Below are 42816 nucleotides of genomic sequence, written 5' to 3'. Positions count from 1 at the left end.
CACCATAGTCCGTACGGGATTCGAACCCGTGTTACCGCCGTGAAAAGGCGGTGTCTTAACCCCTTGACCAACGGACCTGAGTTATTTTCAACTCTTTCTATTATACCCACTTTTTCTTCCTTGTCAACACCTTTTTTAACTTTTTTCTTTATTTTTATTTGCTTGTGATATCAAACTCCTTCATTACCAATCGCAACTCTCTTAAGATTCTTTTTCTTCCTCTGAATCGTTCATCCCTTAATAAGCGGTCTAGTTCTTCTTGTTTCTCTTTACTTTGTTGACTTCTATATGTACTTAATAGCTCATGAAAGAGGTAATAGTCATCTAACCAGAGACCCCCTGAACTTACTCGATGACTTATTTCTCCTATTTCCTCATAGGATTCTCTGTCATATCTTCGTTTTTGACTTTCTTGTTTTCGGATTATGTCTAGAATTCGATTTCGAAACTTGGTCTTAAAGTACCGTCTTAAGCGTGGTATGTCCTCTACCAGTCCCTTCTCTTTACTAAGCAATTCATGTAAACAAATCATCCCTTCTTGTTCCCAATCTGATTGTTCCCATAAATGGAGATAATACTCATTCCTACACTTATATACTATCCCTTGTACTTCTTTATATAACGCTTTAAACATTTGCTTGCTCCTTTCTGATATTACTCTACCAAATTGAAGAAGCTTTTTGCCGATTTTCTCTCTTCTGTCGCTTTTTTATTCCCTAATGTAATGAAAAAGAGAGGCACTGCCTCTCTCAGGGTTATTTTTCGTCATTCATTTTTGACTTAATTTCATCATAAGATAGGGCATGTGATTCCTCTTCTAACGTCTCAGGCATTTTTCCTGTTTCATAAAGAGATTTAATTTGTGTACTATCTAATGTTTCGTGTTTCAATAATGCTTCAGCAATCAATTTGTGAGTTTCACGATTTGACTGAATAATTTCAGCAGCTTTATTTCGTGCTTCATTCAATAACGAACGAACCTCTTCGTCGATTTCATAAGCTGTTTGTTCTGAAATTGATTTTTGAGGGCTTTGTGCTCCAAACATAGCATGATTACCCTCATATTGAACTGGGCCAAGTTTTTCACTCATACCGTACTCTGTAACCATTGCACGCGCCATTTGAGTCGCTTGTTCAAAGTCGTTTGAGGCTCCTGTAGTTTGAACATTAAAAATAATTTCTTCAGCTACACGTCCACCCATTAAGCCAGCCAATTGCTCTTTCATATCTTCTTTAGATAGAAGCATTTGGTCTTCCTTAGGAAGTGCAATCATATAACCACCTGCACGGCCACGTGGTACAATTGTAACCTTATGTACAACTCGTGCATTTGATAAAACCAATCCAACAATTGTATGTCCTGCTTCATGATAAGCAACCAATTCACGTTCTTTTTGAGATACTGTTTTATCCTTTTTAGATGGGCCAGCGATAACACGATCTTCTGCTTCATCAATATCTGAAGCATCAATAACTGACTTGTTACGTCTAGCAGCAACCAATGCCGCTTCGTTCAGCACATTCTCTAAGTCAGCACCAACAAAACCTGGAGTTTGTTGAGCAACCAGTTTCAAATCGACATCATCAGCAAGAGGTTTATTCTTGGCATGAACTTTCAAGATTGCTTCACGCCCCTTGACATCCGGACGGCCAACCAAGACTTTTCTATCAAAACGGCCTGGACGAAGAAGGGCTGGGTCAAGAACATCTGAACGGTTTGTAGCAGCGATGACGATAATACCTTCATTTCCTTCAAATCCATCCATTTCAATCAATAGTTGATTTAAGGTTTGTTCACGTTCATCATTTCCTCCTCCAAGACCGACTCCACGTTGACGACCAACAGCATCGATTTCATCAATAAAAATGATAGCTGGTGCTGCTTTTTTTGCATCCTCAAAGAGGGAACGAACACGACTCGCTCCAACTCCGACAAACATTTCTACAAAGTCAGAACCTGAAATACTAAAGAAAGGAACTCCTGCCTCTCCAGCAACTGCTTTGGCAAGCAAAGTCTTACCAGTTCCTGGAGGTCCTTCTAAAAGAACTCCTGCTGGAATACGTGCACCAAGTTTTGTAAATCGTTTTGGATCTTTTAGAAATTCAACAACTTCTACTAATTCTTGCTTTTCTTCCTCAGCTCCAGCAACATCTGAAAATCGTACTTTAATATCTTCCTTATTAGCAGCTTTGGCTTTGCTACGTCCAAAACTCATTGGATTACGACCATTATTTCCTCCCATATTCCCCATCATTGAGAATAGGAAGAAGAAAAGAATAGCAAATGGAACAATGGATACAAGAACGTTGATCCACAATGCACTTGAACTTTCATGCTTAATCGTTACTTCAGCTTTATGGTCAGAAGCAAGTTTTTGTAATTCAGATACTGATGTATCTGACGGAAGAATAATACTTGAAAATTTCTCTACTGTAGTAGAAGAAGGTGAAAAAAACTGAATCCCTGTTTCTTCTTTACTTGTTTTAGGACTATTATAAACACCAGTAACTTCTATAACACTACCATTTGGTTGGTAGGTTATCTCTTTCACATTGTCATTTGTAATTTCTTTTACCAGTTCTGTGTAATTAATTTTCTCACTTTTTCCTGCAGTATTACCTGTAATAAAATACTGGTAGCCTGTAACTAGGAAAAAAATAACTAATAACCACAGAAAAGGATTTTTTACTAAACCATTTTTTTGTTTTTTCATTAAAAATAAATCTTTCTAATTTGAATAAACTTCTTCTTTTAATACTCCAACATAAGGAAGATTCCGATAATTTTCTTTGTAGTCCAAACCATAACCTACTACAAATTCATTTGGAATAGTAAAACAGCTATAGTCTGCTTCAATTTTTACCACACGTCCTTCTGGTTTATCCAACAAGGTTGCAATTTTAACAGAAGTAGCCTCTCTTGCTTTAAACATATCTCTTAAACTCTTCAAAGTTTGACCTGTATCAATGATATCTTCTACAAATAGAACATGTCTTCCTTTAATATCTTGAGTCACATCTTGTTTAATATTAATCACACCACTACTTGCTGTTCCACCATGGTAGCTAGAAACCATCATGAAGTCCATTTCAAGATGTGTATCAATATGTTTAATCAACTCTGCCATAAAAGGAATAGATCCTTTTAAAATTCCAATTAAAATCGGATTTTTTCCTGCATAGTCTTTAGTTAATTGAGCACCAAGTTTTTTAGCTGCTTCTGTAATTTCATCTTGTGAAACGAGGATTTTTTTAATATCGTTTTCTAACATTTTTTTACCTATCTATTTTTTCTATATAAAGTATAGTTTTCATTATATCATTTTTCGTGTTTTTACTCAAATCACCGGTCGCAATTCCTAAAATTGAGACTATTTTACCAAATTGCTCAATAATCAGAGCAGATTTTCGTTTTTCTATAGGAATTTTTAAATCTATAAATAAGCGTCTTAGTATTTTTCTATGCCCATTTTTGATAATAAAATCCCCTGATTTTCGATGACGAACATGAATTGATGTTTCTCGTGAAACAGAAATTTGTTGAACTGAATCTCCCTCTAAAGGAATTCCAAAGGAAAATAAGTGACCTAGATAAGAAACTTGATTTAGATAGTGTAACACAAGTTCATTTTCCTTTTCATCAGCCTGAGGACTGATTTTACATATACGAAACTGTTGATACTCTTTTATTAATTCATAACCATTTTTCAGTGGATGATGATACTGACTTTTATTAGCCAATATCTGTCGAACTTCTTCAAATTGAGCTTTTGTAAGATTCAAATCTGGAAAACGACTGATATAGTTTTGAAGTAAAACCTTTTGTGTAGACTGAGAAAAAGTAAAGAGTTGCTCTAAGTCTTCCACATCAACATCTTTTGATAATTCAGATATTGCCAACTCATAGTATCTAACTTCATTACCTAAATCTAAAATAGCATCTCTAAAGCAGGGATTTTCCTTCTCTAGCTCTGGTAAATAAAGATTTCTCGTTCGATTTCGAAAGTAATTATTTTCATTATTGGTTTTATCATCAAAATGAAAAATTGGTGGAAAATCCTTTTTATGAAAGTGTAGTAAAGGACGGATAATTTCAATGTCCCCTACTAATTGCTTTTCTTTAATTCCTGATAAATACCGTAATCGACTACCTCGAATCAAACGCATAAAAATCGTTTCAACCTGATCATCTGCATGATGTGCGGTAACCAAAGCTGTTGCTCCAGTTTCTTCCATGACCTCTTTAAAAAATTCATAACGAAAATTTCTAGCACGCGCTTCTGAAAACTTATCCGAAAAGTTAGTGATATAAATAGGAAGTCCAGCTTGGCTCGCTAGCTTCCTTAATTCCTTTTCTTCCCAATCTGATTCTATTCTCTGCTGATGATTAACATGAGCTAATATCAGTTCAATTCCCAACTTGTTTTGATACTTGGATAATAGTTGAAATAAAAACATAGAATCCAACCCACCAGAAAGAGCCAACAGAACCTTTGAATGTTTGTTAAAAAATTTTCTTTGAATAAAATGATTTAGAAAATCCTGTTCCGTCATTTTAAAACCTCATAAACATCCTTAGCTATCTTTTCAATCGTATCATAATCAGAATTCTCTGTAAAAATTGAGAGAATAAATGGAGAATCAGTATAAACTATTGCAGTGTCATGTTTAAATTCATCTGCATCACCAATTTTATGAGCAACTTTAACAGAAACTCCTTTAGGAATTCTCTGATTATCAAAAGATGTTTTAGTCAAAGATTCTAAAATAAATCCATTTTGATTATAAATAGCTTCCATTACCTTGCTAGCCATCTTAGAAGAAATTAATTTTTCTGTTGTATCCCAATCATCTCCCATAATAGCAGCTAACTTGGTTTTAAAATCGATATCAGATTTGTTAGAAATATAAAATCCTAATATATTGTGAGCAACATTGTCAGATTCTTTTGATACTTTCGTAATTAAATCTTTTAAAGAATATTCTTTGTCATCTTCTTTTTTAGGAAGACTACCACTTCCTTCTGGTTTATAAGAACCTGGAAAATCATTAACTTCAGATATGTATTTTAACCTTGTATCTAATTGATAAACTCCCTCATCTATTTTTTCTTGCGTATAATAAAGATAAGGTAATTTCAAAACACTAGCTGCATACATTTTTTTATCTTGATTGATACCAGCTTCTCTACCAGTATTCAGTTGTTTAACATAAATAGAGAACGAATCTTTCTGGTATTTTTCTGATAATATTTCTTGAACCTTACTCATACGATTATCTTCTTCAGAAGTATAGTCCTTATCTATCCACCCAACTTGATCAATATGTAAAAATTCTCTTCCTTCAACAAACATCTTCTTGTCAATTGCTACTTGCGAATAAGATGCTAAAGATGATGTTACTTCTCTCAAATCATAGGGACTATTATATATTTTAAATCCAGACTCCAACCATACTTTTTTTACTATGGACTTTAGTTCTGATTTATCATATAAAAATCGTTTATCGGCTGCAATAAATTGATGATTTGATAATTTAAATACTGGAATTCCTTGTCTATTTAAACGCCACTCAGTTATTTGAAAAGTTGTTTTTGGAGTTAACTTTCCAGATTCTACTACTAAATCTTCATTAGCATAAACGGGAATCTCTCCATAAACCATGGGAGCATTTAATTTTTCTCTAAAATAAATACTAAAATCAGATTGTGAAAGGTAATAAATTTCTTTCGAAGTATAGACTACTTCTTTTTCTGTGCTAACAACTTTTGAGATTGTCAAAAAGCTCGGTAGCAACAAAATAATTAAGAATTTACGCATTCTTCCTTTCCTTTTCTTCTTGTAAACGCAATTGTTGATTTTTTTCAGCTAAGTCTTCTAATTTTTCATCTGACAAGTTCAGAAATTGCTCCACTACACTTAATAAATTTTCCATGTAATCACCTTGGAAGTAAGTTAGGAATGGTATAGACTACTTCCCTAGAATTTGAATAATAGTATTTAGCACGCATATATTTAGCAGCATAATCTTCATCCTTCAACTTCGTTGCAAAGTCTGTTTCCTTATCCTTATCTTCACTCAATGTTTGATACTGAGTTTGCAAGTCATCCAATTGCTGACGTCTTTGCAGTAATTGATTATAACTCTGTGCTAAATTAAAAGTTGGCAAGATAAATAACAAAATAATCAAAATTAATATCCAACCCATAAAACGATTTCGCTTTTGTCGTTCTCTCATCAAATATCGATTCCGTTGATGTTCATTTTGAATAAAAGAATTGTTTAACTGTACAATATTTTTAGCCATTTTCTTCTACCCGTTTTTCACTGATAATTTCATACATGACCGCTGCATCTTCTTTTTTTGTACTATCTTTCATCTCTAATACTTTTACAAGGAGAAGTTTATTCCCAAAACGAATCTCAACTTGGTCATTTACTTTCAAATCAGTTGAACTTTTAGCTAAGATTCCATTGACCTTGATTCTACCTTTATCTGCAACTTCTTTTGCAACTGTACGTCGCTTGATAATTCGTGATACTTTTAAATATTTGTCTAATCTCATCTTTATTTCCTCAAATTATTATTGTACCATTTTTATCTATTTTATAGAAGAAAAATGTCAAATAGAATTTGCTTCCTTGGATTCTTTTATCCCTAATAAAGTTTCTCCAAAATTCAACAATCCCTCTAATATTTCATAATCTTTCTTGTTTCGTACATCAAAAACAACTTCCATTAGTCCTTTATTCTCAGCTATAGCAGCTTTTAAATTAGTAGCGGATAGAGCTTTAAAATAATCTTGAGCTAAAAACAGTCGTTGAACTACTTTTTCAAATTGGACTGTAATCTTATTATCTTTTTTCTCCACTCGTTCCGCAAAGACCTTGTCAAAGTATGATTTGGCTAAGCCTATTTCTAAAAGATAGGCTACCACATCAGGGTATTCTCCAAATCGATCCATTAATTCTTCCTGCAATTCTTCATAATATGCACGACTGTCAATTTGACGTATTTTTTTATAAATTTCAATTTTATGTCGTTGATCAGTGATATATGTTTCAGGTAGATAGGCATCAATTTGCAAAATCAATTCGGCATTTCCTTTGATTCTTTTGTTACCACTGCCATTTCGTTTAGCAATAGCTTCCTCTAGTAACTGCGAATACAATTCAAAACCAACAGAATCAATGAATCCAGACTGGGATTTTCCTAAAAGATTTCCTGCCCCACGAATCGAAAGATCTCGCATTGCAATCTTAAATCCGGAGCCCAATTCTGTAAATCCTTTGATAGCTTCTAATCTCTTTTCAGAAACTTCACTGATAGATTTTTCTGGACGATACATGAGATAGGCATAAGCAATACGATTGCTGCGACCGACTCTTCCTCTTAACTGATACAAGGTTGACAAGCCCATATGGTCCGCATTTTCAATAAATAAAGTATTGGTATTTGGAATGTCCACCCCTGTCTCAATAATGGTAGTCGTCACTAAGATATCGTATTGTCCCTCAATAAAGTCTAATAGAGTATTTTCCAACTGGATTTCACTCATTCGACCATGAACATATCCAATCGAAGCCTCTGGAATCAACTCCTGTAATTCTGAAACCTTCTGGTCAATTGTGTCAACTTTATTGTAAAGATAGTAAACTTGACCTCCACGCTCCATTTCACGCAAGACAGCATCACGAATCACACTATCATTCTTTTCTAAAACATAGGTCTGAACAGGATAGCGATTAGTTGGAGGGGTTTCAATAACAGACAAATCTCTGATTCCCAGCATGGACATATGAAGAGTACGAGGGATTGGCGTAGCTGTTAATGTTAGGACATCCACTTGTTTCTTTAATTCTTTAAGTGTTTCTTTATGCTTGACACCAAATCGTTGTTCCTCATCAATAATCATCAAACCTAAATCTGAGAATAGGACATCTTTTGATAAAACACGATGAGTTCCAATCAAAATATCCACTTGACCATTTTTTAATTTTTCAAGTGTTTCTGCTTGCTCCTTCTTACTTCTAAAACGACTTAAAACATCAATAGTAACCGCGAAATTCTGGAAACGTTCTTTAAAATTCGTATAGTGTTGTTGGGCTAAAACAGTTGTTGGAACAAGAACAACAACCTGTTTGTGATCATTAACAGCTTTGAAGGCTGCCCGCATAGCGACTTCTGTCTTACCAAAACCAACATCTCCAACTAGGAGTCGATCCATTGGATGATAATCCTGCATATCTCTCTTAATTTCCTCAATACTTCGTAATTGGTCATCCGTTTCTACATAAGGAAAGGCATCATCAAAGGCATGTTGATCATCATCATCAGCTGAGAAAGCAAATCCCTTCAACTGACTACGCTCAGAATAAAGTTTGATTAAATCGTCAGCTATATCCTCTACCTGGTTCTTAACTTTTTGCTTGGCTTTTTTGAAATGACCATCATTTAATTTATTGAGTTTAGGAGCTTTCCCGTCACTTGAAATATATTTGGACAGTAACTGAATCTGCTCTACTGGGATGGAGATTTGATCCCCATTTTGATACTGGACACTGACATAATCGCGGTGGATTCCCTTGATTTCAATGGTTTCAATTCCTAGATATTGACCAATTCCATGGATATGATGGACGACGTAGTCTCCTTTTTCAAGTTCATTGTAATCTTTTAATCTCTCTGCGTTTGAAACATGTTGTCTTCGAAAACGACGTTTTAATTTCTTTTGAAAAATCTCATGTTCAGTAATCAATAAAATCTTTTCATCTACAAAATGAAAACCATGTCTGAGATTACCCTCGATTAAGTTTACAGATTCTTTACAGATATTTGACTTATCTCTAGAATCCAATTTAATCTGATAGTTCTCTAAAACATCCTCCAATGTTTTACTTCCCATTGAATTGCTAGACTGCAGAATGATAGTGTAATCCATTTTTTTGTATCGCTCAATTTCTTCTTTTAGAAAAGAAAATTGATTAAAAAATTCCTGCATGGGATATTGATTAAATTGATAAATTTTGTCAAACTTGAGATTTCCTAAACCCTTTTGAAGATTAGAAAAAAAGGTCACTGGATTTTGTTTTTTATATATTTTCTCATTTTCTGCAAAATACTGCATCTCAGAAAATGCTTTACTGTTCTGTAATTCTTCTGTAAAGTATTGTGCTAATTCTCTTTCAAATACTTCATACTGATTCATTAATTTTTGATAATCATCAAAGAATATTGGGGTATCTTTTTCAATATAGTCAAAAACAGTCCATGTCTTGTCATAACACAAAGATAAAAACTTCCTAGAATCTAAATGAATTTGTTTTTGGTGAAAACTTGAAAGAATTTCTTCTAAGTATGATTTAAAAATAGATGATAACGTTTTTGAAATCTGTTTTTCTAAAGCTGACTGTCCTCGTTGATAATCCCTTTCTCTCAAAAGCATATCACTAGCTGGAAAGATAGTAAGCTCTATCTGATTTTCTTTCGATAATTGTGTTTCGACTTCAAATAACCTGATACCATCAATTTCATCACCAAAAAACTCAATTCGGCAAGGTTCTAACTGGGATATTTCAAAAATATCTAAAATATCTCCTCGCAGACTAAATTCGCCTTGAGTTTGTACTTGTGTAACTTTTCGATAACCTATCTCTTTTAACTGATGGATAAGTGAGTGTTGGTCATATTCTTCACCAACTGTTATTTTTACAATACTATCTTTGAATATATTGGGAGACGGTAAAATCAATCGACTTGCTGCGATATTACAAACTAAAATCCCTTTCTTAGATGAATCAGTCAAAAAACGTAAGGCTTCAACCCGTGAGATGATTTTTTCTTGTGAAGACATCAAAAACTCGACCATAGGGGAATCATCTACCAAAAATGGATAAACAAGTTCCTCACCCAAGATAGAGATAAGATCACTAACAAGTCCTTCTGCTTCTCCATAAGTTGACGTCAGTAAAACAATCTTATCTTCTTTTTCTAAACTGCTTGCAATTGCAAGAGCCTTAGTAGACGTTGATAAACCAAGTATTAGTTGTCTTTTCTTATCTGTTAAACTTTGATGCCATTTTTTGATCTGATTATTTTCTGAGAATAAATCTAATAAGGTCACCATTTATCCGTTATACCTCTGCATTGTTTTCTCAAAATTTTTCTCTTGTAAATAGTAGTTTACAGAATCGTCAACTTTGTCAATAGACTGTAAAATACCAATATAATCATCCTTGTCAAATTTACTCAAAACATGGTTAACAACTGACATGCCATTTTTAGGTCTTCCGATTCCAATCTTAACACGATTAAAGGTCTGAGTCCCTATATGTTGAATAATAGACTTGATACCATTATGACCACCCGCTGAGCCCTTTGATCTTAAACGAATTTTTCCAACTTCCATGTCAAGATCATCGTAAATGATGAGTAAATCTTCAATATCCAAACCATAGTAAGTCAATAAAGCATGAACTGCTTTTCCACTTTCATTCATAAAGGTCGTTGGTTTGACCAGATAAATTTTTTCTCCATTTAGGAAAAAGGATGCTAGATAAGCTTGAAATATCTTATCGTGTGTAAAAGTGACATTTTGTTTTTTCGCTAGTTGGTCAATCAACATAAAGCCAACATTGTGTTTTGTTTCAAAATATTTATCCCCTGGATTGCCCAAGCCTACAAGTAATTTGGTCATTTATTTTTCCTTTCAAAAGCCAAAAGGGTTGGAATTTTTTTCCAACCTAATTGACACTATTCATTAATTTTTTAGACATTAAAGCGGAATTCCATGATATCGCCATCTTGAACGATATATTCTTTTCCTTCTTCACGTAAGCGCCCAGCTTCTTTTACGGCTTTTTCAGATCCGTATTTCACTAGATCCTCATATGACATGGTTACTGCACGAATAAAGCCTTTTTCAAAGTCTGAGTGGATAATACCAGCTGCTTGAGGAGCCTTCATACCACGTTTAAAGGTCCAAGCGCGAACTTCTTTTTCACCAGCTGTGAAGTAAGTTCCCAGTCCAAGCAAATGGTAAGCTGCACGAGTCAACTTGTCAACACCTGATTCTGTCAACCCAAGTGCTTCAAGAAATTCTTGCTTATCTTCATCGTCTAACTCAGAAATTTCTTCCTCAGCACGCGCAGAAATAACGACTACTTCAGCATTTTCTGTCGCTGCAAATTCACGAATTTGTTTCACGTAGTCAATAGAGTCAGGTTCTGACACCACATCCTCGTCCACATTGGCAACATAGAGCACTGGTTTAGTCGTCAAAAGGAAGAGACCTTTTACAACCTTTTGTTCCTCATCTGTAAATTCAATAGTTCGAGCTGATTTTCCATCCTCAAGAACTGGTTTAATCTTTTGAAGAACATTAAACTCAGCTACTGATTCTTTATCTTTTTGCGTACGTGCCATCTTTTCTACACGCGCATAGCGTTTATTGACTGACTCTAAGTCCGCAAGAATCAATTCTAGGTTAATCGTATCAATATCGGCAAGTGGATCCACAAAGGCGTCTTCACGTCCTTGCTCGCGCATAACATTTTCATCATCAAAAGCACGAACTACGTGAACAATCGCATCTACTTCACGGATGTTGGCCAAAAATTTATTTCCTAGTCCTTCTCCTTTTGAAGCTCCTTTTACAATTCCTGCAATATCTGTAAATTCAAAAGTTGTGGGAACTGTCTTTTTAGGAGTAATCATTTCAGTTAGTTTTTGTAGGCGTTCATCTGGAACTTCTACCATTCCAACATTTGGATCAATCGTCGCAAATGGGTAGTTTGCTGCCTCTGCTCCTGCTTTTGTAATTGCATTAAATAGTGTTGATTTACCAACGTTTGGCAAACCAACGATACCTGCTGTTAAAGCCATATTTTCTCATTCTCCGTTTTCATTTCAATCCCTAATATTATAACACAAAAAAGGAAAACTTGCTAACCCTCTAACTGAGTGGCGTTAATCAATAATTTTATTCATTTTTCTATCAAAATCATAGCGCCCCATCATGACAACATGGTCACAATTACTGCATTTTATTTTGATATCTGCCCCTACACGTGTAATTTCCCAACGATTTGCTTTTTTACCAGTTGATTTGATGGTACAAGCATGTGGCTTTTTCATCTCAACAAAATTTCCAACTTGATACATACTACTCTCCTTTTCTTTTTCGATTATATCATAAAAGAGGCGAGATAGACTCAACCTCTTTAACTTAATTTGTACGAACTGGTGTAATGAGCTGCATAAAATCTTCATCCGTATCTGCTGGAATCAAAGTAAATGGACGAACAGCTGAAATAAAACTAATAGTGACTTTTTCGCTATTTAAAGCTTTAAGAGAATCAATCAAGTAAGTTGGGTTAAAACTAATTGTCAAATCATCACCACTAACCTTCTCGCTATCGATTTCTTCGTTTACCTTACCAACTTCTGGAGAGTTAACATGAGCGCTAATAAGTCCATCTTTAATTTCAAGCTTAACAGTACCATTTTGAGTCGCACTTGATAAAAGACGAGCACGCTCCATCGATTGTCGTAATTTAACAACATCAAAAGTAACTTCCGTATTAAATTCTGTTGGAATCAAACGATCTGTATCAGGATAATTTCCTTCTAAAAGACGTGTATAAAAGCTAATATTTTCACTTCTAAAAAGGATTTGGTTATTTGAGAAGAAAATCTCAACTGTTTCAATATCATCTGTAAATACTGATGAAAATTCTCTTAGAGAACGACTTGGAATAACAACATCAAAATCATCACTATTTTTTTCAAGAGTCAATTTTTTCTGACTGAGACGATGAGAGTCCGTAGCAACTGTTTTTAATTCCTTGTGTTGGCTCAACACAAAATGAACACCTGTTAGAATTGGACGACTCTCTTGTATGCTTGCTGCAAAAGCTGTTTCATTGATAATTTTTTTCAATAACTTAGTTTCTAGCACTAATGGAGTACTTGCTGAAATTTCTTGAATTCGTGGATATTGTTCGCTATCTTTTCCTCTTAGAGTAATTTCTGATTTTCCACTTGTCAAGACAATTTGTTTTTGCTCAATTTCTTTAAAATCAAGTGTCACATCAGGGAGACTAGATACGACATTGATAAAGAAAGAAGCTTCAAGAAGAATAGAACCTAAGGAAGTAATTAGTAAACCAGCATCTTCATTTATTTGAGAAATAAAATTTTCAATTGAAATTTGACCATTTGAGCCAATCAAAGTAACACCTTCGTTGGTAACATCAATTTTTATAGTCGATAAAATGGGAATAGCATTTTTTGAGCTAATAGCTCTTTTTGTTGTATTTAAGGCTTGTAGAAATAAATTCTTATTAATTGAGAAATGAATCATGGATTCTCCTTTATTTATTTTTAGTATTAGAAGGATAATAGTAATAATAGAGTCTGTGAAATCTGTGGAAAACTAGAGTAGAGATAGTTATATCAAGTGTTTCAATTTGTTTAAAAAATGTGGATAAAAAAGAGTAAAAAGTAAAAGTTATTCACAAGTTACTTAATTTTCTTTTTAATTGATTCTATTTCTAAACGTAAATTATCATCATCTTCTATCAAAGATTTAATTTTTGCGTGAGCATGAATAACTGTGGTATGATCTTTACCTCCGAACTCTTTCCCTATTTTCGGAAGGCTGTTGTCTGTTAGTTCTCTAGAAAGATACATTGCTACTTGACGTGCTAAAACAATATTTTGAAGACGTCTACTTCCCTTCATTTCTTTGACACTAACTCCATAGAAATTACCAACTTCAGTTTGAATTTTATCAATTGGAATGACAAGTATTTGACTGACATCTTGTTTTCGAGCTCTAATAGCTTCTGCAGCAACATCAATCGTAATATCTTTAATTTTCTTTACTCTAGCAACTAAAGTGATATCATTGATTGCCCCTTCGAGATCACGAACATTGGAATCAAATTGCCCTGCTAGATATTCTAAAGTATCGCTTTGGAAATTGTAGTCCAAATGTTCAGTTTTACTTTGTAGAATGGCAATACGTGTTTCAAAATCAGGAGGTGTAATGTGTTGGGTTAATCCCCAACTAAAGCGCGTGACAAGTCTTTCTTCAAGACCTTCCAAATGTTTGGGACTTCTGTCACTGGTTAGGACAATTTGTTTTTGCTTGTCATGAAGAGCATTAAATGTATTGAAAAATTCTTCTTGTGTTGCGACTTTTTTACCACTTAGAGATTGGATATCATCAATCAATAAAAGATCAAGGCTACGGTATGTTTTTTTAAACTTTTCCATTTCTCCTAATCTTAAGTGATCTAGAAAGTCATTAATAAAACTTTCAGCAGGAATATATTTAACACGCGCATCAGGAATATTTTTTAGAATTTCATTACCAATAGCATTTAATAGGTGAGTCTTACCTAGACCTGGACCTCCATATATAAAAAGAGGGTTATATGTCAAGGCTAAATCCTCTGAAACAGCTAAAGCAGCAGACTTTGCCCAAACGTTTCCATCACCTTGGATAAAATTATCAAAGGTATACTTCTCTTTTAATCCAGTATCAGAATAAGGAATAGTTGTTAACTTTGGACTATAGTCATAAATTGCGGAATTTGATAATTGTTCAACTTGTGAGATTGTGGTAACTTGAGGTTTAGTGAAAACATAATGTGCACTGATTTCAGCATCATAAATTTCAAATCCGGCTACTACAATAATATCTTTCAGTTGTTTTTCCCATACCATTTCCATCTCAGATCTTGGAAGGAATATAGTGGCAACATTTTCTTCTACCCTGATTAGCTCAGCCTGAATAGCATAGAAATCATACATGGATCGTGTCAATCTTTCTTGTGCAAATTCCAATATACGATTCCAAAACTGTTTTTCTTTCAAATTTTAAACCTCCTTTACTTACGTGGATTTAACTTCTGTACTAGATTTATTTTACCATAGCTAGCAATATTTTTCCACAGCTTAGGTAGCTGCAATGAGAAAGATTTTCCCCAACTTGTGAATAATAATCCACAATGTTACTAAGTTTTATCCACAAGTTGGGGAAAAGTTGTAAATATCTTGATTATAAAGGATTTAAAATAGAAAAAATAGTGGATAACCTTGTGAAATGAAAAAATAAAAGAACAGCCTTATTTCAGGCTGTTGATAATTCTATCGTATTCTTCTTGATTAGAAAAAGAGATAATAATTTTTCCATGGTCTTTTTTAGATAATTTAATTTCTACATCTAATCCTAATAATTTTTTCAATTGATTTTCTTCATTTTGTATGAAATAATCCGTATTTCTCTGTTTCTTCTTTTTTTCTGAAAGAAGAGATTCTAATTTCCTAACTGAAATTTCTTCTTTTAGTATGAGATGAAAAAAATATTCTTGATGCTCTTTATTCAATCCAACTAGCGAACGTGCGTGTGCCTGTGATAGTTTGCCATTTTCTACTTCTGAAAGGATCTGTTCTGGCAAGGAAAGTAAACGAATGGAGTTGCTGATATATGGACGAGACTTGCCCATTTTATCTGCAATTTCAGCATGGGTAAATCCTTTCTCTACGAGAGATTCATAGGCGCGTGCTTCTTCTATTGGATTTAAATTTTCTCTTTGTAAATTTTCAATGATGGACTGGACCATCATCTCTTGGTCTGAAAGCTGTTTAACAACAGCTGGGATAGACGTTAGACCAGCTAAAAGTGAAGCCCGATAGCGTCTCTCTCCTGCAAGGATTTCATAACCAATTACAGGAGATTGACGAACAATAATCGGTTGAATGACCCCATTTTCTTTAATAGACTGTGCTAGTTCATCTAGTTTTTCTCTATCAAATTCTTTTCGAGGTTGATAGGGATTTTTTTGTATATCTGTGATAGAAATCATTTCAAATTTTTCCATGATTCTACACTAACACATCTTTTCTTTTATGTAAAGCTTTCTTTACATAGATGTCAATTAGGATTCTAAATCACCTGAACTCTTGTCAAGTTTAATAGATGTAGTTTCTTCTTTACCGTTACGATAATAAGTTATTTTAATGGTGTCTCCAATGGAATGATTGTAAAGAGCACTTTGTAAGTCTGTTGATGAAGCAATCTCTTTGTCATCTACTTTTGTAATAACATCGTATTTTTCAAGGTGACCATTTGCAGGCATATTACTTTGTACAGAACGAACAACTACACCAGATGTTACACTGTTTGGAATATTAAGTCTTCTAATATCACTTGTATTAATATTTGAGAGATTAACCATTTGGATGCCCAAAGCTGGACGAGTCACTTTTCCGTTTTTTTCTAACTGTTCAATAATATTGATAGCATCATTTGCAGGGATTGCGAAACCAAGGCCTTCTACAGATGTTCCTCCATTTGTGGCAATTTTACTTGAGGTAATTCCGATAACTTGCCCTTGAATATTGATCAGTGGGCCGCCAGAGTTACCTGGGTTAATAGCAGTATCAGTTTGGATAGCTTTTGTAGAAATGGCTTGTCCATCTTCAGATTTTAAAGATACATTTCGATTGAGACTAGATACGATACCTTGAGTGACAGTATTTGCATATTCAGAACCTAATGGGCTACCAATAGCAATAGCAGTTTCTCCTACAGTTAGTTTACTAGAATCACCAAATTCAGCTACTGTTGTCACCTTTTCTGAAGAGATTTTTACAACAGCAATATCAGAGAAGGTATCAGCACCAACGATTTCACCTGGAACTTTAGTTCCATCTGACAAACGAATATCTACTTTGCTGGCGCCATTTATAACGTGATTATTGGTGACAATATAAGCTTCTTTATCATTCTTTTTATAAATAACCCCAGATCCTTCACTAGAGATTTGCTGAGAATTCGTGTCAGTATCATCATTGCCAAATACGCTATTTTGTCTGTTGGCTGAATAAGTAATAACAGAAACAACAGCATCTTTTACTTTGTTAACGGCCTGAGTTGTTGAATTTTCGTTTTTATAGGCAGTTTGTGTAATAGTGCTATTGTTGTTAGAGGTACTTACAGTACTTTTTTGAGTTAATTGGTTTATTGAAAAGCCACCCAAGGCTCCACTAATAAAACTAATGACGATAACGATTAATAATTGAAACCATTTTTTGTAAAATCTTTGTAAATGTTTCATATTTGCCTCCATTTGATTTGAAATTACTGAAAGTATAAACTGACTAGCTTAATTATAACTTAAACATAAAAGTTTTTCACAGATTGTGGATAACTTTCAAAAATCTGTGGTTTTCTAAGTGAAAATTAACCTTTTATTTTGTGAATAAGATGTGAAAAATCTAAGAATATGTTAGAATAGAATCATGAAAATAAAAGTGGTAACAGTTGGAAAATTGAAAGAAAAGTATCTAAGAGATGGGATTGCAGAGTATACGAAACGGATTTCTCGTTTTGCTAATCTTGAAATGATTGAACTATCAGATGAAAAAACACCAGATAAGGCTAGTGAATCTGAAAACCAAAAAATTTTAGAAATAGAAGGTCAGAGAATTTTATCTAAGGTTGCTGATCGTGATTTTGTTATTGTTTTAGCAATAGAAGGAAAAATTTTATCATCAGAAGAATTTAGTAAACAGTTAGAGGAAGCATCTATAAAAGGATTTTCGACACTTACATTTATTATTGGAGGAAGTTTAGGTTTAGCTCCTATTGTGAAAAAGAGGGCCAATCTTTCTATCAGTTTCGGTCGTTTAACATTACCTCATCAGCTAATGAGAATGGTACTTGTTGAACAAATTTATCGCGCTTTCACAATCCAACAGGGTTCACCTTATCATAAATAGAAAATTGACTTTCACTTGAATTTTTGATAGAATAGTTATGTTAGGTCTCATAGCTCAGCTGGATAGAGCATTCGCCTTCTAAGCGAACGGTCGCAGGTTCGAATCCTGCTGGGATCAATATAGTTTTAAAAGCTGGGAAATTTCCCAGCTTCAGATTGAAGAAAAAGTTCATTTTGGATAGTTTTCTTCAATCTTTTTTTATGATGAAAATAAAAAACTCTCATAAACATTGGAATATCAACGTTTCTAAAAGTTTAACACCTTGTCATATTTCAGAAGATTATTGGCCATAAGTACCAATCCCATGTCAAATTTAACCTATCGTCTGCCTCTTAGATTACACCGTTTGTAACCCAAACAAGTCTTTAACTAATCAAAAACAGATTCAACATTTCCTTTACGTTGGGCAAAGATGTGACTGCCTTCGTCATATAAAAGTGCTTGCTTTTCTTTTACTTTTAAAATCTGGTACCTCTCATTCACATAGAGCCCTTTTTGTGCAGCTAATTCAGGTTATTTTGCCTTATAACCCCTGATTTCTTACTTAAAATCTGTCGTGGTATGGCTGTGTTTGAGGTGATCAAACTGGTATACTCAATCCTCTGGCTGGGTGTAGGAATCTGCTCTTTCATCGTAAGTTCAATTATTCAAATTTCTATCAGATTCTCTGTATTTTTTCTTCTGTTTCTTATAAAAAAAGATTATATTTAATCAAGTGGTCAACACCCATCCTATTCAAGGTGAGAAGATCCTTCTCTCTATCGTATCCCGCATCGGCGACAACTCTTTTTAACTCATGTGGATAGATTTCTAAAAAAGACAACAGCGTTCTGGTATCTGTTGGATTTGGATAGATGTCATAGTGAAGGATGAACTGATTTTCAGTAGCTATTTTAAGTTGTTCATTTCTAATATGATTCTCCTTCATCCTCATAAAGGTGGCATCTGGATCAGTTTTATAAAAGCTGTTACGAATATTAAAAGTTTCTTATTCGATGGTGAAGACGAAGTGGTCTTGGGGGGTAAGAAACAAGCAAGTTATAGTGGTAAAGTTGTCTGATTTGTATTATATTTAATGTGCATGAGATAGACTTTCTAAATGGTTTATTGAGCAATTCTATTTTATCAAGTCTATTTTAACCATGCAAAAAGCAACGGCACAAAACCGTTGCTTTTTTTGATAGAATCAATACACTATTGTACTCGACTCTTTTTTTAAAGTACATTTCAGGATAAAAAAACGACAGTTGAGAGATTTTTTTTCTAAAAAGTAGTTTCATTTTGTACAATAGGTTTATAGATAAGATAAGGAGTGTAAATAAAAAATGGAAATTATAGTAGGAATAATAGATACGTTATTAACTTGTATTTTAATATGTAAGATTTATAGTAAAATTTGTAGGGTTTCAAAAAAAGAAAAATGTATTTTAGGTTTTATAATACTATTTGTTCAAATGATTTATTTTTATTTCTTTTTTTCGTTTAATTCTCATAGTTTTATTTTAATTATATATTATGCATTAACTAATGTTTATCCAATTATATTTTATTTCTATTTTAAATTTATAAAAAAGTTTAATAATTCAAAAAATATATTTTTAAGTATATTATTTTCATTACTTTATCAAAGTACTCATACTTTTTTGTCTATCACTTCATCATCTATTACAGGAGATCTACTTGTACAACAGTATGAACCAATATTCTTTTTTATAATCAATTTAATCTCTTATTTTATAATAGACAAGATTATTACATATTTTCGTTTGGAATTAAATTATTTTGATAAGGATTACATGTATCCTTTTTTAAAGAAAGTACTACTTACATTTATTTTATTATATATTTTATCCTTTATTTCAGATATAGTAAGTACAATTGCTCACTTAAATAGTTTTGGAAGTATTTTATCATCAATTGTTTTTATTTGTTTACTCTTAACTTTCTTTGCAATGAATTCCTATAAAGATAAGATAGAAAAAGAAATTGCTTTGAATCAGAAAAAATTTGAACAAAGGCACTTACAGAATTATACAGATGAGATTGTTGGTTTGTATAACGAAATACGTGGATTTCGTCATGATTATGCTGGTATGTTAGTTTGTATGCAAATGGCTATTGATAGTGGTAATTTACAAGAAATTGATAGAGTTTACAATGAAGTTTTAGTCAAAGCCAATCTAAAATTACGTTCAGATAAGTATACTTACTTTGATTTAAATAATATAGAGGATTCAGCTTTACGCAGCTTGATTGCTCAGTCAATTGTTTATGCCCGAAATAATGGTGTAGAATTTACACTTGAAGTAAAAGACACAATTACGAATCTCCAAATTGAACTATTGGATTTGGTTCGAATTATGAGCGTTTTATTGAACAATGCGGTCGAAGGATCTATTGAGAGTTATAAAAAGCAAATAGAAGTAGCAGTAATTAAAATGGAATCTGAAACAGTTATCGTAATTCAGAATTCATGTCAAGTCACTCCTACTCATCTGGAAAATTTATTTGAATTAGGTTTCTCTACCAAGGGAGAAAATCGAGGAATAGGTCTAAATAATGTGAAGGAAATATTGGACAAGTATAAAAATATTATTTTGGAAACAGAGATAGAAAATAGTACTTTTAGGCAAGTTATTAGGTTTAAGAGGGAGTTTGAATGAAAGTTTTAATTTTAGAGGATGTTATTGAACATCAAGTCAGATTAGAGACACTTCTTGATGAAATATCTAGGGAGTATAATATTCCAATTTCATACAAGACCACAGGAAAAGTTCGTGAATTTAAAGAATACATTGAGAACGATGAAGTAAATCAACTCTATTTTTTAGATATTGATATTCATGGAATTGATAAAAAAGGATTAGAAGTTGCACAGTTTATTCGTCAGCACAATCCTTATGCTATTATTGTTTTCATCACTAGTAGATCAGAGTTTGCGACTTTAACATATAAATATCAGGTTTCAGCTTTAGACTTTGTTGATAAGGATATAAATGATGAATTATTTAAGAAACGTATTGAACAGAATATCTTTTATACAAAGAGTATGTTACTTGAAAATGAGAATGTTGTAGATTATTTTGACTACAGTTATAAGGGAAATAATTTAAAAATTCCTTACCATGATATTTTGTATATTGAAACAACAGGAGTCTCTCATAAATTGCGAATTATTGGTAAGAATTTTGCAAAAGAATTTTATGGAACAATGACAGATATACAGGAAAAAGATCAAAAAAATCAACGATTTTATTCTCCACATAAGTCATTTTTGGTAAATATAGGTAATATTAGAGAAATTGATCGAAAAAATATGGAAATTGTTTTCTATGAGGATCACCGTTGTCCTATTTCAAGATTAAAAATGAGAAAGTTGAGAGATATTTTGGAGAAAAAGTCTCAAAAGTAATTGACAATTAGTAAGAAATTGATATAATGGTTATATCTGCTACAGATAGATGGTCCGTTGGTCAAGGGGTTAAGACACCGCCTTTTCACGGCGGTAACACGGGTTCGAATCCCGTACGGACTATTTTATCCGCCATAGCTCAGTTGGTAGTAGCGCATGACTGTTAATCATGATGTCGTAGGTTCGAGTCCTACTGGCGGAGTATAGATAAAAGGGAACACAACTGTGTTCCTCTTTTTGTATCAATTTGTATCACCAAGCATCTTCATAAGGAAGTCTGTTATTTCTTTAGGACTTTCTTTTTTTCCATGTGCAATCCAAGTTTGGCAGACACCAAAAAGTGCGTGAGTTAGATAGATGCTACTGTATTCTAATTCAGTGGTATTGAGATTCAGTTGCATAAATCGCTTTTGTAAATCTGTACTGAGCATGATATGAAGTTTATTTCGTAAGAAATTTTGGATTTCTTTGGTCCCATTTTCAGAAAGAAGAGCAGCCAGAAGTGGTTCTGATTCTAGATATTCAAAGACTTCTAAAATAGCATCTCTTTTGTGATGAGCATGTTTTTGAAAAATATATTCAAATGTATGGAATAGCTTGCTTTGATAGTGCTCAATCATGTTATACTTATCCTTGTAGTGAGTATAGAAGCTGGAACGACTAATTCTGGCTTTTTCTGCTAGCTTGACAGTAGAAATTTGATCAAATGGTTGTTCCATCAGTAACTGTACCATAGCATTTTCAATAGTTCGCTTTGTTTTTAAGCGTTTATTACTTTCTTTCATATTTCCTCCTTATAAACAAATTAGACTATATGTCTAAAAATGGATTTTTTATCTTGTAATTTAGATTTTTTAATGTATAATCTATTATATCAAAATTTTAGACAATATGTTTAAAAAAGGAGGAACTATGTTTAAAGAATGGAAAGCAATTTAAAAAAAACCAACCTTTATTATTGTCATGATAGGGATTTCTCTTATTCCAGCTCTGTACAATATCATATTTTTGTCCTCAATGTGGGATCCATATGGTCAAGTGTCTGACTTACCTGTGGCAGTTGTCAATAATGATAAAGAGGCTTCCTATAATGGTAATACTATGGCAATAGGAAAAGACATGGTGTCCAATTTAAAAGAAAATAAAACCTTGGATTTTCATTTCGTGGATGAAGATGAAGGAAAGAAGGGTTTAGAAAATGGCGATTACTATATGGTAGTGACTTTACCCAGTGATTTATCTGAAAAAGCAGCTTCTATTTTAACGGATCATCCAGAGCAAATGCAAATTGATTATCAGACTTCAAGTGGTCATAGCTTTATTGCCAGCAAGATGAGCGATTCTGCGATGACACAATTAAAGCAGAGTGTTTCAACCAATGTAACCGAGACCTATACTAAAGCTTTATTCAATAAAATGGTCGATTTAAAGGATGGTATGAGTCAAGCAGCTTCTGGTAGTGAAAAATTAACTGATGGAGCGAATCAGTTAGTGGCAGGAAGTCAAACATTAACTACTAATCTAAACTCTTTAGCATATTCAAGTTTAACATTTTCAAATGGAACGGAGCAGTTTACTAAAGGATTATCCTCTTATGTCTCTGGTGTTGAACAACTTCATCTTGGCTTAGGGAATTTTAATAGTGGTTTAGTTACATATACTGGTGCAGTGAGTCAATTAGATAGCGGATTAGGTCAATTATCTTCTAAAAGTCCTGAATTAGTAAGGGGAATCAATCAGTTATATACTGGTGTAGAGTCCTATACTGACGGTGTTTCTATGCTTAATGCTGGTCTTAATCAATTTTCATCTGGTGTTAGTTCCTACACTAATGGAGTGGGAAGTCTTGCAACAGGTGCTAATCAGTTATCTAATCAATCAGCTACACTTCGAATGGGTATGGAGCAATTAAGTGAAGGAATTCAACAACTTTCTAGTAAGTTAGATGCTTCGTCTGAGCAAAAAGATCAAATTGCTCAATTATCTTCTGGTTTGAATCAGTTAAATCAAGCTATTCAAAATATTGATGTTGGAGATACAAAACACTTAGATTCTATTTTATCAAGTATAGTATCTCTTTCTAATCAAATGTTAGCAAGTGCTCAGTCTGATAAAGCGACTACATTAGCTAATATTCAATCGACAGCAGCTTATCAATCATTGACAAGTGAGCAACAAGCTGAGATAAGCGCTTCTGTATCTCAAAATTCGACTGATAGTATTCAATCGGCTCAGTCAATTATAGCTTTAGTACAAGGTTTACAGGGAAGCTTGGAAAACTTACAAAATCAATCTTCAAATATTTCGACATTAAAAAATCAAGCTAATCAAGTATTACCGCTTGCTTCTACTTCTTTGACAGGATTGTCAAGTGGATTAACAGAGATACAAGGAGCTGTTACTAGCAAATTAGTTCCTGCCAGTCAATCGATTTCATCAGGTGTAAACGCATATACTGCAGGTGTTGATAAAGTTTCTCAGGGCGCAAGTCAACTAAGTGAAAAAAATGTCACCTTGACAAGTAGTTTGGATCAACTAGTTTCAGGCTCAACTACCTTGACACAAAAATCTTCTAACTTGACAGTAGGAGTTGGTCAATTAGTTGAAAAAACTCCAGAATTAGTGTCTGGTATTGAAAAATTATCAACTGGCTCTAACCAATTGAATCAAAAGAGTCAAGAATTGATAGCAGGAGTTGATAAATTGCAGTCAGGCTCTAGCCAACTAGCTGACAAATCCAGTCAGTTAATTTTAGGTGCTTCTCAATTAGAAAGTGGAGCTAATAAATTGGCAGATGGAGCTGGGAAACTAGCAGAAGGTGGAACAAAGTTAACTTCTGGATTGGAAGGTTTACAGACAGGAGTTGCTTCTTTAGGACAAGGACTAAGTAATGCTAGTGATCAACTCAAATCAGCATCTACGGAATCTCAAAATGCAGAGATTTTGTCAAATCCACTCAATCTTTCAAAAACAGACAATGATCAAGTTCCTGTAAATGGAATTGCAATGGCTCCTTATATGATATCAGTTGCTCTCTTTGTTACAGCAATATCAACGAATATGATCTTTGCGAAGTTGCCTTCAGGGCGTCATCCGGAGAGCCGTTGGGCTTGGTTGAAATCTCGAGCTGAAATAAATGGTATTATAGCTGTTTTAGCAGGAATTTTGGTATATGGAGGAGTTCATCTTATTGGTTTAACTGCTAATCATGAAATGAGAACATTTATTCTCATCATCTTAACAAGTTTAGTATTCATGTCCATGGTGATTGCTTTAACAACGTGGAATAGCCGTATAGGAGCTTTCTTCTCTCTTATCTTGCTTTTATTACAGTTGGCATCAAGTGCCGGTACTTATCCACTTGCCTTGACAAATGATTTCTTTAGAGCCATTAATCCCTGGCTACCAATGAGTTATTCAGTTTCAGGATTACGACAAACAATCTCTATGACAGGAAATATTCATCATCAAGTCATTTTCCTTGCTGTGATACTAGCTTTATTTATTGGTTTAGGTATGCTAGCCTATCAACCTAAGAAAATGGAGGAAGATTAAAAAATCGACCAAGCAACTGGTCGATTTTTTATGTCTTAGATGACTTTCGTTTGTGATTATAGATTCCAAATAGTAAAAGAGAAGTAAAGGAACAGATTGCTCCAATAACAAACCCATTGGGAATGAAGGAAAGTGTAATAGTTCCTTTCCCCTTGGGAACATCAACTTTCATAAATCCAGTTTGAGCTTGTTTAATTTCTATTTTCTTACCATCTTGGTAGGCAGACCAACCTTTGTCATAAGGAATGGTGAAAAAAATAGATGTATCTTGTTGGACATCATATGTAGCAAAGACCTTGTTTTTAGAAGTTGATACTGTTACAGGTTGCTCTTTAATTTTTTGAATTGCCTCAGTTAAAGTTTGGGTATCTAAACGATAGAAGGTAGGAGATTCAAATGATACTTGTGAATTTCCAGGGAAACTAACATGAATATTGAAAGTTTTCTTCTCTTTTGTATAGCCTAGATTAAAGAAGGAGAAGGTATTATCAGTTGTAAAAGTTTTCTTATCTCCGTTGACAAGAATGTCAACCTTCTTTTGTTTATCATTAGAAAAGTGAAGGTTTGTGAAAGAAAGATAAACTTGGCTGTTTTCTGGTACTTCAATTTGATACTGGATTGCTACATCCTCATTTAAAGAACTTGTGACACTAATCAAATCAGTAGTATTTTCTGTTCTGTCATAAGGGATTGGAGAAAAATAATCAAAATTGACGTTAGCAAGTTGATTTAAAAACGAGGCTTGATTATCCAAAGTGTGTTCCTTGAACTTGACATCATTGTAAACAGATTGACTAGCAAAGGCAATCGGAAGAGAGAATTGATTTTCATATAGGGTAAGATTATCTTGTTGATATACATCTTGGAAACCATACTTATCAATAGGTTTTTCTGAGATATTGTACTGGATACCAAATAAACTATCAGCTAAAATACTATTATTAGCATAACGGAGATTGAGATTGGTTCCAGAGGATTTAAATCCAAGTTTATCCAAAGTAGAGCTTGCTGAACGATTTCGAACAGATGAAAATTGAGAGATTCCATTGTAGTTGAATTTCATACTGTCATTTCCTGTCTGAGTCTCTAGTTTCTCAGTACGAGTAAATTGGTTCTCAATATATGTTGAGAAAGATTCCATAGCTGGGATATCTCTACTATATGCACTTCGAGAAGCAAATCCCCATTCCTTAGCAATTCCGTTCATTTGAGATGAAGCATTTAAACTTATTTCAAGCATTATAAATAAAGAGATTAGAATGGCAAATAGATTTACAGAGATAAACTTTTTGATAACTGCAAGGAGTAAAAGAGAATAGACAACCAAAAATTCAAGAGTAAGAAGAATATTCAAATCTGTTAAAAAAGAATAATGCGATTTTAGATAGATGGTAGCTAAAAATCCTGTTACCACAAAAAAAAGCGAAACTAAAAAATTCCAGATTTTAATTTCTTTCAGACGATTTAAGACTTCTGCTGCAGTATAAATCAACAGAGTAGAAAAAATCCAAGCATAGCGATGTAAAAACATATTGGGAGTATGCATCCCTTGCCAAAATAAATCAAGTGTCTCTATGTAAAAACTAGCTATTAAAATAGTAAAGAACATTCCATAGATAAGTTTCACGTGAAACTTAATTGATTTTAATGAGAAAAATAAGATTGTTAAAATAAATGGAAACAAACCAACAAAAATCATTGGAATTGATCCATATTTTGTTGTATCAAAAGATCCAATAAATTGTTTAGCAAACACATCAAGATACCAGCTACCATCAGTTTTAAATTTTGTGATAGCTGTTAATTTTTCTCCATGAGTCCGTAAATCTAAGAGAGTAGGAAGAGTCATGATTGAACTAGTCAATCCAGCTAAAAAGGAAGTGAGTACGAAATCAAGAAAGGACAATCTTCGTATTTTAAAGTTCCAAGAAATTTGACAGAGATACCAGAAAAAGAGAAATAAGGCTGTCATATAAGCAAAATAATAATTTTGGATAAATAAGATTGACAAACTTGTAAAGTATAAAAGACATTTATTTTCTGTAATTAATAGGTGTAGACCTGTTATAATTAATGGAATCAAGATAAAGACATCTAACCAAGTTTTTATCTCTAACTGACTGACAGAGAAACTCATCAGAGCATAGGAAGTAGATAAAGCTAGTTTTAAAGGTTTAGGAATCGATTGAAATAATTTATTTAAACTAAAGTAAGTTGACAGTCCAATCAATCCAAATTTTAAGAGAGTTGTCAGATAGACAGCATCTGGCATATTAGTTAGATCAAAAAAGTAAACTAGTGGTGAAAGGAAACTACCCAAGTAATAACTAGATAGGGCATAGAAATTCAATCCAAGGCCACTTGTAAAGGTGTAAAACAGACTACCATTTCCATGTAGGATATTTCGTAAAGTTACATCAAAAATAACGTATTGATGAAACCCATCTCCTAATAGTGGAGAGTTGTCGCTATTCCAGTAGATACCTTGAGATAGATATACTCCTATCATAATGATTATGGGAATAATGAAAGAAACAAAATAGGTCCAATATGTTTTAAAAAATAATTTCATGTTACCTCATAAAATGTTAGAAAACTCAGCTGGTTAACCCAACTGAGTTTTGAAGTTTTATTTAATCTTTCCAAAGTTCTTTAACTTTTGCTTGTACTTCTGCATTTTCTAGGAATTCATCATAGGTTTCATCAATACGATCGATGACGCCATTTTTAGATAAGACAATGATATGGTTAGCCAAAGTTTGAATAAACTCGTGGTCATGGCTGGCAAAGATGATTGACTCTTTAAAATTTTTCAATCCATCGTTCAAACTTGAGATAGATTCCAAGTCCAAGTGGTTGGTTGGATCATCAAGTATGAGGACATTTGATTTCAAGAGCATGAGTTTTGAAAGCATGACACGTACTTTTTCTCCCCCTGACAAGACATTTACAGGTTTGTTAACTTCATCTCCAGAGAAAAGCATACGTCCGAGGAAACCACGTAGGAATGTGTTATCATCTTCTTCTTTACTTGCGAATTGACGCAACCAGTCAAGAATCGATTCTCCCCCTGCAAAATCGGCCGAGTTATCTTTTGGCAAGTAAGAACGGCTAGTAGTTACTCCCCACTTGACAGTACCTTCATAGTCAATGTCCCCCATGATTGCACGAATTAATGCAGTCGTTTGGATGTCATTTTGTCCAATAAGTGCTGTCTTATCACCTGGACGCAAGATAAAGTTGATGTTATCTAAAATAGTCTCACCATCAATCTTTACAGTTAGATTTTCTACTGTCAAGAGGTCATTACCAATTTCACGTTCCGCTTTAAAGTTGATAAATGGATATTTACGACTAGATGGCACAATTTCTTCAAGTTCAATTTTATCAAGCATTTTCTTACGTGATGTTGCTTGTCTTGATTTAGAAGCATTTGCAGAGAAACGAGCAACGAATTCTTGCAATTGTTTAATTTTTTCTTCTGCTTTAGCATTACGGTCTGCTAGCAATTTAGCAGCAAGTTCTGAAGATTCTTTCCAGAAGTCATAGTTTCCAACATAGAGTTTGATTTTTCCAAAATCAAGATCGGCCATGTGTGTACATACTTTATTTAAGAAGTGACGGTCATGGGACACCACGATAACCGTGTTATCAAAGTCAATCAAAAAATCTTCTAACCAAGTAATTGACTGGATATCTAAACCATTGGTAGGCTCATCCAAGAGAAGAACATCAGGTTTACCAAAAAGTGCTTTGGCAAGGAGAACTTTAACTTTTTCACCATTTGCTAATTCACTCATATTCTGGTAATGGAGTTCTTCTGGTATATTTAGGTTTTGAAGTAATTGAGAGGCTTCGCTCTCAGCTTCCCAACCACCAAGTTCAGCGAATTCTCCTTCAAGCTCAGCAGCGCGAACTCCGTCTTCATCTGAAAAATCTTCCTTCATGTAAATAGCATCTTTTTCTTTCATGATATTATAAAGTTTTTCGTTCCCCATGATAACGACATCAATAGCACGTTCTTCCTCATAGTCAAAGTGATTTTGACGAAGAACAGAGAGACGTTCATCTGGACCAAGAGAAATATGACCAGTAGTAGGTTCGATATCTCCGGCTAAAATTTTTAAAAAGGTTGATTTTCCGGCACCATTAGCACCGATTAATCCATAAGTATTTCCTTCTGTAAATTTGATATTGACATCATCAAAAAGTTTGCGATCACTAAAACGTAGTGAAACATCAGATACTGTAAGCAATATTTTTCTCCTATATGTGTAATATATTTATTCTACTAGAAAATACAGAAATATTCAAATTTTTATCTGTCAATTTTTTGTAAACTAGATTTACAATATCCTTTACACAGATCTGTAAATAGCAAGGTTGATTTATTTTGATAAATTACGGTTATTTTATTAAAAAAATGCTATAATTGAAGAGACCATATTGGAGGAAATGAAAATGACTAAACCTATTATTTTAACAGGAGACCGTCCGACAGGTAAATTACATATTGGACATTACGTGGGTAGTCTCAAAAATAGAGTATTGTTACAGGAAGAGAATAAGTATGATATGTTTGTATTCTTGGCTGATCAACAAGCTTTAACAGATCACGCTAAGGACCCTCAAACTATTGTAGAGTCTATCGGAAATGTTGCTTTGGATTATCTTGCTGTTGGATTGAATCCAAATAAATCAACTATCTTTATTCAAAGCCAAATTCCAGAATTGGCTGAGTTATCTATGTACTACATGAACTTGGTTTCATTGGCTCGCTTGGAGCGTAATCCTACTGTAAAAACTGAGATTGCTCAAAAAGGATTTGGAGAAAGCATACCAACTGGTTTCCTAGTTTATCCAATAGCTCAAGCTGCTGATATTACTGCTTTTAAGGCTAATTATGTTCCTGTAGGAACAGACCAAAAGCCAATGATTGAACAGACTCGAGAAATTGTTCGTTCTTTTAATCATGCTTATAATTGTGATGTATTGGTGGAACCTGAAGGTATCTATCCAGAAAATGAGGGAGCAGGTCGTCTACCTGGTCTAGATGGGAATGCTAAAATGTCTAAATCTCTCAATAATGGTATTTATCTAGCTGATGATGCGGATACTTTACGTAAGAAAGTAATGAGCATGTATACAGATCCAAATCATGTTAAAGTTGAGGATCCAGGAAAAATCGAAGGGAATATGGTTTTCCATTACCTAGATGTTTTTAGTCGCCCTGAAGATGCTAAAGAAATAGCAGATATGAAAGAACACTATCAACGAGGAGGTCTTGGTGATGTGAAGACCAAGCGTTATCTACTTGAAATTTTAGAAAGAGAACTAGGTCCGATTCGTGAGCGCCGTATTGAGTTTGCCAAGGATATGGGGGAAGTTTATAATATGCTCCAAAAAGGTAGTCAACATGCACGAGAAGTTGCAGGAAAAACATTATCTGAAGTCAAGGGAGCAATGGGGCTTCAATATTTTAATTAATTTTATATTATAAGAAACTATCATTTTTTCAATATTAGAAAAGATAGTTTTTATTTATCCTGTAATATTTGACAAATTTTTATAGAATGGTATGATAGATACAATATAAAAAAGTCAAGCTCAAAAAGAAAGAAAAGAGGAAACTTCGAATGTCTAATTGGGACACTAAATTTTTGAAAAAAGGTTTTACCTTTGATGATGTATTGCTTATTCCAGCTGAAAGTCATGTGTTACCTAATGATGCGGATTTAACAACTAAATTGGCAGATAATTTGACTTTAAATATCCCAATTATTACAGCCGCAATGGACACAGTAACAGAAAGTCAAATGGCAATTGCTATTGCTCGTGCGGGTGGTCTCGGAGTTATTCATAAAAATATGTCAATTGCACAGCAAGCAGATGAGGTTCGTAAAGTAAAACGTTCTGAAAATGGTGTTATTATTGATCCTTTCTTCTTGACGCCAGAGCACACCATTGCTGAAGCAGATGAGCTTATGGGACGTTACCGTATTAGTGGTGTTCCCGTGGTTGAAACACTCGAAAATCGTAAATTAGTTGGTATTTTAACAAACCGAGATCTTCGTTTTATTTCAGATTATAATCAACCTATCTCAAATCATATGACCAGTGAAAATCTTGTTACTGCCCCTGTTGGAACTGATCTTTCAATAGCTGAAAGTATTCTTCAAGAGCACCGTATTGAAAAACTTCCTTTAGTTGATGAAGAGGGTCGTCTTTCTGGTTTGATTACTATTAAAGATATTGAAAAAGTAATTGAGTTTCCAAATGCTGCTAAAGATGAGTTTGGTCGTCTTTTAGTAGCAGGCGCAGTTGGAGTTACTTCAGATACGTTTGAGCGTGCAGAAGCTCTTTTTGAAGCAGGAGCAGATGCAATTGTTATTGATACAGCGCATGGTCATTCTGCGGGTGTTCTTCGTAAAATTGCTGAAATTCGCGCTCATTTCCCAGATCGTACTTTAATTGCAGGTAATATTGCTACAGCTGAAGGAGCGCGTGCTCTTTATGATGCAGGTGTGGATGTCGTTAAAGTCGGTATTGGACCAGGTTCTATCTGTACTACTCGTGTGATTGCTGGTGTGGGTGTTCCGCAAGTAACAGCTATCTACGATGCTGCAGCTGTTGCGCGTGAATATGGAAAAACTATCATTGCTGATGGTGGAATCAAGTACTCTGGAGACATTGTAAAAGCTCTTGCTGCGGGAGGAAATGCTGTTATGCTTGGATCTATGTTTGCTGGAACTGATGAAGCTCCAGGTGAAACTGAAATCTTCCAAGGACGTAAATTTAAGACTTACCGTGGTATGGGATCAATCGCTGCAATGAAGAAAGGTTCAAGCGATCGTTACTTCCAAGGTTCTGTCAATGAAGCAAACAAACTCGTTCCAGAAGGAATTGAAGGTCGTGTTGCTTATAAAGGAGCGGCAGCTGATATTGTCTTCCAAATGATTGGTGGTATTCGCTCTGGTATGGGTTACTGTGGTGCAGCTAACCTTAAAGAACTACACGATAATGCTCAATTTATTGAAATGTCTGGTGCTGGTTTGAAAGAAAGCCATCCTCATGATGTGCAAATTACGAATGAGGCACCAAACTATTCTATGTAAAAAGAATTGAAAAGAACTCCTGTTGTCCAGGGGTTCTTTTGATTGTTGTAAACTTTAGTTGACAGTTATTTCACCATCTTCTATAGTGAAAATGCTGAGATTCTCTGGTAGATTTTGAAGATGATCTAAGCTTGTTGTTGTGATAAAGGTTTGGATTGATTGAGAAATAGTTTCTAATAATTTCAGTTGTCTAGTGTTGTCAAGTTCACTCATAACATCGTCAAGCAGTAATATCGGAGATTCTGTAGTAATGCTTTCCATTAATTCGATTTCTGCTAATTTTATCGATAGGACGAGACTACGATGTTGACCTTGACTCCCGAAACTAGCATCCATCCCATTTATATAAAAAGAAATGTCATCTCGATGAGGACCAACACCAGTATTCTTTTTAAATAAATCTCTGGACCTACTTTTTTCTAAAGCAATTTTGAAAGATTCTGATAAGTCTTCTTTGTCAGTTAACTTTACAGAAGATTGATAGGATATTGACAACTCTTCAACCTGATTAGAAAGTTCAAAATGTTTCTTACGACCAAAATGTTCTAGTTTTTTTATGAAATCTAAGCGGTGATTCATCACACGACATCCATAATCTACTAGCTGATCATCTAGTACTGAAAGGAAGGTTTCATCTATTTTTTGAGTTGATTTTAGATAAGTGTTTCTTTGTTTTAGGATATGGTTATAATTTGTTAAGTCAGATAAATAGATTGGCTTAATTTGCCCAAGCTCCATATCAATGAATTTTCGTCGAATTGAAGGAGATCCTTTAATGAGTTGTAAATCTTCAGGAGCAAATAAAATAACATTCATATGGCCCACATAGTCTGAAAGTCGTGCCTGTTTTAAATGATTAACTTTTGTCACACGCCCTTTTTGTGTTAGTTCTATTTCTAGAGGAACGGATCCCGTTTTTTTCTGAACAAGACCTGAAAGATGAAGTTGTTCCTCATCAAAATGAATGAGATTTTTATCTGTTCGAGTTCGATGACTGCGTGTTAAGGCTAAAAAATAGATAGCCTCTAACATATTTGTTTTACCTTGTGCATTGCGTCCTAAAAAGACATTTAATTTAGGATTAAAGTCGATTTTCGTCTCTTTGTAGTTACGAAAAGTCTTGAGAGATAGGTGTTGTAGCCACATGATTATCTACCAGGGAATCGTGGAGCTTGTTTGCTTTTGGGCGATGAAGTAGGTTTAGAGTTGTCTTTTTTTACTCCTTTATTCATCTCCTTAACAAGTTTAGCGATTCGTTCTTTTTCAACTTTATCAGCTTGGTATTTATCTTGCTCCTCAGAAGTAGGTTGTGTCAACAAGATGTCAATATTCATACCAGGGATGTCAACTTTATCGCCAATACGAAGTTTTTTACCACGACGACTCTCTAATTCCCCATTAAAGTAAACAGAATGTTCAGAGAGAAATGATTTGATAGCTCCTCCGCTATGTGTAATTCCAAGTTCTTTTAGCAGTGCTTGGAGGGTAATAAATTCTTCAAATAATTTGTATTCCATAATTCACCTCAATCTTTGGTATTATACCATATTTTCCTAAAATTAGTGAGAGAAACAGGGAGAAATGTAAGCGATTTTTATTTCAAAAGTGTTACAGAGAACAAGAAAATTTCAGTTTTTCGTGATATAATAGAAGTCTATATGTAAGGAGGTAAATCATGGAGTTAGTGCATGGAATTTCAACACATTTTATCCAATCAAAAAAGTTTAAGACGAACAAAATAAGCATTCGTTTTACAGCTCCATTATCTCTTGACACGATTGCAGGTCGTATGTTGAGTGCGAGTATGTTAGAAACTGCCAATCAGAAATATGATAAGTCTCAAGATTTCAGAAGATATTTAGCTAGTTTATATGGGACAGATGTCTCAACTAATTGTTATAGAAGAGGTCAAAGTCATATTGTAGATTTGACATTGACTTATGTTCGAGACGAGTTTTTGAGTAGAAAAAATGTCTTGACAATGCAGGTACTAGAGTTAGTGAAAGAGATTCTGTTTTCACCTTTATTGTTGGATGATGGCTTTGAACCAGTTTTATTTGAGATTGAAAAAAAGCAATTATTAGCAATTTTAGCAGCCGATATGGATGATTCTTTTTATTTGGCACATAAAGAATTAGACCAGCTTTTCTTTAATGATAAGCGTCTTCAGCTAGAATATAAATTTTTAAGAGATCGTATTTTAAAGGAAACACCTCAAAGTTCTTACGCCTGTTTTCAAAACTTTTTAGCTAATGATCGAATAGATTTCTTTTTTTTAGGTGATTTTAATGAGGTTGAAGTTCAAACATTATTAGAATCTTTCCATTTTAAGGATCGTAAAGGAGATGTTAGGGTTCAGTATCAACAACCCTACTCAAATATACTGCAAGAAAGTATGGTTAGAAAAAATGTGGGACAATCCATTTTGGAATTGGGTTACCATTGTTCTGTTGAATATGGTGATGAGCAGCATTTACCCATGATTGTTATGAATGGTTTATTGGGAGAATTTGCTCATTCTAAATTATTCTCAAATGTCCGTGAGAAAGCTGGATTAGCTTATACTATTTCAAGCCAGTTAGATTTATTTAGTGGATTTTTGAGAATATATGCGGGTATAGATCGAGAAAATCGTAATCAGGTTCGCAAGATGATGAATAACCAATTGCTTGATTTAAAAAAAGGTTACTTTACTGATATTGAAATAGAGCAGACTAAAGAGATGATTCGTAGATCTTTATTGATTTCTCAAGATAGTCAGAGTTCGCTCATTGAAATAGCCTATCAAAATGCTATACTTGGAAAATCTTCTGAAGATATTGAAAGTTGGATTGAAAGGCTAGATAAAATTGACAAGGAAGCTATTTGTAAAGCTGCTAGTAATGTTAAATTACAAGCGATTTACTTTATGGAAGGTATAGAATGACAAGGATTATTTTTGAAGAAAAATACTATCCAGCTGTAAAAGAAAGGGTTTATCGAACACGTTTGTCAAATGGACTGACAGTATCTCTTTTACCAAAAAAAGAATTTAACGAGGTTTACGGGAGTGTAACTGTTAGATTTGGTTCTATAGATACGCTTGTTAAAATTGTTGACAGTGTTGTAAAAAGATATCCTGCGGGGATTGCTCATTTTCTTGAACATAAACTGTTTGAGAGGGAAGATTCTAGTGATATAATGGCAGCGTTTACGCTACTAGGAGCAGATAGTAATGCTTTTACAAGTTTTACTAAAACTAACTATCTTTTTTCAGCTACGGATTATTTACTAGAGAATTTAGATTTACTTGAAGAATTGGTTACGACCGCTTATTTTACAGAAGATTCTATACTTAGAGAGCAAGATATTATACAGCAAGAACGAGAGATGTATCAAGATGATCCAGATTCGTGCCTATTCTTTTTAACTTTAGCTAATTTATATCCAGGAACCTCTTTAGCTACAGATATAGTTGGTAGTGAAGAGTCTATTTTTCAAATTAATACCGATAACTTACAAGAAAATTTCATAAGGTTTTACAAACCCGCCAATATGTCCTTGTTCTTAGTTGGTAACTTTGATGTTGAACAAATAAAAGATTACTTTCAAAGAAAAAACATACAAGATGTGAGTTTGGAAGAGATAACAAGAGAAAAAATTGTGTTACAAGATGTGAAGCGAACAGATAGTGTGAGAATGGAAGTGTCTTCTCCGAAACTTGCCATTGGAATTAGGGGTAAGCAAGAAATTTTTGAAGAAAATTGCTATCGATACCATATTTTATTAAAAATATTGTTTGCAATGATGTTTGGTTGGACCTCAAATCGTTTTCAGAACTTATACGAATCAGGCAAGATAGACGCTTCTTTATCGCTTGAAGTTGAAGTGACAGATCGTTTTCATTTTGTCATGTTGACAATGGATACGAAAGAGCCAGTTTCCTTATCACACCAGTTTAGGAAAGCTATTTGTAATTTTACAAAGGATTCGGATATTACAGAAGAACATTTGGACATTATTAAAAGAGAGATGTATGGAGAATTTTTCAGTAGCCTGAATTCTTTGGAATTTATTGCGACACAGTATGATGTTTTTGACAAAGGTGAAACAATTTTTGATTTGCCAAAAATTTTACAAGAAATCACTTTAGAAGATGTTATTGAAGCGGGACATCACTTAATAGATGATGGGGATATCGTTGATTTTACAATTTTCCCAATATAAAAGTAATGTAAAAACCAGAAAGAAAGAATGTTAAGTATGAGAAAAAAAACGATTGGTGAGGTTTTACGTTTAGCTAGAATAAATCAGGGGCTAAGTTTAGATGAGTTACAGAAAAAGACAGCAATCCAGTTAGATATGTTAGAAGCTATGGAAACAGATGATTTTGATAAGCTTCCTACTCCTTTTTATGCACGATCTTTCTTGCGTAAATATGCTTGGGCAGTTGAATTGGATGAAGGAATAGTTTTGGATGCTTATGACTCTGGGAACATGATTATTTATGATGAAGTAGATATTGATGATGACTTTTCAGGTCGTAGACAAAAAAGCAAGCAAAATAGAGCATCATTTTTACCATTGTTTTATTTTATCCTCTTTGCACTATCGATTTTAATCTTTGTAACATATTATGTTTGGAATTATATTCAAACCCAACCGGATCCTACTTCCTATTCTAGTTATAGTGTGGTACAAGAAACAAGCTCGACTAGCTCGGTGATTCAATACTCAAGTAGTAGTGTAAACTCTAGTTCTTCTAGTATGGAGTCAGCTCTAAGCATTTCAGGAGTAGGAAATAATGTGGAGGTGGTCTATAAAACAAATCAGGAAACAGCTAAAATACAATTGGCAGTTTCAGATGGAAGAAGTTGGGTAAGTGTGTCAGATAGTGAGCTTGCAGGCGGTGTAACTTTATCGCCAAACAATAAAAGTAGCCAAACGACAGTTTCAACTAAAAATCCAGTGACAGTGACTTTAGGTGTTGTAAAAGGTGTTGTTTTGACTATAGATAATCAGACAGTTGATTTATCTAAATTAACAACTCCGACTGGAACGATTTCTATCAATTTCACTAAAAATTAAGGAAAAACGAATGAAAAAAGAACAAATTCCAAATCTTTTAACAATAGGTCGTATCCTATTTATCCCTATCTTCATCCTTATTTTAACTGTAGGAAAATCGACGGGGAGTCATATGATAGCAGCGATAATTTTTGCGATTGCTAGTATCACAGACTATCTAGATGGCTATCTAGCCCGTAAGTGGAATGTGGTTAGTAATTTTGGGAAATTTGCGGATCCGATGGCGGATAAGTTACTAGTTATGTCGGCTTTTATTATGCTAATAGAGCTAGAGATGGCACCTGCTTGGATTGTTTCAGTGATTGTCTGTCGTGAACTTGCTGTAACAGGTTTAAGATTATTACTAGTAGAAACTGGGGGAACAGTTCTTGCGGCAGCGATGCCAGGTAAAATTAAGACTTTTAGTCAGATGTTTGCTATTATTTTCTTATTACTACATTGGACCTTGATTGGCCAAGTTTTACTTTATATAGCTTTGTTTTTCACTATCTATTCTGGCTATGATTATTTTAAGGGTAGTGCGCATGTTTTTAAAGGGACATTTGGTTCGAAATGAAATCGATTATTGATGTAAAAAATCTTTCTTTTCGTTATAAAGAAAGTCAAGAATACTATAATTTGAAAGATATTACGTTTCACGTGAAACGTGGAGAATGGATTTCTATCGTAGGGCATAACGGTAGCGGTAAATCAACGACTGTCCGATTAATTGATGGTTTGCTTGAAGCGGAGTCTGGAGAAATTCTAATCGATGGACAACAATTAACAGAAGAAAATATTTGGGATTTACGCCGTCAGATTGGTATGGTATTTCAAAATCCTGATAATCAATTTGTTGGAGCAACTGTTGAGGATGATGTTGCTTTTGGTTTGGAAAATCAGGGAATTTCTCGTCAAGAAATGAAGGAAAGAGTAGAGGAAGCTCTGAATTTGGTTGGCATGTCGGACTTTAAAAAGAAAGAGCCGGCACGTCTATCAGGTGGTCAAAAGCAACGTGTAGCTATTGCTGGAGTTGTGGCTCAAAGGCCAGCTATATTAATCCTAGACGAAGCAACCAGTATGTTAGATCCTGAGGGACGTAGAGAACTGATTGAAACAGTTCAAGGAATTAGAAAAGACTACGACATGACAGTCATTTCCATTACACATGATTTAGAAGAAGTTGCTATGAGTGATCGTGTATTGGTAATGAAAAAAGGGATTATTGAATCAACTAGTAGTCCCAGGGAACTTTTTTCTAGAAATGATTTAGATAAAATCGGATTGGATGATCCTTTTGCAAATCAGTTGAAACATTTTTTAAGCCAGAGTGGTTATGATTTACCTGAACATTATTTGACAGAAAGTGAGCTAGAGGACAAGCTATGGGAATTGCTCTAGAAAATGTGAGTTATACGTATCAAGAGGGGACTCCCTTGGCTTCAACAGCTTTGTCTGATATTTCTTTGACGATTGAAGATGGTTCGTATACTGCTCTAATTGGACATACAGGAAGCGGAAAATCAACGATTTTACAACTTTTAAATGGTTTATTGATCCCAAGTCAAGGAAGTATCCAAGTTTTTGATACACTCATCACTGCAAATTCTAAGAATAAAGACATTCGTCAGATACGTAAACAAGTTGGATTAGTATTTCAATTTGCAGAAAATCAGCTTTTTGAAGAAACTGTTTTGAAAGATGTGGCTTTTGGACCGAAAAATTTTGGAGTTTCGGAAGAAGAGGCAGAGAAGATTGCGCGAGAAAAATTGGGCATGGTCGGAATTGACGAATCCTTATTTGAACGTAGTCCGTTTGAACTTTCTGGTGGTCAAATGAGGCGTGTTGCTATCGCGGGGATACTTGCAATGGAGCCTGCAATCTTAGTTCTGGATGAACCAACGGCAGGCTTGGATCCTCTTGGAAGAAAAGAATTGATGAGCTTGTTTAAACAGTTGCATTTATCAGGAATAACCATTGTCTTGGTAACGCATTTGATGGACGATGTAGCTGAATATGCAGATCAAGTATTTATCATGCAAAAGGGACAGTTGGTTAAAAGTGGTCAGCCGAGTGACGTTTTTCAGGACGTTGCATTTATGGAAACAGTACAGTTGGGTGTCCCTAAAATAACAGCTTTTTGTAAACGATTGGCTGATAGAGGTGTATCCTTTAAAAAACTACCAATTAGGATAGATGAATTTAAGGAGTCGTTAGATGGATAGTATGATTTTGGGGCGTTATATACCTGGAGATTCGATTGTTCACCGATTGGATCCGCGTAGTAAATTATTGTCGATGATGTTATTGATTTTGATTGTTTTTTGGGCCAATAACTCTATCACCAATTTGATTCTTTTCATTGCGACAGGCATTTTTATCGCTTTGTCAGGTGTATCGATTTCATTCTTTATTCAGGGATTGAAGTCTATGTTCTTTTTTATCGCCTTTACGACCCTTTTTCAATTCTTTTTCATTTCAAGTGGGAATGTTATATTTGAGTTTTGGTTTGTGAGAATCACTGATTACGCTCTGCAACAAGCTGGGATTATTTTTTGTCGCTTTATCTTGATAATTTTCTTTTCAACTTTATTAACATTAACGACTATGCCTTTGAGTTTAGCATCAGCGGTTGAAGGATTATTATCGCCTTTAAAGAAAGTGAAAGTTCCTGTTCATGAAATTGGCTTGATGCTATCAATGAGTTTGCGTTTTGTACCAACCTTGATGGATGATACGACAAGGATTATGAATGCTCAGAAAGCGCGTGGAGTTGATTTTGATGAAGGAAGTATTGTTCAAAAAGTGAAGGCATTGATTCCTATTTTGATTCCTTTATTTGCAACTAGTTTAAAAAGAGCAGATTCATTAGCGATTGCTATGGAGGCGCGTGGTTATCAGGGAGGAAAAGGTAGAAGTCAATATCGACAATTAAAATGGAGTCTCAAGGACACGCTAACAATTTTTGTCATTCTAGTGCTTGGTTTTTGCTTATTCTTATTAAAATCGTAGTAAATTCTAAGAATTTATTAAAATTTAAAGTAACAATTTTTAACATAAAGGTAGGAGTATGAATCGTTTTAAAACATCAAAATATGTAATTATTGTTTTTGTCACTGTTTTGATTGTGTCGGCACTTTTAGCGACGACGTACTCAAGTACAGTTGTTACAAAAGTAGGAGATGGGATTTCATTGGTTGATAGGGTTATTCAAAAACCTTTTCAATGGTTTCATTCTATGAAATCGGACTTAAGCCACTTAACACGTACCTATAATGAAAATGAGAATCTAAAAAAACAAATCTACCAGTTAGAAGTTAAATCAAATGAGGCCGAGAGTTTAAAAAAACAAAATGAACAATTACGTCAGCTGTTGGATATGAAATCAAAGTTACAAGCTACTAAAATCTTGGCAACAGATGTCATTATGCGCTCCCCAGTATCTTGGCAACAGGAATTAACGCTGGATGCAGGTCGTTTAAAAGGGGTTTCTGAAAATATGCTAGTCATTGCAAATGGTGGTTTGATTGGTAGTGTTTCAAAAGTAGAAGATAACTCCACAGTTGTTAACCTTTTAACAAATACAGAAAATGCTGATAAGATTTCGGTTAAAATTCAACATGGTTCTGACGTGATTTATGGAATTATTATTGGTTATGATAAGGAAAATGACGTTCTTAAAATTAGTCAGTTAAATAGCAACACTGATATTAGTGTGGGTGATAAGGTCACAACAGGTGGTTTAGGGAACTTTAATGTCAAAGATATTCCTGTTGGAGATGTGGTTTCTACAACACATAGTAATGACTATTTGACACGAGAAGTAACTGTCAAATTAACAGCTAATATCAAGGATTTATATGCGGTAGAATTAGTGGGGAATTCTTAATGAGACAGTTAAAACATGTTGGTATTTTCTTATTGCTTCCTTTAATTGTTTTAATCGATGCTCACCTTAGTCAAGTAGTAGGTTCTTTCTTTCCCTATGTTCATTTAAGCAGTCATTTTCTATTCTTATTCCTCATGTTTGAAACGATTGAAGTATCAGAGTATTTCTATTTGCTTTATTGTTTTACAGTCGGTTTAGTTTATGATATTTACTTTTTTCACTTAATAGGGATAGCAACTCTTTTATTTGTCTTGCTAGGAGTATCTATATATAAATTGAACAGTATTATTTTGATGAATCGTTGGACAAGAATCTTAGCTATTATTGTAATGAGTTTTCTATTTGATATGGGAACTTATCTTATTGCTCTTGTTGTAGGAATCACTGTAGATAATTTAGCAATTTTTATAGTTTATAGCTTGGTACCATCGATGATTTTAAATTTTATATGGATGTTTATCTTCCAGTTTATTTTTGAAAAATATTATCTATAAGAAAGAAATAAAAATGTAACAAAGGCGTAATATTCATTAAGCCTTTTTTTGGTATACTAGTATTGTCTTTAAAAGAAGGAGTACCTACATAATATGAAGAAAAAAATTTTAGCGTCGCTTTTATTGAGTACAGTATTGGTTTCACAAGTTGCAGTTTTGAATACTGTGAACGCAGAAAATATTGATAAAAAAATTGCGGCTAATGATAATAAAATTAGCACGTTAACAGCACAACAACAAGCGGCCCAAAAACAAGTTAGCCAGATTCAGGAGCAAGTTTCTGCTATTCAAGCAGAGCAATCTAACTTACAGTCTGAAAATGATAGATTACAGGAAGAATCTAAAAAACTTGAGGGAGAAATTACAGAATTGTCTAAAAACATTGTGTCTCGCAATGGTTCGTTAGAAAAACAAGCTCGTAGCGCTCAAACAAGTGGAGCTGCAACTAGCTACATCAATACAATTGTAAATTCAAAATCAATTACGGAGGCTATTTCACGTGTTGCTGCAATGAGTGAAATTGTATCTGCTAACAATAAAATGCTAGAACAACAAAAAGCAGATAAAAAAGCTATCTCTGAAAAACAAATTGCAAATAACGATGCTATTAATACAGTTATCGCAAACCAACAAAAATTAGCTGATGATGCTCAAGCATTGACAACTAAGCAAGCTGAACTTAAAGCTGCAGAATTGAATCTTGCTGCTGAGAAAGCAACTGCTGAAGGAGAAAAGGCAAGTTTGTTGCAACAAAAAGCAGCAGCAGAAGTAGCAGCACGTGCAGCAGCGGCGGCTGAAGCGGCATACAAAGAAAAGCAAGCAGCTCAACAACAATCTATTCTTGCTTCAGCAAATACTAATTTAAACGCTCAGATACAGGCAGTTTCATCATCTACAGCAGCGGCAGAAGCTTCTTCAACTGCATCTACACCTCTTCAAGCGAAAGCTACCCCAACATATAATACAAATGCTTCAAGTTATCCTATTGGGGAATGTACTTGGGGAGCTAAAACTTTAGCACCTTGGGCAGGAGATTACTGGGGTAATGGAGCGCAGTGGGCTACAAGTGCAGCAGCGGCGGGATTCCGTACAGGTTCAACACCTCAAGTTGGCGCAATTGTATGTTGGAATGATGGCGGTTATGGACACGTAGCGGTTGTAACAGCTGTTGAATCAACAACGCGTATTCAAGTTTCAGAATCAAACTACGCTGGTAATAGATCAATCGGAAATTATCGTGGTTGGTTCAATCCAGCATCTTACCCAGGAGTTGTTAGTTACATTTATCCAAACTAATAAATAAAAAGGAACTCTATCTGAATGAACTGCACCTCAAAAGTTAGATTTGTTTTGTCTAACTTTTGGGGTGTTTTATGACTCTTTGTCAACTGTAGTGGGTTGAAGAAAAGCTAAGCTCGAGAAAGGACGAAATTTGTCCTTTCTTTTTTGATGTTAAGAGCGATAAAAATCCGTTTTTTGAAGTTTTCAAAGTTCCGAAAACCAAAGGCATT

Annotated in this window: 37 protein-coding genes, 4 tRNA genes and 1 pseudogene; 19 read left to right on the top strand and 23 right to left on the bottom strand. The window is 34.1% G+C overall.

Annotated elements, in window-relative coordinates; genetic code table 11:
- Positions 1-5: 5 nt before the first annotated feature.
- The 17 genes from QZ114_RS01975 to QZ114_RS01895 form a co-directional block, all read right to left on the bottom strand.
- A tRNA-Glu gene (locus QZ114_RS01975) sits at positions 6-77 on the bottom strand.
- 77 nt (positions 78-154) lie between these two features.
- Positions 155-634, bottom strand: coding sequence for a sigma-70 family RNA polymerase sigma factor (locus QZ114_RS01970; RefSeq protein ID WP_295499182.1), 480 nt, complete (start codon positions 632-634; stop codon positions 155-157).
- A 121-nt stretch (positions 635-755) separates the two neighbouring features.
- Positions 756-2714 (bottom strand): ATP-dependent zinc metalloprotease FtsH, encoded by a 1959-nt coding sequence (ftsH, locus tag QZ114_RS01965; protein WP_295499180.1) that lies wholly within the window; start codon positions 2712-2714, stop codon positions 756-758.
- A gap of 15 nt (positions 2715-2729) precedes the next feature.
- Positions 2730-3272: a hypoxanthine phosphoribosyltransferase gene (gene hpt, locus QZ114_RS01960; protein WP_295499178.1), complete on the bottom strand. Its 543-nt coding sequence runs from the start codon at positions 3270-3272 to the stop codon at positions 2730-2732.
- 4 nt (positions 3273-3276) lie between these two features.
- Entirely contained in the window at positions 3277-4554 is a 1278-nt protein-coding gene (gene tilS, locus QZ114_RS01955; protein ID WP_295499176.1) for a tRNA lysidine(34) synthetase TilS, read from the bottom strand.
- Positions 4551-5819, bottom strand: coding sequence for a serine hydrolase (locus QZ114_RS01950; RefSeq protein WP_295499174.1), 1269 nt, complete (start codon positions 5817-5819; stop codon positions 4551-4553). The genes tilS and QZ114_RS01950 overlap by 4 nt, the downstream gene beginning before the upstream one ends.
- Positions 5812-5934, bottom strand: a complete 123-nt coding sequence (locus tag QZ114_RS01945; RefSeq protein ID WP_295499171.1) for an SP_0009 family protein — start codon at positions 5932-5934, stop codon at positions 5812-5814. The genes QZ114_RS01950 and QZ114_RS01945 overlap by 8 nt, the downstream gene beginning before the upstream one ends.
- A gap of 4 nt (positions 5935-5938) precedes the next feature.
- Complete coding sequence (locus QZ114_RS01940; RefSeq protein ID WP_295499168.1) at positions 5939-6307, bottom strand: septum formation initiator family protein; 369 nt, start codon at positions 6305-6307, stop codon at positions 5939-5941.
- Positions 6300-6566, bottom strand: coding sequence for an RNA-binding S4 domain-containing protein (locus QZ114_RS01935; protein ID WP_295499165.1), 267 nt, complete (start codon positions 6564-6566; stop codon positions 6300-6302). Before QZ114_RS01935 ends, QZ114_RS01940 begins: the two co-directional genes overlap by 8 nt.
- Positions 6567-6623: 57 nt before the next feature.
- Positions 6624-10127 carry a transcription-repair coupling factor gene (gene mfd, locus QZ114_RS01930; protein ID WP_295499162.1) on the bottom strand — a complete coding sequence of 1168 codons (3504 nt, stop codon included), beginning with the start codon at positions 10125-10127 and terminating at the stop codon, positions 6624-6626.
- On the bottom strand, positions 10128-10697 hold the full coding sequence (gene pth / locus QZ114_RS01925) for an aminoacyl-tRNA hydrolase (RefSeq protein WP_295499159.1): 570 nt from the start codon (positions 10695-10697) through the stop codon (positions 10128-10130).
- A gap of 71 nt (positions 10698-10768) precedes the next feature.
- The gene (gene ychF, locus QZ114_RS01920; protein ID WP_004269823.1) at positions 10769-11884 is read right to left on the bottom strand and encodes a redox-regulated ATPase YchF; all 1116 of its coding nucleotides are present in this window, start codon (positions 11882-11884) and stop codon (positions 10769-10771) included.
- An 84-nt stretch (positions 11885-11968) separates the two neighbouring features.
- The gene (locus QZ114_RS01915; RefSeq protein WP_000285186.1) at positions 11969-12163 is read right to left on the bottom strand and encodes a DUF951 domain-containing protein; all 195 of its coding nucleotides are present in this window, start codon (positions 12161-12163) and stop codon (positions 11969-11971) included.
- Between the two features lie 64 nt (positions 12164-12227).
- Positions 12228-13364, bottom strand: a complete 1137-nt coding sequence (gene dnaN, locus QZ114_RS01910) for a DNA polymerase III subunit beta (protein ID WP_295499152.1) — start codon at positions 13362-13364, stop codon at positions 12228-12230.
- 158 nt (positions 13365-13522) lie between these two features.
- On the bottom strand, positions 13523-14884 hold the full coding sequence (gene dnaA / locus QZ114_RS01905) for a chromosomal replication initiator protein DnaA (RefSeq protein WP_295499149.1): 1362 nt from the start codon (positions 14882-14884) through the stop codon (positions 13523-13525).
- A gap of 251 nt (positions 14885-15135) precedes the next feature.
- Positions 15136-15891 (bottom strand): ParB/RepB/Spo0J family partition protein, encoded by a 756-nt coding sequence (locus QZ114_RS01900; RefSeq protein ID WP_295499146.1) that lies wholly within the window; start codon positions 15889-15891, stop codon positions 15136-15138.
- A gap of 57 nt (positions 15892-15948) precedes the next feature.
- Positions 15949-17130: a S1C family serine protease gene (locus QZ114_RS01895; RefSeq protein WP_295499143.1), complete on the bottom strand. Its 1182-nt coding sequence runs from the start codon at positions 17128-17130 to the stop codon at positions 15949-15951.
- 184 nt (positions 17131-17314) lie between these two features.
- Here QZ114_RS01895 and rlmH point away from each other — a divergent pair, with 184 nt between their 5' ends.
- Both rlmH and QZ114_RS01885 read left to right on the top strand, forming a co-directional pair.
- Entirely contained in the window at positions 17315-17794 is a 480-nt protein-coding gene (rlmH, locus tag QZ114_RS01890) for a 23S rRNA (pseudouridine(1915)-N(3))-methyltransferase RlmH (RefSeq protein ID WP_295499140.1), read from the top strand.
- A gap of 43 nt (positions 17795-17837) precedes the next feature.
- Positions 17838-17911, top strand: a tRNA-Arg gene (locus QZ114_RS01885).
- A gap of 204 nt (positions 17912-18115) precedes the next feature.
- Here the strand turns inward: QZ114_RS01885 and QZ114_RS09825 are convergent.
- Positions 18116-18767: pseudogene (locus QZ114_RS09825) on the bottom strand (transposase); the annotation flags it as partial.
- 352 nt (positions 18768-19119) lie between these two features.
- Here QZ114_RS09825 and comD point away from each other — a divergent pair.
- From comD to QZ114_RS01860, 4 genes are all read left to right on the top strand, one after another.
- Positions 19120-20457, top strand: a complete 1338-nt coding sequence (gene comD / locus QZ114_RS01875; RefSeq protein WP_295499137.1) for a competence system sensor histidine kinase ComD — start codon at positions 19120-19122, stop codon at positions 20455-20457.
- Positions 20454-21206, top strand: coding sequence for a competence system response regulator transcription factor ComE (gene comE / locus QZ114_RS01870; RefSeq protein ID WP_295499135.1), 753 nt, complete (start codon positions 20454-20456; stop codon positions 21204-21206). The genes comD and comE overlap by 4 nt, the downstream gene beginning before the upstream one ends.
- A 51-nt stretch (positions 21207-21257) precedes the next feature.
- Positions 21258-21329, top strand: a tRNA-Glu gene (locus QZ114_RS01865).
- A gap of 5 nt (positions 21330-21334) precedes the next feature.
- Positions 21335-21408: transfer RNA gene (locus QZ114_RS01860), tRNA-Asn, on the top strand.
- Positions 21409-21448: 40 nt separating this feature from the next.
- Here QZ114_RS01860 and QZ114_RS01855 read toward each other — a convergent pair.
- Positions 21449-21991, bottom strand: a complete 543-nt coding sequence (locus QZ114_RS01855) for a TetR/AcrR family transcriptional regulator (protein ID WP_295499133.1) — start codon at positions 21989-21991, stop codon at positions 21449-21451.
- 169 nt (positions 21992-22160) lie between these two features.
- Here QZ114_RS01855 and QZ114_RS01850 point away from each other — a divergent pair, with 169 nt between their 5' ends.
- Positions 22161-24761 (top strand): YhgE/Pip domain-containing protein, encoded by a 2601-nt coding sequence (locus QZ114_RS01850; protein ID WP_295499184.1) that lies wholly within the window; start codon positions 22161-22163, stop codon positions 24759-24761.
- Between the two features lie 28 nt (positions 24762-24789).
- On the opposite strand, the gene QZ114_RS01845 is transcribed toward QZ114_RS01850, so the two are convergent.
- Together QZ114_RS01845 and QZ114_RS01840 are read right to left on the bottom strand one after the other, a co-directional pair.
- Positions 24790-27333, bottom strand: coding sequence for a YfhO family protein (locus tag QZ114_RS01845; RefSeq protein WP_295499130.1), 2544 nt, complete (start codon positions 27331-27333; stop codon positions 24790-24792).
- 61 nt (positions 27334-27394) lie between these two features.
- On the bottom strand, positions 27395-29017 hold the full coding sequence (locus tag QZ114_RS01840; protein WP_295499128.1) for an ATP-binding cassette domain-containing protein: 1623 nt from the start codon (positions 29015-29017) through the stop codon (positions 27395-27397).
- Between the two features lie 205 nt (positions 29018-29222).
- On the opposite strand from QZ114_RS01840, the gene trpS reads away from it, so the two are divergent.
- Both trpS and guaB read left to right on the top strand, forming a co-directional pair.
- Positions 29223-30248: a tryptophan--tRNA ligase gene (gene trpS / locus QZ114_RS01835; protein WP_295499126.1), complete on the top strand. Its 1026-nt coding sequence runs from the start codon at positions 29223-29225 to the stop codon at positions 30246-30248.
- Between the two features lie 149 nt (positions 30249-30397).
- Complete coding sequence (gene guaB / locus QZ114_RS01830; RefSeq protein WP_295499123.1) at positions 30398-31876, top strand: IMP dehydrogenase; 1479 nt, start codon at positions 30398-30400, stop codon at positions 31874-31876.
- 54 nt (positions 31877-31930) lie between these two features.
- On the opposite strand, the gene recF is transcribed toward guaB, so the two are convergent.
- Both recF and yaaA read right to left on the bottom strand, forming a co-directional pair.
- Positions 31931-33022 carry a DNA replication/repair protein RecF gene (gene recF, locus QZ114_RS01825; protein WP_295499120.1) on the bottom strand — a complete coding sequence of 364 codons (1092 nt, stop codon included), beginning with the start codon at positions 33020-33022 and terminating at the stop codon, positions 31931-31933.
- A gap of 2 nt (positions 33023-33024) precedes the next feature.
- Positions 33025-33393: a S4 domain-containing protein YaaA gene (yaaA, locus tag QZ114_RS01820; RefSeq protein ID WP_295499117.1), complete on the bottom strand. Its 369-nt coding sequence runs from the start codon at positions 33391-33393 to the stop codon at positions 33025-33027.
- A gap of 158 nt (positions 33394-33551) precedes the next feature.
- Here yaaA and QZ114_RS01815 point away from each other — a divergent pair, with 158 nt between their 5' ends.
- From QZ114_RS01815 to pcsB, 10 genes are all read left to right on the top strand, one after another.
- The gene (locus QZ114_RS01815) at positions 33552-34802 is read left to right on the top strand and encodes an EF-P 5-aminopentanol modification-associated protein YfmF (protein WP_295499114.1); all 1251 of its coding nucleotides are present in this window, start codon (positions 33552-33554) and stop codon (positions 34800-34802) included.
- Positions 34799-36082 carry an EF-P 5-aminopentanol modification-associated protein YfmH gene (locus QZ114_RS01810; RefSeq protein ID WP_295499111.1) on the top strand — a complete coding sequence of 428 codons (1284 nt, stop codon included), beginning with the start codon at positions 34799-34801 and terminating at the stop codon, positions 36080-36082. The genes QZ114_RS01815 and QZ114_RS01810 overlap by 4 nt, the downstream gene beginning before the upstream one ends.
- 36 nt (positions 36083-36118) lie before the next feature.
- Positions 36119-36943 carry a cytoskeleton protein RodZ gene (gene rodZ, locus QZ114_RS01805; RefSeq protein WP_295499108.1) on the top strand — a complete coding sequence of 275 codons (825 nt, stop codon included), beginning with the start codon at positions 36119-36121 and terminating at the stop codon, positions 36941-36943.
- 10 nt (positions 36944-36953) lie between these two features.
- A complete protein-coding gene (gene pgsA / locus QZ114_RS01800) occupies positions 36954-37499 on the top strand; it encodes a CDP-diacylglycerol--glycerol-3-phosphate 3-phosphatidyltransferase (protein WP_295499105.1) in 546 nt (181 codons plus the stop codon).
- Positions 37496-38323 carry an energy-coupling factor ABC transporter ATP-binding protein gene (locus tag QZ114_RS01795; RefSeq protein ID WP_295499102.1) on the top strand — a complete coding sequence of 276 codons (828 nt, stop codon included), beginning with the start codon at positions 37496-37498 and terminating at the stop codon, positions 38321-38323. Before pgsA ends, QZ114_RS01795 begins: the two co-directional genes overlap by 4 nt.
- Positions 38308-39147, top strand: a complete 840-nt coding sequence (locus QZ114_RS01790) for an energy-coupling factor transporter ATPase (RefSeq protein ID WP_295499099.1) — start codon at positions 38308-38310, stop codon at positions 39145-39147. The genes QZ114_RS01795 and QZ114_RS01790 overlap by 16 nt, the downstream gene beginning before the upstream one ends.
- Positions 39140-39934, top strand: coding sequence for an energy-coupling factor transporter transmembrane protein EcfT (locus QZ114_RS01785; RefSeq protein WP_295499096.1), 795 nt, complete (start codon positions 39140-39142; stop codon positions 39932-39934). Before QZ114_RS01790 ends, QZ114_RS01785 begins: the two co-directional genes overlap by 8 nt.
- Before the next feature lie 58 nt (positions 39935-39992).
- On the top strand, positions 39993-40811 hold the full coding sequence (gene mreC, locus QZ114_RS01780) for a rod shape-determining protein MreC (RefSeq protein ID WP_295499094.1): 819 nt from the start codon (positions 39993-39995) through the stop codon (positions 40809-40811).
- Entirely contained in the window at positions 40811-41305 is a 495-nt protein-coding gene (mreD, locus tag QZ114_RS01775) for a rod shape-determining protein MreD (protein WP_295499092.1), read from the top strand. Before mreC ends, mreD begins: the two co-directional genes overlap by 1 nt.
- 93 nt (positions 41306-41398) lie before the next feature.
- On the top strand, positions 41399-42601 hold the full coding sequence (gene pcsB, locus QZ114_RS01770) for a peptidoglycan hydrolase PcsB (protein WP_295499089.1): 1203 nt from the start codon (positions 41399-41401) through the stop codon (positions 42599-42601).
- Positions 42602-42816: the final 215 nt, after the last annotated feature.

This window comes from uncultured Streptococcus sp., assembly GCF_901875575.1.
Taxonomy (GTDB): Bacteria; Bacillota; Bacilli; order Lactobacillales; family Streptococcaceae; genus Streptococcus.
Note: the sequence above shows the minus strand (reverse complement) of the source record. Positions and strands in the feature narration are given on the sequence as shown.

Excerpts from the sequence above, each read along its gene's own strand:
- QZ114_RS01970 (WP_295499182.1), bottom strand. The coding sequence starts at position 634 with ATGTTTAAAGCGTTATATAAAGAAGTACAAGGGATAGTATATAAGTGT.
- ftsH (WP_295499180.1), bottom strand. The coding sequence starts at position 2,714 with ATGAAAAAACAAAAAAATGGTTTAGTAAAAAATCCTTTTCTGTGGTTA.
- hpt (WP_295499178.1), bottom strand. The coding sequence starts at position 3,272 with ATGTTAGAAAACGATATTAAAAAAATCCTCGTTTCACAAGATGAAATT.
- tilS (WP_295499176.1), bottom strand. The coding sequence starts at position 4,554 with ATGACGGAACAGGATTTTCTAAATCATTTTATTCAAAGAAAATTTTTT.
- QZ114_RS01950 (WP_295499174.1), bottom strand. The coding sequence starts at position 5,819 with ATGCGTAAATTCTTAATTATTTTGTTGCTACCGAGCTTTTTGACAATC.
- QZ114_RS01945 (WP_295499171.1), bottom strand. The coding sequence starts at position 5,934 with ATGGAAAATTTATTAAGTGTAGTGGAGCAATTTCTGAACTTGTCAGAT.
- QZ114_RS01940 (WP_295499168.1), bottom strand. The coding sequence starts at position 6,307 with ATGGCTAAAAATATTGTACAGTTAAACAATTCTTTTATTCAAAATGAA.
- QZ114_RS01935 (WP_295499165.1), bottom strand. The coding sequence starts at position 6,566 with ATGAGATTAGACAAATATTTAAAAGTATCACGAATTATCAAGCGACGT.
- mfd (WP_295499162.1), bottom strand. The coding sequence starts at position 10,127 with ATGGTGACCTTATTAGATTTATTCTCAGAAAATAATCAGATCAAAAAA.
- pth (WP_295499159.1), bottom strand. The coding sequence starts at position 10,697 with ATGACCAAATTACTTGTAGGCTTGGGCAATCCAGGGGATAAATATTTT.
- ychF (WP_004269823.1), bottom strand. The coding sequence starts at position 11,884 with ATGGCTTTAACAGCAGGTATCGTTGGTTTGCCAAACGTTGGTAAATCA.
- QZ114_RS01915 (WP_000285186.1), bottom strand. The coding sequence starts at position 12,163 with ATGTATCAAGTTGGAAATTTTGTTGAGATGAAAAAGCCACATGCTTGT.
- dnaN (WP_295499152.1), bottom strand. The coding sequence starts at position 13,364 with ATGATTCATTTCTCAATTAATAAGAATTTATTTCTACAAGCCTTAAAT.
- QZ114_RS01900 (WP_295499146.1), bottom strand. The coding sequence starts at position 15,891 with ATGGAAAAATTTGAAATGATTTCTATCACAGATATACAAAAAAATCCC.
- QZ114_RS01895 (WP_295499143.1), bottom strand. The coding sequence starts at position 17,130 with ATGAAACATTTACAAAGATTTTACAAAAAATGGTTTCAATTATTAATC.
- rlmH (WP_295499140.1), top strand. The coding sequence starts at position 17,315 with ATGAAAATAAAAGTGGTAACAGTTGGAAAATTGAAAGAAAAGTATCTA.
- comD (WP_295499137.1), top strand. The coding sequence starts at position 19,120 with ATGGAAATTATAGTAGGAATAATAGATACGTTATTAACTTGTATTTTA.
- comE (WP_295499135.1), top strand. The coding sequence starts at position 20,454 with ATGAAAGTTTTAATTTTAGAGGATGTTATTGAACATCAAGTCAGATTA.
- QZ114_RS01855 (WP_295499133.1), bottom strand. The coding sequence starts at position 21,991 with ATGAAAGAAAGTAATAAACGCTTAAAAACAAAGCGAACTATTGAAAAT.
- QZ114_RS01845 (WP_295499130.1), bottom strand. The coding sequence starts at position 27,333 with ATGAAATTATTTTTTAAAACATATTGGACCTATTTTGTTTCTTTCATT.
- trpS (WP_295499126.1), top strand. The coding sequence starts at position 29,223 with ATGACTAAACCTATTATTTTAACAGGAGACCGTCCGACAGGTAAATTA.
- guaB (WP_295499123.1), top strand. The coding sequence starts at position 30,398 with ATGTCTAATTGGGACACTAAATTTTTGAAAAAAGGTTTTACCTTTGAT.
- recF (WP_295499120.1), bottom strand. The coding sequence starts at position 33,022 with ATGTGGCTACAACACCTATCTCTCAAGACTTTTCGTAACTACAAAGAG.
- yaaA (WP_295499117.1), bottom strand. The coding sequence starts at position 33,393 with ATGGAATACAAATTATTTGAAGAATTTATTACCCTCCAAGCACTGCTA.
- QZ114_RS01815 (WP_295499114.1), top strand. The coding sequence starts at position 33,552 with ATGGAGTTAGTGCATGGAATTTCAACACATTTTATCCAATCAAAAAAG.
- QZ114_RS01810 (WP_295499111.1), top strand. The coding sequence starts at position 34,799 with ATGACAAGGATTATTTTTGAAGAAAAATACTATCCAGCTGTAAAAGAA.
- rodZ (WP_295499108.1), top strand. The coding sequence starts at position 36,119 with ATGAGAAAAAAAACGATTGGTGAGGTTTTACGTTTAGCTAGAATAAAT.
- pgsA (WP_295499105.1), top strand. The coding sequence starts at position 36,954 with ATGAAAAAAGAACAAATTCCAAATCTTTTAACAATAGGTCGTATCCTA.
- QZ114_RS01795 (WP_295499102.1), top strand. The coding sequence starts at position 37,496 with ATGAAATCGATTATTGATGTAAAAAATCTTTCTTTTCGTTATAAAGAA.
- QZ114_RS01790 (WP_295499099.1), top strand. The coding sequence starts at position 38,308 with ATGGGAATTGCTCTAGAAAATGTGAGTTATACGTATCAAGAGGGGACT.
- QZ114_RS01785 (WP_295499096.1), top strand. The coding sequence starts at position 39,140 with ATGGATAGTATGATTTTGGGGCGTTATATACCTGGAGATTCGATTGTT.
- mreC (WP_295499094.1), top strand. The coding sequence starts at position 39,993 with ATGAATCGTTTTAAAACATCAAAATATGTAATTATTGTTTTTGTCACT.
- mreD (WP_295499092.1), top strand. The coding sequence starts at position 40,811 with ATGAGACAGTTAAAACATGTTGGTATTTTCTTATTGCTTCCTTTAATT.
- pcsB (WP_295499089.1), top strand. The coding sequence starts at position 41,399 with ATGAAGAAAAAAATTTTAGCGTCGCTTTTATTGAGTACAGTATTGGTT.